Origin of the sequence: Suipraeoptans intestinalis (genome assembly GCF_034091795.1) — a bacterium.
Lineage (GTDB): Bacteria > Bacillota > Clostridia > Lachnospirales > Lachnospiraceae > Suipraeoptans > Suipraeoptans intestinalis.
Genome location: NZ_JAXFXH010000009.1, coordinates 1 through 57,671, shown reverse-complemented (window position 1 = coordinate 57,671; position 57,671 = coordinate 1). Strand labels below are relative to the sequence as shown.

Genomic DNA, 57,671 nt, shown 5'->3' with positions numbered 1-57,671 from the left:
CCCTGGTCATATCTGCGATTTCCGGAAGCATAATTTCTTTCCCCTGCCATCTTTTTCACCTGCCTTTCTCTCCTGTGTAAATTCTTGTACGGTCCTGCCCGCCTTATACGTTTCTTTTTTGCTACATCTATATTTTTTCAAATCTTTATACAGCTTCCATGCTGCGATCTTTTCCTTCTCTTTTTACGCCGCGCCTTCCGGCTTTTTGTATCTGCACTGATTTTTATGCTCCTTCAGCAAAACCCTTTTGGAAGATCCTAAGCTTTGCACTTTTGGAGCGGCTGTTTTCTTCCATCTCTTCGGAAGAGGGTAAGATAGGCTTCCTGGTGATCACCTTCCCTTTGGATGTCCGTCCGCATACACAGACCGGAAAATCCGACGGACAGATACAGGGATCTTCATTTTTGCGAAAAGCGTTTTTCACGATCCTGTCCTCCAGGGAATGAAAGGTGATAATACAAAGCCTGCCGCCCGGATTCAGAAGCTCTATCATATCATCCAGCGACTCTCGCAAAACCTCCAGTTCCTTGTTCAGTTCGATCCGGATCGCCTGAAAGGTACGCTTTGCCGGATGTCCGCCTTTCTTTTGAAATTTCATCGGAATGGAACTGCGTATGATATCCGTCAGCTCCCCTGTAGTGCAGATGGGAGCTTTCTCACGTCGCTCTACGATGTTTTTTGCAATGTTTCTTGCAAACTTTTCTTCCCCGTAGTCACGGATGACGCGAAAAAGCTCCGTCTCACTATAGCCATTGACAATGTCCCTTGCCGTCTTCTCCTGACGGGTATCCATGCGCATATCAAGGGGGGCGTCTTCCCGGTAGGAGAATCCCCGTTCTGCCGTATCCAGCTGATAAGAGGATACGCCCAGATCAAGGATGATCCCATCTACCTTGTCAATCTGCAGTTGTTGGAGCACGGACTTCATATCACAGTAGTTGCTCCAAACTATCGTGACCTTCTCCCCGAAGTCCTTTAAGCGGATCGAAGCTGCCCTAACAGCAGCTTGATCCTGGTCTATTCCTACAATACTCCCTTTTTCTCCCAGGCGTTTACATATCTCCAGCGTATGTCCGCCTCCGCCGAGTGTCCCATCCACATAGATGCCATCTTTCCGGATCTGAAGACCCTCTATGGTCTCCTCCAATAAAACCGACCTGTGTTTGAATTCCATATCTTCTCCCTCTTAGATACTGAATCCGCTGGCTTCCATATCGGAGGCGATCTCCTCTATGTTCTGTTCCACTTCAGCATTCGCTGCATTCCATCTTGCCTTGTCCCAGATTTCGGCACGCTTCCCCATACCGACCAGCACCACCTCTTTGTCCAGGTGTGCAAATTCTCTGAGCACCGATGGAATCAACGTTCTTCCTTGTTTATCCAGATCTCCGTCCGTTGCACTTCCTTGAAAAAAGTACGCAAACTGTCTGGCCTTTTTGTCCGTGGTTGTCGGCAGGGCATTTAACTGTGCTTCAAAGCGATTCCATTCGTCTTCCGGGTATACATACAGACACGCATCCATCCCCTTCGTGATCACGAACTTCTCCCCAAGCCCGTCACGAATCTTGGAAGGTATGATCATCCTTCCTTTGGCATCTATGTTGTGACTGTATTCTCCTTTCAGCACCTGGTCTCACCTTCTTCCACTTAGCCATGTGGTTTTACCACTTTTCACCACAACTTACCACTTTCTACCACTTACACACATTCTATAGCATATTTTCAGGGAATGCAAGCGATTTTTCATTCTTTTTCGTGAAATCGCTCTCACACGCAAAAAAAGGACCCGGATCCGGCTTTGGAATTTCTCCTTTGCCAGGATCTGGGTCCTTTTTCTCTTTTTTATTTCTATACGGATATTTTCTTTCGTTTTCGCTTTTTCGTCCGTCTCATTTTCCGTCCGTCTTCTTAAGCGGTCTCTTTTCAGCTTACACTGCTCTTGTGTATCTTGCCAGCCACTCTTTCTCTTCTTCGTTCAGATGTGGAGACACCTTTTCAAACACAGACTGGTGATAGGTATTCAGAAGCTTTCTCTCTTCTTCCGTCATAAACTCCGGTACGATGGCATCCAGGTCAAACGGAACATAAGTGATCACATCAAACCGCATAAACTGTCCGAATTCGTTTAATTCGTCTTCACACACCAGAAGTTCGTTTTCCAGACGGATCCCGTAAGCGCCCTCGATATATCTTCCGGGCTCATCCGTGATCACCATTCCTGCCTCGAAAGGCTCCGTATCTCCGGCTACATAACGCCAGCGGATCCCTGCCGGGCCTTCATGAATATTCAGAAGGTATCCTACTCCGTGACCTGTACCGTGATTGAAATTCAATCTTCTGTCCCAAAACGGCTTGCGGGTATAGCTGTCCAGATTGACTCCGTTGCAGCCTTTCATAAACACGGCGTTTGCCAAGGAAAGATTGCTGATGGCAACCAGCGTGAAATCCTCCTTCATCTGCCGGGTAATATTGCCCAGTGCATAGGTTCTGGTAATATCCGTAGACCCTTCTTTAAAGCCTGCACCGGTATCTGTCAGGAAAAATCCATCCGTTCCCAACGGAATATCCGTTTCCGGACTGGGTGCATAATGCACGATAGCCGCATGGGCTCCGAAAGAACAGATCGGCTCAAAGCTGGGGCTGATAAAGTTGCCCATCTCTTCCCGGAAGGAATCCATCTTTGCCGCCGCACTCAGCTCCGTGATCTCTTCTTTTCCAATGTTTTCTTTCAGCCATTTCATAAAACGCACATGGGCAACGCTGTCCTTGATCTGCGCCTGACGGATGTTTTCAATCTCCGTAGCATTCTTGATCGCCTTGAATCTGATCTCCGGATTTGCCTTTTCCACCCGCTTTGCGTCTTTTGAAAGGTTGTTATACAAAGCATAGTTCAGGTTTTTTGCATCTACCAGCAGGGTCTCGCCGGCTCCGTATTTTTTCACATCCTCGTAGATGTCATTGTAAGGATGCAGCACTACTTTGTCTTTTGCAAAGGCCGCCTTCATCTCTTCCGACAGCTTGCTCTCCTGGATGTAAAGATGGTACTCGTCCATGGTCACGATCGCATAAGAAAGCACCAGCGGGAAATACTCAATGTCATTTCCTCTCATATTCAATGTCCAGCAGATATCATCCAGCGTGGTCACTACGTGTACCGTCGCCTGGCTCTCCTTCATTGCTTCGCGAATACGAGTCAGCTTTTCTGCTGTCGTTTCTCCTGCATATTGCAGTTCCAGTGCAAATGCCGGCTCCTCTGAAAGGGGCGGACGATCTGTCCAGATCTCGTCGATCAGATCGCAGGTATATACGATGTGTGCCTCTTTCGCATCTGCAACCGCCTCATAGCCCTGGCCTTCTCCCATGGAAACTACACGACCGTCAAACCCGATGACCTCACCCGGCTTCACCACCTGCTTCAGATGCTCTGTCAGAGTCGGAACTCCCGGCTGACCCATTTTCATCAGCTCTACCGTCGTTCCTTCCAACTGGTCTGCCGCCTGAATGAAGTATCTTCCGTCCGTCCACAGACGGGCCTCTTTTGCATCAATCATTGCCGTTCCGGCAGAACCTGAGAAACCTGTGATGTACTTTCTTGCCGTAAAGTGTTCTCCCACATATTCACTCTGGTGAAAATCCGCCGTGGGAACGATATAGTAATCGATACCGTCTCGAACCATGAGCTCACGCAATTTCGACAATCTTTCTGGTACTGTACTCATTTTAAGTCTTCCTCCTGTCCGTTTTTTCCGCTGCATTTTCAGGATTGTTTTCTAGAATGCCCCTTAGGTCCAAAGGACCCAAAGGGCATATCGTTACTTTATTCCATCTCTATTCAGTTTTATTCTTCTCCGTCTTTCTTCTTTACCAGGGACGTCAGTTTGTTGTCCATCAGGAAAAGTACAACGGTACAGATAAATGCTACAATTGCAACTCCGATACAAGCTTTCGGGAAGGCAAACTTTCCGCCGAACGCAAAGCTGTAAACGTTACCATAAAGTTTAGCAGCTGCGAAGATACCAAGTCCCCATACTGCTGACATAATGGAAAGATAACGGCTGGGGGAATACAGTCCGATAAAAGCGGATCCCAGCGGGGAGAAAAACATCTCGCCCAGTGTCAGGAATACCATGAACAGGATCAGAGCCAGTACGCTTACCTTTGCTCCGCCTCTTGTAACGTCTAGGATCGCAAAGTAGATATAAGCAACTCCCAGGAAGGAAAGTCCGATTCCCAGCTTCTTGAACAAGCTCAAGTCTCCCTGCGGTCTTGCAGACAGCTTCTGCCACAGAAGCGCTGTCAATGGTCCGGAAATCACACAGAACAATGCGTTTACGGCATCTACCCAGGTAACCGGGATCTTCAGTCCGCCAACAGACCAGTTCATGTTTTCTGCCCAGTGATAATAGATCGGCAGGTACGCCAGATACCAGAACAGCCAGAACACGATCTGGAATGCGGAGATCAGAACGATGGCGCTGATACGCTTCTTCTCGATGGTGGTCATCTTCTGTCTCGGAGCATTCTTCTTTTCTGCCTTTTCTCTCTCTTCTCTTTCCAGCTCTTCCTTGGTCTTCTCAAATTTGAATGGACGTCTTCCCGCTCCCTTTCCTTTCAGGATCATTCCAACCGTAAACCAGACGCATCCCAGAAGCATTACGATACCGGCAAGTCTGAAGCACCCGCGGAATCCCAGAACCTCTCCCTTTGCAAACACATCCTGATATAGGATACCTGCTGCGAAAGGTCCGATGAAGGCTCCTACGTTTACCAGGGAATAACGAATGGAGTAAGCAGAGTTCAACTGCTCCGGCTTTACGATACGGCCGATCATGGGGCCGGTCTTAAACAGACCCAGACCAAACGCCACGCAGAAGATCATGATATATACTCCTGTGGCGCTCTTTGCCGCCGCACCTGAAAAGTATCCAAACGAAATGATCAGCATACCCACCGGCGTCGTGTAAAAGGCTCCCACAAATCGGTCAACGATGATGGCTCCTACCAGACCTGCCAGATAAGAATATGCTGTGATGTCAGACTGCATGGATGCAGCCGTTGTGTCAGAAAGACCAAGTCCTCCTGCTGCCACTGCGGTGGTGACGAAAACCAGAATCAAAGATCTTCCCAGATAGAAAGAAAGTCTTTCAAAGATTTCTGTACATCCCGCCACCCAAAACGCAACTGGATATTTTTGTTTCTTTTCCATACGAATAGTACCTCCTGTTCTTTTTTTGTGAAACAATATGGAAAAATGCAACGAATCTATCCAAGGTACAGTAGAGTGTTTTCCTCCTCACATCACTCCTTGAATGATTCAAATTATAGCACCAAAGCTCCTTGTTATCAAGCAAAACCATCTGGTTTTTTGCAGGTTTTTCCACTTTTTCAGGCACCCCGAAACGCCCTGTTTTTCAGCTGTTTTTCCGTGTTTTCAGCATTTGAAAGGCAAGCTATTTTGTTGGTTTTAAATTCTCATTTTTCTGCATAAACAAAGGCCGGTTTTCTCTTGCGGAGCGCAGCCTCCCATGAAGCAAAAAAGTCTCTGGAAAGCGTTTGCTTCCGAGACTCTTTCTATCCGTCATTTTGTTGTAAGGAAAGGTCATGCGCCGCAGGTTTTTCCGTCGAACCAAAGCAATACCTGCATAAACATTCATCCAAACTGTTTAGGAGGCTTTCTCACCCTCTTTCCGGGAGCTCTTTGCCATCCTGCAGCCGACTATTCTGATACCCCCGCCAGTTCTGATGCCAGCTGGTTTACCGCCGTATAATCCACCTGCACTCCTGCTTTTGCAGCCTTCTCCGCCTGTGTGTGATAGATGCTGTATCCGATCCCGCCTACCACAACGACGGCCGCCGTTGCCGCCGCCATCTTGCAGATCACGTTCTTCCTCTTTTCTTTTTTGATCGTCTGCTTTCTGTTGGCTTTTTCTTTCTTATATCTGTCTACTTTCTGCTGACTCACTGTGTTCTCCTTTCTTGCCGGGCAAGGAAGATTTCTCTCTTATTTCCCTGTATCTTCTCCCCACAGGAGAGCGTGCTCTTCTCTTACGCCTTCCCTGTATCCTGCCTGACATTCCTGCCATGCCTGCTTTTCTATTGCTGTGCCTTTTCTGCTGTCACTTTTTCACAACCACTTTTATACCACCACGATGATCCCGCCGTCCGCTGCGTACATGCTGCTGATCCCTGCCGTATCCAGAATGATCACGTCTCCGAACGTTTCCTTTTCCAGCAGCATGGCCTTCACGGACTCTGCTCTCTCCCTGCAGTTACAATGGGAGATCGCCAGGATCTTTTCCTGCGGAGAGCGCACGCTGCGCACTACCGCCTCCACCAGCTTACTCAGTGCTTTTTTTGTCCCCCGGCATTTTGCCACCTCGGCGATCTCTCCTGCCTCATTCGCCGTCATAACCGGTTTGATGTGGAGCGCCGTCGCCATGATCGCCTTCAATCCGGTCAAACGCCCGTTTTTCCGAAGGGTATCCAGCGTTTCCAGGACAAAGTAGGTGCTCTGCCCCTTTATATATTCCTCCACCGTATCAACGACCTTCTGGAAGCTCATTTCCCTTTGCTCACATTCCCGGATCTTCAGTGCGATCAGTGTCTCTCCCACAGAAGCAGAGCGGGAATCAAATACATAAATGTCTTTGTGCGGATGTTCTTCCAGATACAGCTTCCGCCCCAGCATCGCGCTGTTGTAGGAGCCGCTCAGGCGGCTGGAAAGTGTCACGATATAAATCCTCTCCTCCTGACCACAGCACGCTTCCATATATCGCTGCGGCGAAGGACAGGATGACTTGGGACATTCCGGCGCTTGGGCCACCAACCGGAGAAATTCCTTCTGGTCAAACGTCTCGTCGTCCGGAATGTGTCTTCCTCCCACCTCCATGGAAAGAGACGCCGTCTCAAAATATCCCGAAGCTTTCATTTCCTCCGTCAGCTCCCCGCAACTGTCTACCACGATCTTGTAACTCATAGAACCTCCCTTAACCTCTATATTCTGCACCGTTTCCTGCTCCGGCACACTTTCCGGTTATTCTCTTCTAGTTTACCTGGTTTTCAATACTAGGTGCAGTATATCATACTTTTTCCGGGAAGAAAAGGGGATTTCTATGATCAGCTTCCGGGGCTTGCCCTCGGGATACTGCCGCGGTCATTCCACCTTGATCTCTGATGAAATGCTCATAGCCACTCCCATTTCCAGCATCAGAAGCACCGTCGCCGTCCCTCCATAGCTGATAAAAGGAAGGGTGATCCCTGTATTTGGGATCAGATTGGTCACAACCGCCACGTTTAGTGTGACCTGGATAAAGATATGCGCCAGGATCCCCGTCGCCACCAGTGTCCCATAAATATCCGGAGCATTTTGGGCGATCACTGCCAGCCGGAAGATTAGAAGTCCAAACAGGATCAGTACCAGAAGAACTCCAAATACGCCCAGCTCCTCACAGATCACCGATAAGATCATATCATTTTGTACCTCCGGTATGATCATCTTTTGTGTACTGTTGCCAAGCCCTTTTCCAAAAAATCCGCCGGAGCTGATGGCATACAGCGCCTGAAGCGTCTGATAGCCTCCCTTGTCCGCATAAGCCTCCGGGTTCAGCCATACCAGAATTCTGCCTAAACGGAAGCTTCCCACCGCTATATCTGTGCCTGCAAATCTCTGCAGATAGATCCGAAGAGCCACCACCAGTCCCATTCCGATCCCTGCCAACAAAAAAAACGGCTTGGTCTTAGGGTGGATCACAAAGATCATCACAACGGCGATGCCTACGATGATGATCGCTGCACTGAGATTTTGTGTGATCTTATAAGCTGCAAGCGCCGGAATTCCTGCAATCCCGATGATCTTCAGGCACTCTGCCGGCGACTGTATCTTGTTTCCCTTCTGGCAGATCAGCGCCGGTATTACCAGGATCACGGCGACCTTTGCCAGCTCCGATGGCTGAAGCTGTCCGATCCCCACGGTAATCCACCTTCTGGCACCGTTCACCTCAATTCCCAGCGGCGTCCACACCAAAGCCATGGCTGCAATGGATCCCCAGTAAAGTAACAGCTTGTATTTAGCCATCCCCAGCTTCTGATATCTGACACAGGAAAACAGCATCATAACGCCAAATCCCAGCACACAAAAAAACGCCTGTTTTCCAAAATAGTAAGTTCCTTTTCCATAGTACATGGAAGCACTGTAGGAACTGGTGCTGTATAGCATCAGAAGTCCAAAGCAGATCAGTGACATCAAGATCGCCAGCAGACTATAATCAATGCGCTGCGGCCGCCGGAACAGCTCCCTGATCCGACCGCCCCCTTCGCTTTTTTTCTTTTTTTTCATTTCCCTTACTCCCCGTCTGCCTCTTTACCACAGTAAATACACGATTACTCCCGCCACTGCAAGGATCGCAATTGCCAAAAGGATCATGGGAAGCCGGGAAAATCTTCCTTCTTCCTCTTCAAACAAATCCTGCAATTCCTCGTTGTCCTGTATTTCTGTTTCTTCCCCTTGTTGCTCTTTTTGTTTTTGAAGCCTCCGCCTTCTTTTTTCTTCACGGAACCGCTTCTCTTTTTCTTCCGGGTCTTCCGGCCGGCTGTCCCTTTTTCCCTTCTGTTTTCCTTCATCTGCTGTCATCTGCTGCGGTTTTTTAAACTTCTTCCTGCAAGCGTAACAAAGCATATACTCCGGATTTTTTTTACTTTCTGTCAACTCGCCTTTACAAAATGGACATTTCATTGACGCCCCCTCCTTTTCTCTGTCCGGCAGACTGCTCTCCTGCCTTTTTAAAATCGAAGCTTTGGTGAAAAGCCGAGATCCTCCAGCGCTTCTATTGCCGTATTGACTTCCTTGAAATCTCCGTCCACCGTCACGGTCCTTTCCTTTAGATCCACTTCAAACCCAAGTCCTTCTTCTGTTAAGAGTCCCGTGATCCTTTCCACGCATTTTTCACAGTGCATATCCTTCACATCAATGACCGACATGATCTTCCTCCATTCTTCCGGAAACCTCCGGATTCTCGTTATCGTCCGGAAATCTGCTGTCTTCCCCCTGGAAAGCGCCCGCTTCCTCCCGTCCGCCCTACGTGTCTGTTCTTTGGCATCTCTTTGCTACTTCATCAGCTTTTGGATGGTGGCGCACAGCTCGTCCACCGCTTCTTCCTTCCCCGCCTTCATATCGTCTACCACGCAGGTGTGGATATGGCTGACCAGAAGCTGTTTATTAAAGCTGTTCAGCGCTGCCTGGATCGCCATTACCTGGGTCAGTATGTCCACGCAGTACCGGTCTTCCTCCACCATCTTGCGGATTCCTCTTACCTGTCCTTCAATGCGGTTCAGTCTGGTGATCATATCCTGATGCTCCGACTGCTCACGCACTTTTTTCCTGACACAACATTCCTTTTCTGTCATAGTCCCTCCTAGAGTTTCAGACGTCTTAACCTAAGGGCGTTTCCCACCACCGTAACAGAGCTGAACGACATGGCAAGTCCTGCAAAAACCGGACTTAGCAATACATGATTCCAGCCGTAGAACACTCCTGCTGCCAGTGGAATGCCGCATACATTATAGAAAAATGCCCAGAACAGGTTTTGTTTGATATTGGCAATGGTCGCATGGCTTAACCGGATGGCTTTTTCCACTCCCCGCAGATCCTGCTTCATCAATACCACATCGCCTGAGTCGATGGCGATATCGCTTCCTTTTCCCATCGCGATCCCCACATCTGCCTGTACCAGAGCCGGGGCATCATTGACGCCGTCTCCTACCATAATAACCCGACGGCCTTTCTTTTGCAACTCTTCCACAACACTTGCTTTATCCTGAGGCAAAACTTCTGCGATCACCCGGTCTATCTCCACCTGTCTGCCGATGTATTCTGCTGTCAGCTGCGTGTCTCCCGTCAACATGACCGTCTGCAGTCCCATCTCCTTCAGTTTCCGGATCGCTTCCCGGCTGGTGTCCCAGATGGTATCCGCTACCAGGATCAGCCCTTTTACCTGTCCTTCCTCTACCAGATACATGGGAGTCTCTCCCCTGTTTGCCGCTTCCTTGGCGGTTTTCTCATAATCTCCCGGGAAAATCCCCGCCTCTTTCAACAGTTTTCCGTTTCCAAGGAGATACGCTTTCCCCCGGATCTTTGCCCCGATCCCCTTTCCTGTTATACTGGTAAACTCTTCCGTCTCAAAAAACTCTGACCCTTTTTCTTTCGCCCGTTCTACAATGGCTCTTCCCAGAGGATGCTCCGAAGATCGTTCGCAGGAGGCCGCCAGAGCCAGCACCTCTTCCGCCTTGTCCGCCGGCAGGATCCCTGTGACCTGCGGCGTCCCTCTGGTGATCGTTCCGGTCTTATCCAGTACCACCGTATCTGCCCTGTGAGCGGTTTCCAACGCTTCTCCACTTTTAATCAAAATCCCGTTGCCCGCTCCCAGTCCGGTGCCTACCATGATGGTCGTCGGAGTCGCAAGCCCCAGAGCGCAGGGGCAGGCGATCACCAGTACAGACACAAATACATTGAGTACAAAGGAGCGTTCATAGCCCAGCAGCGCCCAGACAACCGCCGCTGTCAGGGCAATGACCATGACAGCCGGAACAAAATAGCCTGCCGCCTTATCTGCCAGTTTGGAAATGGGGGCCTTTTTTCCCTGAGCCTCCTCCATCAGACGTATGATCTTTGCCAGTGTGGTATCTTCTCCTGTTTTTTCCACCCGTACCGTAATGGCTCCCTGATAATTCATGCTGCCTCCGGTTACTTTACTTCCCGCTTCTTTTTCTACGGGAATGCTTTCTCCTGTCAGCATAGACTCGTCTACACTGGTAACCCCTTCGATCACTTCTCCGTCCAGAGGGATTCGGTCTCCCGGGCGGATCAGGATCCGGTCTCCCGGACGGATCTCTTCGATCAGAACTTCCGTCTGCTGCCCTTTCTTTACCAGGATCGTCCGGTCCGGCGTCAGTTTCACTAATTTTTGGATGGCATCCGACGTCTTTCCCTTGCTTCTTTCTTCCAGGTATTTCCCAAGCATAACCAGTGTCACCACAATAGCCGCCGACTCAAAATACAGATGGTGTACATGGTCTCCTCCTCTTTGGATGTTCCACAGCATCACCAGGCTGTACAGGTATGCACTTCCCGTTCCGACAGCTACCAGCGAGTCCATGTTGGGGATCCCGCGAAACAGCTTTTTCAGTCCGGACACGTAGAATCTTCTGCCGTTGATCAGGATGATCGTTGTCAGGATCCACTGCGCCGCCGCAAAATACAGGGGGTGTTTTTCCATCGATACTATATTCGGAAGAGGAAGCGGCACCGGCAGCATATGTCCCATAGACAGGTACAGAAGAGGGAGTGACAGCAGGATGTTTGTCCACACAGTCCGTTTCATTGCCGTCTGCTTTTTCTCTTCCTTTTCCCTGCGTAGTTTTGTTTCCTGCCTCGTTTCCTCTTCTTTTTCCTCTATTCCAAATCCTGCACGGATTACCTTGCTTTTAATCGCCTCCTCTCCCACTTCTTTTTCATCAAAAGTAATGGTCAAGATCCCTGTGGTCAGATTGACGCTGCTTGCAGAAACACCTTTCAGCTTTCCTGTCACCTTCTCTACCGCTGCCGAGCAGGCTGCACAGCTCATCCCTGCTATTTTGTATTGTTTTGTGGTCATAAGCCTCCTCCTTTCTTATACCCCCGTAGGGTATATGTTTATTAAAGCATCTCTCTACCCATTTGTCAAGCAGGAGGCAGGAGCTGCAAATTTCCTCTACAACGGCAAAAGTCCGGGATCCCTCCCACAGTGGCAGACAACCAGCCTTTCCCCGGTTTTCGTAAGCTTTGGCGGCTGTCTGCCGGTTTGAAGGATCCTTTCTACGCTTCAGCACTTTCTGCCAAAAACGGACACTGCGGAATCTTCCGCTGTGTCCGTTATATACTCCCGTTATATTCTCTTCTATGGCGCTACATCCGGCGTGCCTTTTATTATCTGTCTTTTCCGTTTCCGCCACTACTTTCAATTATCTCCAACAGGTTTCTAATTCTGCTCTGTCAGCGTAACAGACACTTCTTTCTCCCCATAGCCTCCGTCTTTTCCCTGTACACTGACAGTCACCTTCACCGTATCGCCGGCTTTGTAATACTGCAACTGTTCCTTCAGTGTCTGCATATTGGAAACAGAGGATCCTTCCAGCTTGGTAATGATCATGCCTTTTTCCAGACCCGCTTTTTCTGCTCCGCTTCCGCTTATCACTTCGGATACGTAGACTCCTGTGGGGATATTGTACATTTTGGCGCTTTCCTCATTGACATCCACTCCCTGGATCCCCAGATATCCTCTCTCCGATGCAGTGACTTTCGTCTTGGTTTCCTGATTCATCAGATTGGTGATAATATCCTGGGCGTCAGATATCGGAATCGCATATCCCATCCCTTCTACCTGATCCGTCGCCACCTTAATGGTATTAATCCCAATGACTTCTCCTTTGGCGTTCAGCAACGCCCCTCCGCTGTTTCCCGGATTGATGGCCGCATCCGTCTGGATCAATTTTCCGTCAAAGCCTTCCAGCTCCCTGTTTAAGGCAGATACAATGCCGGTGGTAACAGACTGTCCGTACCCCAGCGCATTTCCAATGGCGATGGTAGTCTCTCCTACCTGTAGCTTGGAAGAATCTCCCAGGGTCGCTACTGCGATCTGATCCATGGTGGAGCTTTTGATCTGAGAAAGATCCACCGCCAGTACCGCCAGGTCTCTGTTGGCGTCTGTCCCTTTTATATTTGCCTCCACGCTTTCTTCGTCAATAAAAGATACCGTCAGATTACCGCTGCCTTCGATCACGTGGTTGTTTGTCACGATCAGCAGTTCCTTCTCATTCTGCCCAATAATGATCCCCGATCCCACAGCAGTGCTTTTCTGTTCTCTGACGCCTCCGAAAAAGTCCTGCACCTGCTGCACGGTGAGATTCGTAATGGATACCACAGACGGCATGGCGCTTTTGGTGATCTCTGCAATGTCCGAGCTTGTCACGCTTCCCTTGGACGTCGTCAGGGTCGTATTGGAGACGGTTCCCGTGGTCTTTGCCTGCTTTACGGTTCCTGTCGTCCCCAAGATCTTACCTGTTGCAAAGTTCGCCACCTGGAAAGTCGTTCCGGTCACAAGGCCAAACGCCATTCCCAGACAACAGATCTTCACCCATCTCGGCGCTTTCTTTTTCTTGCCTCCTACAGGCGCTTCCTTCTGTTCTGCTGCACCGCCTTCTGCATCTCCCGCACCGGATGCCGTTTCTGCAGGTTCCAAAACATCCGTCTCCGCCTTTTTCTGTTCCTCTTCTGTATGATAAGTATATTCCTGATCCATATACAAGACTCCTTTCTTCTGCCGGTTCCTGCCCTTCTTTCAGGCGGAATCAATTGTTATGAAGAAAGTCTATCCCGCAATTGTGTTTATTCTGTGTAAAATCTATGAGAAAACCGTTAACTTTCCCTTCCGTGTTCCTCCTGTGTCTTTCTTTTCCAAAATTCCCGGATCTCCTCCGGGGAAGCGGTCAGGCTTCCCTGTACCATTTCTTTTTTTCCTCCGCCTTTTCCCGGCAGCTCCTGAAGGAGGCACAGATTCAGCGGACGTACATCCAGTATCCGGCTTCCTATCACATATTGACAGCTTCCCTGCTTCGTAAAGTGAAACACGCCGCAGCACGTCGCCCCCTCCTGCAGGATCAGGTTCATCAGTCCGCGGGGCTGCTCCTTGGAAAGTCCTTCCACTACCGCCAAAACCATCTGTTTCTCTTCCGCTTCACAAAAAATCTCCTTTGCTTTCTGCTCCAGCAGCGTCTGCTCCAGGCGACGGATGACTTCCCTGCATTCCTCCAGTTCCTCTTTCTTCCTTTGAACTGCCTGGGAAATTTCTTCTCCTTTGGCGCTGAGCAGGGCGGAGACCCTTTTCGTCTCCCGGTCTTTCCCTCTATAGTCCAGCAAAGCCCTCCTGCCACAGACGACTGTCAGCCGGACGCCCCCTTTGTAAGACACCCTGTCTATGATCTTTAAAAGGCCGATATCCCCCGTCCTGGCTACATGCGGGGCACAGCAGGCACAGACATCATATCCTTCCACCGTAACGATCCTGATCCGGCCTTCTATCTCTATCTTGCTGCGAAAGGAAATCTGCTGCGCTTCCCGGTGGTCCACATGGACGGCAGAAACCGGAAGGTTTCGAAAGATCGCTTCATTGGCTTCCTCTTCCAGCGTTTCGATCTCCTCCCAGGTGATCTCTCCCGGAAAATCCATAGTGCAGACCCTCTCTCCCAGGTGGAATCCTACATTGGGATACCCAAAATGGCGGTGGACCAGTCCCGAAAAAATATGTTCTCCCGTATGCTGCTGCATCCGATCAAACCTTTTTTCAAAATCCAGCCGCCCCTCTACTTCCCTTCCCACCGGAACAGGGGCCGACATCCTGTGCCAGATCACTCCGTCGCTTTCCTGGGTGTCCTCCACCTCTGCCTCGTCAATCCAGCCGATATCTCCGTACTGCCCTCCTCCCTCCGGAAAAAAGGCAGTCTGATCCAACGCCAGAAACCATCCCTCCCCTTCCCGGCGGCAGGATACCACTTTGGCCGAAAATGTTTTCAGATAAGGATCTGTCTCAAATAATCGTTTGGTCTTTTCCATCATTTACATTCTCTCCGGCGCTTCAAAGCCCAGCACATCGATACATTCTTCCAGGATCTGTCTGGTCAGGCAAAGCAGACCGATATAGCTTTCTTTCTTTGCCGCATCCTCCTCTCCCAGGATCCTGGTATCATGGTAGAATCGATTAAAGCTGTTGGACAATTCAAAAATATACGCACAGATCTTGTGAGGCGCCAATTCCTGTGTCGCTCCTTCCATCACCTCGCTGTACCTGGCAGCCTGCAGCATCAGCTCTTTTTCACTGTCTCCCGCAGGCGGCAGGATCACCGGCTGATCCAGGTTTCCTCCGTCCTCTTCATAACGAGCCAGGATGGATTTGATCCGAACGATGGTGTAGAGAATATACGGCCCCGTGTTCCCTTCAAAAGAAGTGAAGCGGTCCACGTCAAAAATGTAGTCTTTGGAAGCCTGGTTGGAAAGATCTCCGTATTTGATGGCTGCCAGCCCCACCAGCTTCGCCGTTTCTCTTCCTTCTTCTTCGCTGACGGTACGGTTTGCGCTGATCTTCTCATACATGTTATCGGTAATCTCCTGAATCAGATATTCCAGACGCATCACTCCGCCTTCCCTGGTCTTGAAGGGCTTCCCGTCTTTGCCGTTCATTGTGCCGAACCCAAGGAAGGACAGCTTTGTATCCTCCCCGACGATTCCCGTTTTTTTGGCTGCCCTAAACACCTGGACAAAATGCAGTTCCTGTCTTTTATCTACCACATATACTACCTGATCCGGCTGAAATTCTCTTTCTCTTTGGATCAGAGTGGCCAGGTCTGTGGTTCCGTACAAAGAGGCCCCGTCTGACTTCTGGATCATACAGGGCGGCACCTCCTTGGTATCTGTAGCCTCTGCCACATCGATCACCAGCGCTCCCTGGTCCATATGCGCCAGCCCCTCTTTTTTCAGCCAGCTGATCATATCCGGAATATCTTTCTGCGCGTCAGATTCTCCTCTCCACAGATCGAAGCTGACCTTCAGTCGATCGTAATTTTTCTTCAAATCGGCAGTGGACACCTTCATAATATGCCGCCAGATGGCAAGATACCCTTTGTGTCCGTATTGCAGCTGTTTTGTCGCTTCCAGCGCTTCTTCTCTGTAGGCTTCGTCCGCTTTCGCTTTCTGGCTTGCAGTAGGATAGATCTCTTCCAGTTCTCCTATGGTAAACGGCGCTTCCTCCGGAAAGTCATCGGCTCCTTCCTGAAAATACGGAAGCTGCGGCTGTCTTTGCTTCAGCTCGGTAATGATCAGGCCCATCTGATATCCCCAGTCTCCCAGGTGGATATCGCCCAGAACGCGGTGTCCCATTTTACGGCCCATCCGCTTCACGCTTTCCCCGATGATGGCAGACCGAAGATGCCCTACATGCAGAGGCTTGGCTACATTGGGTCCGCCGTAATCCACCAGGATCGTCTGCGGTTCTTCTACCTGAGTCAGCCCCAGATCTTCTCTTTGCATCCGGCCAAGATATTCCGCCAAGCTTTCCTCTTTCAGGGTCAGGTTCAGGAATCCCGGAGGAGCCACGGAAACTTCCTTTAACCACCGGCTGTCTTTTAATCTTTCCGCCACTTCCTGCGCGATCTTGATGGGCGCTTTCCGGAATGCCTTCGCTCCCGCCATGGCCCCGTTACACTGATATTCGCACAGATCCGGCCGGTTGGACAGCGTCACTTTTCCGTACTCCGCCTCATACCCCGCCTCCAAAAAGGCCTGCTGGATCTCTTCTTCCATATATTCCCTGATCTTTTTCATGTTTTCCTCCTTATAGAGATCTCCTTTGCTGCCGGAGATCTCTTCTTTCTCTGCCAGCTATTTTACCACACGTTGCGTAGTATGAGAACCTCCTTTCTTTAGAAACCGAAAGTCTTCCGGCTCTTCCGTTTCCGCCGAAAGTTCGACGCTCCTTCTTTTTTTATTTTTCAAAACCCTATTGACTTCCCATGCTTTTTGTATTATTATTCGATTGTATTAATCAAATAACACAATCAATCTGGAGGTGAACACTTATGGCTTGGAAGCTGGACAATGACCGTCCTCTCTACCTGCAGCTGATGGAACGCATCCAGCAGGATATCGTATCTGGTATCTATACCTGTGGGGACCGGCTCCCTTCCGTCAGAGAACTGGCTTTGGAAGCTGCCGTCAATCCCAATACGATGCAGAAAGCATTTTCCGAGCTGGAGAGACTCGGGCTGGTCTACTCAAAACGAACCAGCGGAAGATTTATTACGGAGGATGAACAGATGCTTACACAACTCAAAACACAACTGGCAGCGCAGCATGTTCAGGAATTTATGGAACGTATGACTCTCCTGGGGCTTTCCCGGGAAGAGATTCTTCAACTCATTCAGTCAGCAATAAAGGAGGCTTAACACATGAATCCCATTTTAGAATGCATTGGTTTGACTAAGGTCTATTCTTCCAACCACATTGCACTAAACAACGTCAACCTGACCCTGGAAAGAGGGCAGATCGTCGGCCTGTTAGGTCCCAACGGAAGCGGCAAGACTACGCTAATCAAACTGATCAACGATATCCTTTCTCCTTCCTCCGGAAGCGTCCTGATCGACGGACAGATCCCCGGTGCAGAGACAAAGGGAATTGTTTCTTATTTGCCCGACAGATTTTCTCTTAATGATTCCTGGCAGATTTCTCAGGCCTTGACTTATTTTGAAGATTTTTATGAAGATTTCCAGCGCGACCGCGCCATCCACATGTTGGAGGATTTGAACATCGATCTGAAGGCCCGCATCAAATCCTTGTCAAAAGGTACCAAGGAGAAGCTGCATCTGATCTTGACCATGAGCAGGAACGCACAGCTCTATGTACTGGACGAGCCCATTGGCGGCGTCGATCCTGCCGCCAGAGATTATATTTTAAAAACGATCATCGGCAACTACAATGAAAATGCCACCGTTCTTTTATCCACCCATCTGATCCAGGATGTGGAAAATATTTTGGACCGGGTCCTGTTCTTAAAAGCGGGGCAGATCGTTTTGAATTCTGCTGTGGATGATATCCGAACACAGCAGGGTAAGTCTGTAGACAGTTTGTTTCGGGAGGTGTTCAAATGTTAGGAAAATTAATCAAACATGATTTTAAGGCATTAAATCGGTTCCTGCTGATTATGCACGGATTTCTGCTTCTTTTTGCTGTGGCTGTCCGGATATTTCTGCCCTTGTATGAGAATGTGATCTTTTCACTCTTTCTGATCCTCTACATTCTCTTCCTGATCGGAGTTTCCTTTGCCACCTATATCACCATCGCCGTCCATTTTTACAAGAACCTGTTTTCCGATGAAGGATATCTGACACGGACGCTTCCGGTTTCCCGGGGAATGCATCTGCTCTCCAAGACCATTACCGGTACCGTTTGGGCCATTGCCAACCTCCTGCTTATCATCGTTTCCCTGTGCATCACAATTTCCATGCCGGAAGTCTGGAATGCACTGCTTGAAAATAAGGTACGGATTATGACCGGCCTGGGACTACCTGCCGATTTTGGACTGCTGCAGCTTGTGCTGTCATCCCTCGTTGTGATCGCTTTGCAGTGCTTTACCTCTGTTTGCATGGTCTATGTTTCCGTTATGATCGGGCAGCTGTTTACCCGCCACCGCATCCTTGGTTCCGTAGTCGCTTATTTTTCTATTTCTACGGTTCTTTCCCTGCTGTCCTTTGTAGCAGCTGCGGTGGCCACCTTCTCGGCAAGCCAGTCGTCCGGTGCCCTGATGTATCTTTATAATCCTCAATCTCTTGCGCACATTGTGCTGGTCAGCACCCTCTTTACCTTTATCTTAGGTGTGATCTTCTATATTGTCTCACATCTGATCCTGGTAAAAAAAGCGGATCTGCCCTAATATCTGTAAAGTGATTTCCCCGGCGCCGTTATGGAAGCCCATAACGGCGCCGGGGATTTTCATATTCCGTTTCCCATCTATCCATTTATAGAGGAAGTTTCCATATCAAACACGAAATCCTTCCTTTTTCCTTCAACTTTTGGCTTACAGGACAAAATATGTTGGTCTATCACTCCAACTTTTAAGGGCAGGTACACGCCGTATGCGGCGTGTACCTGCCCTTGATTGGGGTTGCCTGTTTCTATCAATCGTTTTTGTTCATTCTGTCTTTCACATTACTGTGTCCTGCGTTTCCTTTTCTGTACCAGGAAAACAGTACCTGCTGCAAGCATTCCCATGATCGGCAAAGCCGGGAAGGCTCCGTCCCCTGTCTTTGGTGTATGTTTCTTTTTCTTGAGCTTGGGGATATAGGTATTCTTTACCACGATATTATGCTTATCACTGGCATCGATGGTGGACGTATAGCCTTTTACCGGTTCTTCTTTTACCGTGTACTCATACTCATTTCCATCATCGTCGAACTGCAGGCAGTCCGTCCACTCATATTCCAGCATACCGTTTTTCAGTTCCACTGCTTCTCCAAAGGCTTCTCCGTTCCGATACAGCTGGAATCGAATGGTCGGATGGATATCCGGTCCGCCTGCCCATACTTTTGTCACTTTGATCTTGATCTTGGGACTTACGAACTTGTTGGTGATTTCCAGTCCGTTTTCTGCCTTTTCGTAATACTGCGGCACATCCGGCTCTTTTGCATAGTACTCATACTCTTTTCCGGATGGATCAAATTTTACCAGCTCCGTGAAGGTATGTGTCAGCTTCGTTTTGGTGAGAAGTACTTCGTCCACCTTCTCATCGATTTCAGAACCGTCTGCTGCCGTTCCTTTTCTCCACAGTTCCAGCTTCACATCCGGCTTTTTCCCGTTTTCCCATATCTTTTTCACGGTTTTTTCCGTCAGGATCTGCTTATTCGTTACCGCGTATCCGTCTATTTCCGTATCAAATCCGGGAACCTGTTTTTCCTGCACCTCGTATTTGTAGTCTTTTCCCGTAGCCGGATTGATCTTCGGCAGCTTTTTCCCATCCTTGTCTGCCTCAAAGGTATGATCCCAGTTGGGGGCTGCGGCTGTATATTCGTTGATCTCTTTGCCATCCCGCAACAAGACATAAACGATCTCGGACGGATATACTTCTTCTTTCATTACCCAGGTCTTAGACACCGGGATCTGGATCAGGATTCTTGTATTGGTAATGCTGTACCCCCGGATGACTTTTTCGTAGCCCGGCACCGGCACCTCATCTATCGTGTACTGATACTCTTTTCCATCCTGGTCGTACTTCGGCAGTTTTTCAAACACGCCCTTCCACTCGTTTTCACTGTTTTCTTTTCTTAATACGATGCTCTTGTACACTTCCTGCGGCTTATCGCTCCGGTATAGATTCACCGTGATCTCTGCAGGTTTATCCAGATCTCCACTTTCATCCTTCCAGGTCTTTGTAACCTCCAGTTGGATGAGTTCTTTCTGGTTGACTATCGTCGTCATCCCATTTTGTGGATTCAGCTTCTTCATATATCCTTTTATTTCTTTTTCATCAATGGTATACACGTAAGGAGTTCCGGACGGGTCTGTCTCCGGCAGTTTTTCCCATTTGTGATACCAGCCGTTTCCGGCATTTAAAACAGCCGTCTTGTACTCCGTTCCATTTCTCAGCAGTACTGCCGTAACGCTTGTGGGATCCGGTTCTCCCGTCTCATTGACCCACTCTTTACGAACTTCTCTTTCAACCACCTTCTGGGTATTTGTAAAGGTATACCCATCGGCCTGCGTGTCATAGCCCGGTACGGCATCCTCTGTCACCCGGTATGTGTGCAGATGTCCATCCACAATGTCATATTTGGTCAGCGGCTTCCCGTCTTTGTCCGTTGTAAAGGTATAATTCCAGTTGTCCTTCGTTGCCACATGGTGGTTGATCTCCTTCTCATCCCTCCACAGTCGATAGGTAATGGTCGGCGGAAGTTCTTCTCCTTCCACGCTCTTCCAAACCTTGGTCACCGGGATTTCCACCTTTTCCATATTGGTGTTGACAACTCTCAGCCCATCTTCCGTTTTGATATAATCCTTGGGAGTCCAGTCTTTTCCGTCAACATCTACCTCTCTTACAAAATAGCGGTAATCTTTTCCATTTGCGTCTGTTTTATCCAGGTTCGTCCACTTTACGGTGGTGGTGCCATTTTGCAATTCTTTGATTTCTGCCTGAGGAACCGCTTCTGTCGTTCCGTTCTCCGTCGCTCTATAAAGCTTCATCCAGATAGTTGGATACGGCTGGCTTCCACCCACCCAGATTTTGGTTGCCTCTACTTCTATTTTGGGACTCTCATAGGTGTTTTTCACTGTACAGTCATTTACGTTGGTCTTTTTGTAATGTTCCGGTACTTCCACCTCATCTACCCGGTAATTGTAGGGTTTCCCGTTTTCATCTGTTTTGTCAAGATTTTCCCACGTATACTCTGTAGCGCCGTTTTGCAATTCCACCGGTGCTCCCTGCGGTACATTGTTTCTGTACAGTTGAAGTTTGATAACCGGCCTGGGATCTTCTCCTCCTTCCCAAACCTTCTTTCCCGTAAACTTGGTCTTTGGGATTTCATAGGTATTGGTGATGCTTGTCCCCTGCTGGTTCACCAGGTAAGTATGACCATTGACGGTCACCTTTCCATCCGTCACTCCGTCTTCTTCCACGGTATACTCATAAACGGCCCCGCCTGCCCCTGTCTTTGGCAGGTTCTTCCACACATATTCAAACACTCCCGGTGAAATCTGTGTCGTGGTGGGAGATACGTTGGTGACTTCTTCTTTCACACCTCCCGGCAGCTTCCGATACAGCTTGAAGGTTACTGCGGTATGATCCTCGCTAGGCCCTCCGTCCCAGGTCTTCATCGCAGACACCTCGATGGTATCCGGCTTGTTGGTCACCGTTTTTAAAACTGTTTTATCACTTCCAAAGTCCTGGGGATTAATCTCAATGGGATCTTTTAATTTCTGGTATCCGTTCGGCGCTTTGGTCTCTTCCAAAAGGTATTTGTCCTTCAAAAGCTGCCCCAGCTCCCCGTCTCCGTTTGGTCCGGTCTTTATGGTGCCCACCACCACTCCGTTGACGTGCCGGATCACATTAAATTCCGCTCCTTCCAGCGGTGTTCCGTCTTCACTTTCCTTGTGTACCTTGATCTTGTACACGTAGCCTTCTGCAAATCCACCGGCCGCCGTGTAAGCCAAAACCAGATTTTGGTTTTGCGTTCCGATCTGGCTCCCTATCATCGTCGCATTGTTGACAAACTGTTCTCCATCTACCGGTGTATAGGAAGACTTCACTTGATAATCGATGGTAAATCCATCCTGCTCCGTTACATTTCCTAAATTTATGGAAAATCCCTTTTTATCGGGAGTCCACTGGATCGTATAATCGGATGTAACAGTCGCCCCGTCCAGTTCCCAGCTTTTATGCTGATTTATCCTCCAGGTTCCCTTTCGGATTACAAAGGAAGATTCCACATAAGATGTTTGCGGAGTCCCCAGTACATCACTGATTATAGTGTTTCCACAAGCCACTTTTTCCGTATTGACCGCCACTTCGTAATACAGCACTGTGGGATCCGGATTCGCCGGAGACTGCCAGCCTGCCTTATGTATCTTAAATGGTGTGGGATCCGGTACTCCTTCAAATTCAAAAGAACCTCCATGGATCACACCGCCATTGACGATAAAGTCCGCCGTAACCGTTCCCGGATTCTGCATGTAGGCATGATCTACCCTTGCATAGAAGAAAAATTCTCCCGTTATGCCAGAATGGCTATCTACGTAGTCTGTGTACGTCAACGTCACAGTCTTGTCTGCCTCACTGACAGCCGCATTTGCCACAAGGTTGTTCTCGCTGTCCCGTAGCTCAAAGGTGGCCGACATACTGGAAAACTGCAGCGTATCCGGCAGCTTGATCACCGTCGTATCATTTGCATGCACCTGATTATCCGGCAATGCAAACTTGGCGTTGACGCGAAACTTCTGCCATTTGGAAATAGTTCCAATGGGTCCTCCGGTTTCACTTGATACACTCATCTCGGTGATCACGCTGCTGGGCGTCGGCGCTCTGCTTGGCCCTCCGGCTGCCACCACATAGGGAGAAAACCGCTCTGCGTTTACCGATACTTCTTTTCCCTGGGCCCCTCCCATCTTTTCGATGGCGCCGCCGTTTTCCACATGATATACCTGCAGAGCATTTCCCTCTTTTACATGTCCTGCAAGCTTGGAGTCATCCGACACAGAAAACCGCAGATCCACCGGATATCCTGTTCGTGGCTGTACCTTTTCCCCTGTTGGCGAAAGGAAGGTAATATCAAATGCAACGGCATCCTGTTCTTCCAGTCGTGCCTCCACCTTGCTGGTCTGAGCCTTCCCCAAAGCACGGATCTGAAGAGTGGTTCCCTCCTCAAAGCTTCCGACCGGAGCCGTCACATAAGCTGTAACGCCGCCCACTTCCTTCGTTCCTTTGATCTCTGCTTTATTATACTCTGTCTTTTCTGTTTCTGCCTGTTCTTTCTGTTCTGCCTCCGGCTGCGCAGAAGTCTGCACCTGGGCGGCGTTCCCCGCTTCTACCTTCGGCTGCACCGTTTCTTCCTGCTTTACTTCCACACTTTCTGCAGTCGTTTCTTCCCCGGTTTCCGACTGCTTGGGCGCCTCTTCTTTTTGATCCTCTTTTGCCGGTGCCTCCACTTCCGTGGCGGCTTCCTCCGGTTCCGGACTTCCCTCTGCATAAGAAATGTTCCCTGCAATATTTCCCAGAACCAATGTAACCAGCAATAGGATCGCCAGCATCCTTTTCTTCATTGTTACCTCCTTCTTCGCCACGTCTCATCCATGGCGCATATTGACATGTTCGGTGATCTGTGGTGAATGTCTGACACATTTTCGCTTTCGACCGTCTTCACAGTCCTGCCCCTTCTTCCAATGTCAACCAGCACACACCCCTCCCATTGTCAACATACCATAGAGGTAAAATATATTAAATGAAATTTCCGTATTATTCCAGAAGTTTCCTAATTTTCAATCAAGTTCTTGATCTTTATTTTTTAAGGATCCTTTCTTTTCTATTTCCATCCGTATCTCAGCAAAAGTAAGGGAGCCCCGCTCCACAACTGTCCAGTCAGTTATGTTGCGAGACTCCCTCTGTTACACACCCGGGCGGATTCGAACCGCCGCTCCCGCCTCCGGAGGGCGGTGCTCTATCCCCTGAGCTACGGGTGCCTAAGGCAGTAAAACTGCCTTTGTAATATAACACATCTGTCACAGAAAGTAAACTTCCAACCTGTTTTTTCTTTATATTTTTTTATCTCCTTCTTCTGTTCCAGACAAAGCCCGTCACTGCACCGGAAGCTATCAGAGAGATCAGAAGGGGCAGGTGACTGACATCTCCCGTTTTTACTCCCTGCCCTACAGATGGTTCTTCCTGCTGCCGGACCCGGATCGTCTGGGATGGATTTTCGTAATCTGTCTCTTTTCCCAAAAGCTTTCCGGAGCTGTCATAGACAGATTCAAATAGGACCAGCTCTTCCCCTGCCAGTCCCGTAGCATCCACCTCAAATTCCAGCTCTGCCTGCCCTTTTTCTCCAGAAATCCGCACTCTTTTTTCCGTGATCACTTCTTTTCCGTTAATTTCCAGAGGAGATCTGCTGCTCTTTCTCATCACCTGGCCACGGATCAGCACCTCCTTGTCCTTGATGTTCCTTCCCTCAAATTCAACCATATCCTGAAAGGTCTGATGTTTTTGCGGAAGAATTTCTTTCTTCCCGCTGCTTCCCTGCGCCTGTGTCCGGATCCAAAAATCAGATTCCGGCCTGCTCTCATTACTTATCGTTCCCAGAAGCACCTTTTGTCTGTCTCTGGATACAACCACCCGCAATCCTTGGATCAGCTTTTTCCCCTGGTTTTCCTGCCCCTCCAATTCGTCAAGAATGTAGGTGTCAAAAGGAAGCGCGCCTGCCGTATCTTTTGATTCTCCTCCTCCAAACCAGATCCCGTCTCCTGCCTCTTGTCCCCGATTGGTGTGCCTTGTATGCGGGTGCCACTCTGCCGCCGTGGAAAAATAACCGTTTTCATCTGTCAGGATCTCATGGGCTTCTCCTGTTGAGGCAGATGTAATACGAAACCGGACGTTTCCCATCCTTCTCGCCGTTGAGGCTTCAATCTTGACGCCTTCTAAGTCTCCTCTGATGATCTGTTCCCTGATCTTTACCGTTTCATAAAGCTGCACGCTTTCTTCCTTCCCATATCCCACCAGCTTTCTTACATAAACTCCCTGATCCGGAAGATATCCCTCCGGCGGCTTGATTTCCCGGATCGTAACCGTCCCCAGAGGAAGAACGGGGGTCCGCTCCTTATTTCTGTACAGCTCATCTCCCGAAACGAGGTACTCCTCTCTCAGAAATGCCTGTCCCTTTTTATCTGTTTTTACGATCCATTTCCTTTCCGGCTTTCCCCCTTCTTCTATGGGATTCCCCTTGTAATAGCCCGGATAAAACGCCACCTCAAATCTGGCTCCTGCCAGGGAAGCGCCGCCCTGCGGCACAGGCTTGCCCGTTTCCTTATCTGTTTTTTCCAGCAACAGTCCCACTGTTTCATACTGTGGCTGCTCCTTCAGGGAAGCTTTGTTTAGCAAAACCTCTTCCTCCCATTTTACTTCCACCGGATAGACGGTGGCATCCAGAGCATATCCCGTCGGGGCCTTCCTCTCTTTGACTTCATACCGCCCTTCCGGCAAAAACACTTCTGCCTCTCCTGTTTTATCCGTAACCAAGGTTGCCACCAGTTCTTTTGTCCCTTCCTGATATACTCCATATTCTGCACCTTCCAGACTATAGGCAGGGTTTTTCTCTGTCATCTCTGACTGCGCCGATTCCTTTCTTAACCGGAGAGATCCATACTTTTTTACCTGTACCTCCATGGTGATCTGTCCACCGTCTGTCGCCTGATAAAGTTGCAGCCACACCTGGTAATACCCGCTGTGTTTTTCTGCCCACTGCCGTGCTTCCTCAAACACAGGCGTAAGCTGTACATATTCAGCCGCGTAAGTTTCGCCGCAGTCCCATCCCTTATAGGGAGACAGACTTTTCCATAAATGAATCTGTGCCAGGATGTATCCTGCATCTGTGTTTTTTTGTGGACTCAACTGCGTGATATAGTAAGTTTCCAGGCCCAGTCTCTTAAGAAGGGACTCTTCCACCTGATACTTTTCCAAGGGGATCTTCTGCCCTTTTCCTTCCTGAAACTTCGCATAAGGTTCCATGCAAAAAACCGGCCTTCCATCCACTGCCAGGACGGCTTCTTCCATTTCTCCCCTGTCTACGCCGCCTGCCCCTCTCAAAAAAATGTGCGCCACTTCCTGCCGCAGGAAGGACAACTGATGTTCTCCCTCTGCACGGACTATCCCGCTCTTTTGCAGGCAGAAGTTCCCTGCCACAAGCATGATCATCAGTCCCATTCTGACTGCTTTTCTTATCTTAGTTTTCCATGTGATTGTCTGTTTCAATAGTTCCTCCTTTTTCCGCATCGGATCCCGCCTTTCTCAATTCCTTTTTTACTCTGTCATAATAGTAGGCAGTATCTCCCAGCACTTCTTCCTCTTTTAATTGCGTCTCGTTGACTTCCTGTATCATCTGATTGATCCGGTCACAAGCCGGCGCTCTGGAAACCGGCAAAAGAATGACCTCATGGACACTGGAGGGGATCACATAATAATCCTCCTGCAGCCTGTTCCCGATTTCTTCCAGGCATCCTTTGTACAAAAGTGTGGCAGCGCCCCAGTATTTCCTTTCATTGGTCAGGACATAGATCTGCTCTTTGACCGGAATAGCCGCACAATTAACCAAAGACGCTATGACTTCCTCCATCGTCTGAAACAGGACGGGAAATTTTCTTCTTGTGGCTGCTTCCGCATCAAAAAACAATCTTTTTATATCTATATTCCATTTTTCCAGATGTTCCCGTCTGATTCGACAAGTTACACAGGTTTCTTCCTGCATGGCAAGAAGAAGGTCAAATACCATCACAAAATCCAGATATTTCTGAGAAACCACCTGCTCCGGCAGCTTCTCTGCTTCTTTTTTGCCAAGCAGCTTTACGACCAGATTGTTCCTGGCGGAAGAATACTCTATCGGAAATGCACATGGCATCCTCTCCTGGTCTATGGTGTCTGCATACCAAAGCGCGATCTTTCTCGCCAGTTCTTCCAGACTGTCTTCTCCCTTTTCTCCGCAAAATGTTTCCAGATAGAGGACAGGTCTTGCAATATCCTGTTCCCCCTGAAACATCAGCCCTGTTTTTTCTTCTCCACCAGGAGAATGGCATAAGGTTACCCTGACTCCGGTTCCCAGAAGCTCCTGCACCTGTTCCCGCAGCCTATTTGCAAATGCACTGTCTGTCATTTACACTCCTTTCTTTCCTTGCGACTTGTTCGCTGTCGTTTTCTGATAATCGTTTGGGTTCTGATTGGTTGATTTGTCTGTTTCGATTTGTTCCTCGGAGATTTGTTTGTTAGAAATTTGTTTGTTTTGATTCATGGATCTGTCTGTTTTGATTTGTTCCTTAGATTTGTTCATTTTGATTCATGGATCTGCCTGTTTTGATTTGTCCCTTAGAGATTTGTTTATTTTGATTCATGGATCTGCCTGTTTTGATTTGTCCTTTAGAGATTTGTTTGTTTTGATTGGCTGATTGTTGTCGGAGAATTCTGATCTGTTTTTGGAAATATTGCCGGATAACCCGGGCTCAGACCGGCATACCGACTGCACATACGTCCAATTTTTGAATCTCTGAATTTTGCATGTCCAAATTTTGAATATTCAGGCTTCCAATATCCAAACCTCGCATCTTTTTTGAATAGACACAGAGATCCCCTCTCCCTGCTTGTCACTGTAAAAACTCTCTGAACCTTGCTTCGATAAAAGCCTGATGTGAATCCCGATACCTGATCTGTCTAAAACTATGATTTGAATTACTATGGTGTTATCATTATAAAAAGACCCTGCTGAAAATGCAAGGTCTTTTTCTCTTATTCCTATTTCATATGCACCGCCAGACTGCCGGTGTTTTCCGGCATCGCCTAAGCTCCCTTATGCTCTGGAAAGATACTCTCCGGTACGTGTATCGATTTTGATCTTGTCTTCCTGTTCTACAAACAGAGGAACCATAACCTGTGCTCCCGTCTCTACGATAGCCGGCTTTGTCGCACCCTGTGCCGTATCTCCCTTGAATCCCGGCTCTGTTTCCACGATCAGAAGCTCCACGCTAAGAGGCGGCTCAATGGCAAACACACTACCTTGATAGGAACTCAGCTTCACGTTTTCATTTTCTTTTACAAACTTCAGGGAATCTCCCACCGTGTCTGCATTGACCGCAATCTGGTCAAATGTCGCCGTATCCATAAAATAGAACAGATCTCCGTCGTTGTACAGATACTGCATTTCTTTTCTTTCGATATGTGCATTTTCAAACTTTTCCGTAGGACGGAACGTTTTTTCCACTACTCCACCATTGATGATGTTTTTCAGCTTTGTACGTACAAAAGCTGCCCCCTTACCTGGTTTTACGTGCTGAAACTCCATGATCTGGTACACGTTTCCTTCAATCTCCACAGTAAGTCCGTTTTTAAAATCGCCTGCTGATACCATTTGTATTCCTCCTTAAGCAGTGTCCGGCAGACACCTCTCATTCTTTTTACTTGTTCCATTCTATAATAAAGACGCCTGTTTTTCAACCTTTTTTTAACAGCTCTCCGCCTTCTCCGCCTTCTTTCCTTATCGAAATCCTGCGCCTTCTGCCCCTTCCATTCAGGGGCCGTCCTGCATTTGGATCCCGTTGTTTTATTTCCCCACCTGCGCCCTTGTTCATCTGCTTTCCTCCGTCAGTCCGTAGATCACAGCTCCCATGGCGTCCAGCCGCTTTTTTTCTTCCTCGGAAAACCTTCTTCCTGTGATCACACCGGTATAATCGCCTAAATGGTTGATCTTTGTCATAGACTGTTTTTCAAATTTGGAGGCATCTACCGCCAGAAACGACTCCGAGCATTGCCTGGGTACCTGCCTTTTCAGCCACATTTTCTCGATGGTAGGCGTCGTCACCTCAAAGTTTTTGTTGATAGAGGCCGCTCCAAAAAAGCCTATGTCGAACTTGAAGTTTTCCAGCATCTGCCTGGCGTATTGATCAAACACACTTCCGGTGCTTTTTTGGACTTCTCCTCCGCACAGAAACAGCCGTACCCGGCTTTCCTTCAGCAGCTGCCCGATCTCCAGGTCATTGGTCACCACCATGATATCCGGCATCGACTGCAGTAATCTGGCGATCTCATAGGTAGTGGTGCCTGCGTCCAGAAACACCGTGTCTCCCTCTTTGATAAAGGCGAAGCACCTCCTGGCGATCCTCTCCTTTTCTCCCTGGTGACTGGTCTTTTTCCGGGCATAGGATTCTTCCTGCTTGGCCACGGCCCCGCCGTGATATCTTTCCACCTTATTGTGTTCTTCCAGCGTCCCCAGATCACGCCGGATCGTCATAGGACTGACTCCCAGTTCCTTTGCCAGCTCTTCCACCTGCAGACTTCCTCTGGTCTGCAGAAGCTGTACGATCTTCGCCTGTCTCTCTACTCTGAGCATCTGATCCACCTCTTACCTTTCGACCTTACACACCGACTCCAAATCCACGCTCCGTCTTCTGTCACGTCAGCAGTCTCTGCCACACGCTCTGTCCCGTATCACGTCAACAGCGGAGGAATCTCTCCTCCGCTGTAATTATACCATATGTTTCGATCTACATAAAGATATTGAGTACAAGTACTTCCACCACACCTACTGCCCACGCAATGGTAGAGGTCACAGACCAGATGGTCAGCTGTTCTTTTGCTTCCCTGACGCCCAGCGTCCTGTTGACTACCCAGAAGTAGCTGTCGTTAAAGTATCCGAAGAACAGGGATCCTACACAGCATGCGATCGCTCCCAGCAGAGGATTTGCACCGGCTGCCACGATGATGGGGGCAGAAATACTTGCCGCGGTGGTCATGGCTACCGTTCCGGAGCCCTGGATAAACCGCATTGCCGTAGAGATCAGAAGCGGCAGGATCACAATGGGGATTGCCGTCTGTGCCAGACCTTCTGCCATGAAGTTGCCAAGTCCTGAATCTTTGATGATCTGTCCTAAAGCACCTCCGCCTCCGGTTACCAGCATGATGATGCCTGCCGACATCATTCCCTTTTCCATTTCCATGACAGCATCATGGCGGTTCAGCGTCCTGCCCAGCGTAAAGATCGCCGCTAATAGTCCCAGTCCTACTGCCACGATAGGCTGTCCGCAGAACACAAGAACTTCCATGATCCCGCCGGTCTTGCCCAGCGCAGTTGCCACCGTATTGATCAGGATCAGGATAATGGGAAGCAGAAGCGGCATAAAGGATGCAAATACACCCGGCAGCTTTTCTTCCGTCATTGCAAATGCATTTTCATAATCCGGCTCCTCGTAAGGACGCTCTTCGATCACGCCTTCTTCGTTGGGGATCCGGTAAAATTTCTTTGACAGATAGAGTCTTCCGTAAGCGATACACGCAACTGTCATAGGGATAGCAAGCAGGATCGTCATAAGAATGAATTTTCCCACGTCAATTCCAAAGATTCCGCACACACCCAGCGGTCCCGGTGTCGGAGGAACCAGGGAATGGGTGATCACCAGTCCGGCCGCCAGTGCCACACCCAGTCCGATCACCGATTTCTTCGTTACTTTTGAGATCGCTTTTGCGATAGGCGCCAGTACCACAAAGCCCGAGTCGCAGAAAATGGGAATGGATACCAGAAATCCCGTGATCGCCAGCGCCTCTTCTTCTCTTTTCTTCCCAAACAGCTTCAGGAAGGTCTGTGCCATCGTCTTAGCGGCTCCGGTCACCTCGAAAATCTGTCCCATCATAACTCCAAAGCCGATAATGATACCGATATTTCCCAGGGTTCCTCCAAATCCTGTCGTGATGGAATTGACGATCCCGAAGGGTTTTTGTACTCCGTCTACTTCGATCATTGTGTTGATCAGCGGCATTCCGCCTACCACGCCCACGATCACCGTACAGATGATCAGCGCCAAAAATGCCTGCACTTTTGTTTTTAATACCAGGAAGATCAGGACTGCGATTCCAACCGCCAGTCCTATCAGCATCCTCTCACCACTCAATCCGTTAACCATAACCGATCTCCTCTCTTCTTTCTTATTTTGTAAAATTAGGGGCGTATTTTGCTGCCAACAGAATTGCTTCTACCATACTGATCTCGCTTACTTTGTTTGTTCCTGCAATGTCAAATGCAGTTCCATGGTCCACCGATGTCCGAAGGATCGGCATTCCGTTTGTGATCGCGATGGTTCTGTCAAAATCCAGGGTTTTTGTCGCTATATGTCCCTGATCATGGTACAGGGACAATACGCTGTTGTATCTTCCCTGAGCTGCCTGATGGAACACAGAGTCCGCCCCGATGGGTCCCACCACCTGATACCCTTCCTTTTGTAGTTCCTCGATTGCCGGTGTGATCTCATTCACCTCCTCAAACCCAAACAATCCGTGTTCTCCGCAGTGAGGATTCAGCCCGGCAATCGCCATGGTTCCCTCCTTCACGCCTAATTTTTCCAATGCCTCCAGGCATCTTTTCACATAATCCTTGATCCGCTCCTTCTTGATCATATCCAGCATCTGACGAAGGGACACATGCCGTGTCAGGAAAAATACCCGCAGCCCGTTGGTCTCAAACATTGTCAGCGGATCCTCCGTTCCGGTCAGACTTCCGAAGATCTCTGTATGTCCAATGAAGGGGATCTCCCCCGCTTTCAGGGATTCTTTATTGATGGGAGTCGTGGCTACCGCATCTACCTTTCCTTCGTTTGCCAGCTGAATGCATTTGGCAATGTACGCATACGCCGCCTTCCCGCACATCCCGCTGACTGCCCCAAAGGAAAACTGTGTCATATCCACATTGTTCAGATCCATCAGGTTCATCACGCCGTCTTGAAAAACCGCCTCCTCCACCTGATGGATCACATGGATCTTTAGTTTCTCTCCTGTGATCCGTATGGCATTTTCACAGATCTTCCTGTCTCCTACCACGATACAGTCTGCATCCTGCTTCACTTTTTCATTGCATAGCGCCTTTACGACGATCTCCGGTCCGACGCCTGCCGGATCTCCGATGGGAATTGCGATCACTGGTCTTTTCATACTTTTTTCCTCTCTTCCTTAGATATATAGTTTCTCTTTCAGATATGTAACGCAGCGGTTGATGGCATCCTTTCCTCCCTGACTGCCCCCTTTTGTGACAATATGGACACCTTCAAATTCTCCTTTGATAAACCGTCCGTATGCGGCAAGGGGAAGAACCTCATCCAAAAGAGCCAGACCTGCCGTTCCGAATCGCTGGCATACAGCCACCGTGACGTCTCCGCCGCTGGTATAAAGTCCTTTAAAGCTTTCTTCCTGTCTGAAGATCCTCCATGTGATCTCTGCAAATGCCTGATTGATCCTGGCTGTGATCGCATCCAACCCGACGCCCCACTTCTTCATATAAGGTTCAAATTGTATCCGGTTTTCCGGATAGATCCCGTCTCCGGTCACCGTTACCACAAAGTAATCCCCGCTTTCCTGCAGGATTCGAGATACCACGCGCTCTATCTCCGCTTCCCTCCTGTCGTCACTTTCCAGAAATTCCCTCGTCTGCACCAGGACAGAATAGGTTTTCTGGGACAGCCAAAGTTCCTCCATCTGATCCTTTGTGTTGGAATTGACACTTCCTACCACCGTCAGGATCCTGTTTTTCTCCCGCTTCTTTGGCGGCATACACTTTCTTGCCAGCGTAGCCGTAAACACGCCGGGATCTACCGCGATCACCTTTCTGCCGCTTAGCAGCACCGCATCTGCGATCAGATCCAGATCCTCCTGGGTCACACAGTCAAATACCAAAATCCTGGCTCCTTTGCCAAGCTCTTCTTCGATCCGGTCTGTCAGATGCCCTGCTCCGTCCATCATATCTTTCATGAAAATAGAAGACACGGAATACTTGCTTTGTTTCGCAAACAGCTCCGCTACCTCCGACTGTGCCACTGGTGTCTTGGGATCCAGGGCGATGTTCGTCTTGTGAAGCGGAAGACCGTTTACCAGCATATAACCGCCAATGACAATCCTCCCGGAAGCAGGGAAGCAAGGTGCAGCCACCGCAATATATTCTTCTCCCAGACAGTCCAGCATTGCATCTGTTTCACTTCCCAGATTTCCTCTTAAGGTGCTGTCGATCCTTTTTCCGTATACCTTTACCTCCGGGCTTTTCAAGAGACTGCATACATTTTTCACCCGGTTGTAGGCTATCTGTGGATCCACTCCTCGGCTGTCCGTCGGATAAAGGACACAGTCATAGGCTTCCTTCGTCCGCAGTTCAATACGTTCTGCATTCATGGCCGTATACGCCCTGTAGTCCATTTTTTTCAGAAGTACTCCCGTCGCATTGGCGCCCGTCAGATCATCTGCAATCACAACACACTGGGTCATTTGTTTCTCCTTTCCCCTTCTGCCTTATTACGATCTTTTGTTGTTCATTTATGTTTTAATTGTACTTCTGTGTTCGTTTTGTGTCAATAATTAATTTCGCTTTTGTTTATATTGTTCGTTTGTTTCTTTTTTCACATTCCCATCAGGATTTGCGCCGCCTCCCGCAAGGTGGTATCCTCTCCCACATTTCCCGGAAAGATCACATAAGGCGTCCCGGGAAACCGACTTTCTTCTCCTGTCTGCCAGACAGGGATCCCCGGCCTGATCTGTCCCAGCACGTTTGCCTTCTTTACCGCCAGCGCCTTCGTCCCTACATCACTGGAGGTGATCCCGCCTTTTGCGATCACAAAGGCCGGTGTAACGGACAGCTTTCCCACCAGAGACTGTACTGCATCCGAGATCCGTACAGATAAGCGCAGTTCATCCTCCTTGTTTCCCGTATCGGCAGTGATCAGGCTTCTCGTTGTGTAGCAGCAGACCGTCTTTCCCTGTTTCAGCAATTCTTCCTCTTCCTTCAGGCACCGCTCTACCTCCCTGGCAAATTCTGCTTCTTCTTTTACCAGGCCTGCATTTAATTCAATAAAACCGATGCCGTCCAGCTCTCTCAAAGCCGCAAGCTGTCTGGTGGTTTTTTCTGTATGGGATCCTACTACGATCACACCACCGCACCCGGTTTCCCGTGTTACCATATCTTTGCGTTCCAAAAGCGGCTGGCTGCTGATTCCTCCCATCACTTTTACCAGGGCCGCTGCCGACCGGAACAAAAACAGCTTTCCTTCCTCCATCGCCTGGTACAGAGCAATACAAAACACCTTCACGTCCGCATAGGAGATCGCATTGACGATCACTTTCCGGAATCTGTTTACTCCCAAAAGCTGTTTCTTTATTTTTTCTACCTGAAACCCTCTGATGTCCTCCAGTGAGATACATACCACATCTTCTGCCCGATAGGCTCCTGCCGTCTTTTCTTCCACATACAGAGGCATTGTGGTCGCCTCGTACCCAAATGTCTTGTCTTTTGCAAATTCTGTTTCATTTGCCGGGATCAACTCTTCTCCGTATCTGACATAGTGAACGTTGTCCATGGTGAACCGTCCGCCTTCCAGAAAGAACGGGCATAAAATTTCTCCGTCTATCTGCTTTCCCCAGATTTCTTCATATTCCTCCCGCAGGATCTCCGTTTCCAGAGGATAATGCCCTCGCAGGGTGCTGTCGCTTCTGCTGATCAGGAGGTATTCCTTTTTCAACTCCTTCGCTACCTTCCCGATGGTCCGGGAAATCTCTCGGTGGGCTTTTTCTGTCTCCTCCCGGGTAAATCCTCTGGAATTGGTCAGGATATAAAAGAGAGGACGGTCTTCTTCAAAGCCGCTTCGGATGCTTTCTTCGTCCCAGCCGGTGTAAACAAAAATGTCGTGCACAGTCTGCACTCCCGTCGGATCATCATCCAGCACTATGATCTTTTTCCGATTTTTTCGGATTTTCTGTTCCAGAAGTCTGTCCGCCTCCTTCTCGTCCACCTCCGGAAATCTATGGAAACTGGTAATATTTTGTTTCATGCCTGCCGCCCTCCTATTTTTTCTTTACTTCTACATCTGCCAACCGTTCAAAATACTGTACGATCCCGCCGTGGTCCTCTTCCATATGTCCGTGGATCTTTAACGTCTGCAAAATCTCATACAGCTGTGCCGTGTAAGGAATCGGTACGTCAATGGAGTGGGCTGTGTGGACCACGTTTTTAATATCCTTGTGGTTGATGCGGATGGGTCCTCCCGGCTTAAAATTCCGTTCTACGATCATGGGGATCTTGGCATCCAGCACCGCACTTCCCGCCAGACCGCCCCGGATCGCTTCATACACCTTCTGCGGATCCGCCCCGGCCTTTGCCGCCAGTACAAAAGCTTCCGAAACCACGGCAATGGTATTATTTACAATGACCTGATTGGCCAGCTTTGTTACGCTGCCGCTTCCCGGCCCTCCGATCAACAGGGCGGAAGAACCCAGGATCTCGAAATATGGCTTCAACTGTTCAAAGGCTTCCTCCTCTCCTCCTGCCATGATGGCCAGCGTTCCCGCAATGGCTCCCGGCTCTCCTCCGGAAACCGGCGCATCCACAAATCCTACTTTCTGTTGTTTCAGCCTTTCATAACACTCTCTGGATTCTACCGGTGTAACGGAGCTCATATCACAAACGATGCTGCCTTCTTTCAACGAAGACGCCACTCCCTCTTTTCCAAAAAGGATTTCTTTTACGATCTCTCCTGTCGGAACGATGGTAAACACCACCTGGCAATCGGCTCCGATCTGCGCATAGGTTCCGTTTTCTGCGCCTGCTTCCACTACGTCTGCCACCGCTTCCGGATTCAGATCCGATACCATCAGTTCTACTCCTGCTTTCAGCAGATTTTTTGCCATGGGTCTTCCCATGATCCCCAGTCCTATGAATCCTACTTTCATATGTCTACACCCTTTCTGTTTTGTTTCCTGTTTTTTCTGTCGCCGTCGGATCCTTCTCCAACTTTGTTTGACTGTACACCCGAACCGGTATACCGGTCAAGCTTTCCTCTTTTTTTCTCCTTTTCTTACAATATTTTTCATGCTTTTCTGTGCATATTTGCTAATTTATTTTTAATTTTGATATTTTTTTGTCATATTCTTACAATATTTGACCTTTCCCTGGTTTTCCGCTATAGTGAACGTAAAAGACTATAAGAAAAGAGGTTTTTTATGACACCATTAAATCAGCAGGCCTATCTGTATCTGCAGGATCTGATCCAGTCGGATCGCCTGTCCTATGACCAGGTTTATTCTGAGACAAAGCTTGCCAAAGAGATCGGGATTTCCCGGACTCCTTTTCGGGATGCCATCCACCGTCTTGCCCAGGAAGGCTATATCGACATCATTCCCAGCAGAGGATTCCGGCTTCACAGACTTACCAGGACGGACGTGATCGAAACCTTCCAGGTACGCTCCGCTATTGAATGCTACTGCACCTATCAGATCGCTCTTGCAAGCCAGACGCCTGAAGCCAGACTTTTATTTCAAAGTCTTCGCGGGCTGATGTCCCAGCTGAAGCGTATTCTGGAAACTTCCCATTCTATTTCTGAATTTTGTGATTACGATTTCCGGTTCCATCAGGAAATCATTAACTTTGTACAAAACCGTCAATTTCAAGAGGTGTTTTCCACATTTCACTACCGGATGCGGAGACTGGCTCAGCTTTCCCTGGCTCATGAAGGACGTATGGAGGCTACCTATCAGGAGCACCTGAATATCCTCACCGCTCTGGAAAGAGGCGATGCCGATCACATCTACAAGATCACTCTGGTACACATGGAAACGCCAAAAGGAATCAATCTGGAAGATCTGTGAGCAAGGAGATTTTTCCCGGAAAGGAGGCAAATATTTTATGGAAGGACGAAATCTGGATCTTACTCAGGGGGTCATCTGGAAACAGCTGATCCTGTTTTTTCTGCCCATCCTGGCCGGAAGCATATTTCAGCAACTTTATACTACCGTTGATGCGGTTATCATCGGACAGTTTGCCGGCAAATCCGGTCTGGCTGCCATTGATTCCGTGCACAATCTGTTGAAGCTCCCTCTTAACTTTTTTACCGGACTTTCCGCCGGAGCAACCATTCTCGTTTCCCAGCTGTTTGGCGGGAAGCAGCTTCGCCGGCTGACGCAGGTTGCCCGCACTGCCATTGCCTTCTCTTTTGCAGGAGGTGTCCTTCTTTCCATTCTGGGGATCGTATTTGCTCCTGCTTGTCTGGATCTCCTGGAAGTTCCGCAGGACATCTACTCTCAGACGCTCTCTTATGTCCGCATTTATTTTTTCGGACTGTCCGTATCCCTCCTCTACAATCTTGGCGCCGGGATCTTAAGAGCCGTGGGCAACTCCAGAACTCCTTTTTCCATTCTGCTTCTTTCCTGCTCTCTCAATCTGGTACTGGATCTGTTCTTTGTAGGATTTCTGCGTCTGGGGGCTTCCGGTGCCGCTGCTACCACCGTACTTTCCCAGACCGTCAGCGCCCTTTTGATCCTGTATGTGCTTATAAAATCGTCTGACCAGCTAAGGATCCGGGATCATGCACAGACCCCGGACCCTCGGACGGCTCCGGCTTTTGATCCGTCGCCGTCACAAAAAAGAGACAGCCTTCTTCGTCTTTTTCCCTTCCGTATTCACAGGGAAAGCCTGCTGTCCATCCTTCGGCTTGGCATCCCCCTGGGACTTCAGTCTTCTTTTTATCCTATCGCCAACATGATGATCCAGACCAGTATCAACGCTACCGCACAGATTCCATTGCAGCCTGGGCTCTCTGCGGAAAACTGGATTTTCTGATCTGGCTTTCCACCGATGCGCTTGCAGCTGCAATCTCTACGTTTGCGGCGCAAAATTATGGTGCCAAACATTACAGGAGAATACAAAAAGGCGTCGCTTCCGGACTTTTTATCACATCCGGAATCGTCGCCTTGCTCAGCATCCTTCTTTACTTGTTCAGCGGAACCATCGGCAAGCTGTTCCTGCATCCGGCCGACCACGACATTCTTCCTCTGGTGGTCTCCATGATGCATTTTCTTGCTCCTTTTTATCTTCTGTATGTATTTGGTGAAATTCTTTCCGGAGCTATCCGTGGCACCGGAGAAACCTTTCTTCCCATGCTGGTATCCCTCTTGGGAACCTGCGCCGCCAGAATCCTCTGGATCCTGTTTGTCGTCCCCGGACATCCTTCCATCCTGGTGATCCTGGGCAGCTATCCGGTATCATGGTTTCTCACCGCATTGCTGTTTTCTATCTATTACCTGTACATCAGGCGAACCCGCCTGTCGCCTTCCCGTAGGTGATCCACCGCAGGTCTCCCCACTATTTCAGCTTTCTTTGTTTTTTCTTATAAAAATAAAGCACGATCTTCTCCAGGTATCTTTTTAGTACGATCTGGATCTCCTCTCTTGGATGGATCGGTTTTACCAGAAAATTATGGATCCCTGTCCGCCTTGCTCCCCATACATCTGTAAACAGCTGGTCTCCCACAAACACTGTCGTTTCCCGGCTTGTTCCCATCCGCTTCATGGCCTCCCGGTAGTTTTTTCGAGAAGGCTTGTGGGCGTCGTAGATATAGTTGGTCTGTACCTTCTGGTTAAACAGCTTCACCCTCTCCTCCCCGTTGTTGGACAGCAGACAGGTCTGAAATCCCAAAGCCTTCAGCCGCAGAAACAATGCTTCCGCCCTCTCATCGGAGGGATCCCCATGAGGTACCAGCGTGTTGTCTATGTCAAAAATAATTCCTCTGTATCCATTTTTATATAATTTTTCAAAATCGATCACATAGGTGCTTGCCACATAATGATCGGGAAAAAACATCTCAAACATTTTTCTGTATCCCTTCTTTTGTCAGCTGCTGTATCAGTTCTTCACATACCTGAAGAACACTTTTTTCATCTGTGCAGATCAAAATATCTGCCGCCGCTTCATATTTTTCTCTTCGCTCTTCCATCAGTCTGGCGATCGCTTCCACATTTTTTCTTCCCTTCAGCAAAGGGCGCTCTTCGCTGTCTTTCACTCTCTGATAGATCGTCTGTGGAGTTGCCGTCAGAAGTACCACTTTCCCGTTCTTTTTCATCTCAGCCACATTTCTTTCCCGCAGGGCAGCTCCTCCGCCGCAGGAAATGACCGTATGCTTTCGGGACTGCAGCTCTACCAGAAGGGCCGTCTCCAGATCCCTGAAATATTCTTCCCCACAGGCGGCAAAAATATCCGGAATACTCATGGCCTCCCTTTCTGCGATCACCTGATCCATCTCTACCACATCCAGAGCAAACAGACGGCTCAGACAGCCGGATACGGTGGTCTTTCCCACACCCATAAATCCGATCAAAATGATATTATAGTCAAACAGCCTTCTGGCCTGAATCTTCTTGCTGTTCCTTCTGATACATTCAAATACGGCAAACAGCTCTTCTTTGTGCCGGTTGTCGGAAAGCTTCTCCCCCCAGTATCGGTTCTGCTTTTCTTCCTGCTGCAGTTGAAGCACCGGAAGCTGATGCCTTTCCTTATAATCCATGATTTTTTCCACCAGCTGATTTCTCCGGATCAGCATCTCCATAATCTTTTCATCGCAGGCTGCTACCTGCTCCCGAAACTGTTCCAATTCGTTCATTGTTTCCCTCATAGTTCTTTTCACAAGCCTTCCTGTATCTGCTGTATTATAGCAAGCTTCCCTTCTCTTCGCAAGGCAGTTTCTCTGATCCGCCACAGTTTCCTCCATCGGTCACATCTTTCTCTGTCGATTTCCTATGGCAGCGCCCTGGTTTTTCCCGTTATCCATAGATAAATTCTATTATTTCTCATTTTTTACTAATTAGTCTTTTCTTTAACAATGCGATATACTCCAAATAAGAAAGAATCCTGCGCTACAGGATTCTCCGCCTGCGGCGAGTCGCTTTTGCGGCACGTTTCCCTACCGCCGCAGCGCGATCCTGGCGGAGTATTTTTGGTTTCACAGAACATATTTTCTTATGAAATCGGAAATCGAATCAAATTCATCGAAGATCTGAGGAAGCTTTCCATCAGATCTCAAATCAAAGGAGGGCCTATGAAAGTAAATTTTCCACATGTATTCCGTCCTATCACGCTCCGTTCCATGACAGTCCGAAACCGTGTTGTCATGATGCCTATGGGCAGTGATTTTGCAGGACATGACGGAGAACTCAGCGACGAACACATCCGATACTATGAGCTGCGTGCCAGAGGCGGCACGGGCCTTATTATCGTTGAAAACATCTGTGTGAAGTATCCGGAGGGTTCCAATGGGACCACGCAGCTTCGGATTGACAAGGACAGCTATATTCCCCGACTGTTTAATCTGACGGAAGCCTGTCACAGACAGGGCGCCTGTATCGGTATTCAGCTGAACCACGCAGGAGCTTCTGCCATGAGCTCCCGGATCGGAATGCAGCCGGTATCTGCCTCCACACTTCCTTCCAAGCCCGGCGGAGAAACTCCCCGGCCGCTTTCCAAAGAAGAGCTGGAAGCTATTGCAAAGGACTATGGGATTGGTGCAAAACGGGCAGTAAATGCAGGATTTGATCTGATAGAAATTCATGCGGGGCATTCTTACCTGATCAGTCAGTTCCTGTCTCCCACGATGAATGACCGAACAGACGAATTCGGCGGCTCCGCAAAGAACCGGTCCCGCTTCTGCCGCATGGTCATCGATCAGGTGCGCGCTGCCATCGGCCCCCATGTTCCCATCTCCCTGCGGCTGAGTGTGGATGAACTGGTGGCGGGCGGAAATACCGTTGAGGACTGCCTGGAATACCTGGAATATCTGCAGGATGAGGTAGACCTGTTCGATACCTCTGCCGGCTTGAATCCCACCATCCAATACCAGATCGATGCCAATTATCTGGAAGACGGCTGGCGGGCTTACATGGCAAAAGCTGTACGCGACCGTTTTCACAAGCCTACCGTCGCTATCGGAAACATCCGTGATCCCCAGGTGGCGGAAGATATCCTGGCGCGAGGGGATGCGGACTTTATCGGACTAGGCCGGGGGCTGATCGCCGATCCCGAATGGTGTAACAAAGTCAAGTATGGCCGCACCCAGCAGCTGCGGAAGTGTATTTCCTGCAATGTGGGATGTGTGGGAAATCGTATCGGCGGCAATAAGCCTCTTAGATGTACCATCAACCCCGACCTGATCTATGGAGAAGCCTACAAAAAATACAAGGTGTCCTCTCCCTGTAACGTGGTGGTAGTCGGCGCCGGAACCGCCGGCCTGGAGGCAGCCTGTACGGCAGCCGAGGTGGGATGTCATGTAACCCTTTTAGAAAAAACAGACAAAATCGGCGGACTGTCTGTGGAAATCTCCAAGATCCCCTCCAAAAAACGTCTGGCCGATTTCCCCACCTATCTGAAAGCTCGTGCCGGACAGCTGGAAAATCTGACCATCCTGACCAGCACAGAGGGAACTTTGGAACGTGTCAGACAGTATCACCCGCACCTGGTAGTAAACGCTACCGGTTCCGTTCCCATCCTTCCTCCTATTGATGGGTTGGCCCAACAGCTGCAGTCTTCCGCACCTGTTTTTTCCATTCTGGATTTTATTGCAGAGGTGGAGCGCTATCCGGAAGATCTGTCCGGCAAAAGGGTGGTGGTAGTCGGCGGCGGAGCAGTTGGGCTGGATGTAGTGGAATTTTTCGTGTCCAGAAATGCGCAGATCACTCTGGTAGAAATGCTTCCTACCATCGGAAACGGTCTGGATGCTTCTTCCATAGCAAGCGTCAAAGAATTCCTGCAAAAGGGACAAGTACGACAACTGACCGGCACTGCTTTGACCAAAGTACTCCCGGACGCCTTTTTGGTCAACCAAAATGGCACGGAAGAAACGCTGCCCTTCGACTATGGATTTGTATGTCTTGGCATGAAGGCATATGCTCCCGTTTTGGCCGAGCTTTCTGACGGGTTCCTGGGAGAGCCGGTAGAGGTATTGAATATTGGAGACTCTGTCCGTGCCAGGAGGATCATTGACGGAACCGATGCCGGCAGACATCTGGTACTGAATGCTTTGGATCAGATGGGATTTCTGGACATTATCCGATAAGCGTTTTCTTCCAGCCTGAGCGCAGAAAGTTATCCTGCTGCTCTGTCTCTTCCTTTGAGGCAGTAGGACAAAACGTGTTGACGGACTGGTCCCAATCCTGACAATCGATTTTCACAAAAAACCTCCCCCGCAGGAAGCAGACCGTTTCTGATCTGCCACCTGTGGGGGAGGTTTGTATGTTCTGTTATCTGTTACTCGTCTACGCTGTAGTTCGGCGCTTCCTTTGTAATGTGAATGTCGTGAGGGTGGCTCTCCTTCAGAGAGGCTGCGGAGATCTTCACAAACTGTCCTTTCTGCTTCAGATCCTCAATGGTGGGCGTTCCACAGTAGCCCATTCCGGAACGAAGTCCTCCCATCAGTTGGAACACGGTATCCTCTACCGTCCCCTTATAGGCAACCCGGCCTTCTACGCCCTCCGGCACCAACTTTCTTGCATCTGTCTGGAAGTATCTGTCCTTGCTTCCATTTTCCATGGCGGAGATGGATCCCATTCCACGATATACCTTATATTTTCTTCCCTGATACAGTTCAAAGGTTCCCGGGCTTTCATCACAACCCGCAAAAATGCTTCCCATCATACAAACATTGGCGCCTGCTGCGATAGCCTTTGTCATATCTCCGGAATACTTGATCCCTCCGTCAGCGATCACCGGGATCCCATGCTTGTCGGCGGCCTCATAGCATTCCATTACCGCCGTTATCTGGGGTACTCCAATCCCTGCGATTACGCGCGTCGTACAGATGGAGCCCGGCCCGATCCCGACTTTAACAGCGTCGGCTCCTGCACGGATCAAAGCTTCCGTAGCTTCTCCCGTTGCCACATTTCCTGCGATCACCTGGAGCTGTGGGAATTTATTCTTGACCATATCCACTGTACGCAGCACATTTGCAGAATGTCCGTGTGCAGAATCCATTACCACTACGTCCACTTTGGCATTGACCAGGGCTTCCGCTCTCTCCAAACAGTTGGCCGTGATCCCGATGGCTGCTCCGCACAGCAGTCTTCCCTGCTCGTCCTTGGCAGACAGCGGGTACTTGATCTGCTTTTCAATATCTTTAATGGTGATCAGACCCTTCAGATTGAATTCCTTGTCCACAATGGGAAGCTTTTCTTTCCTTGCTTTCGCCAGAATCTTTTTGGCTTCTTCCAGTGTGATCCCCTCCTGTGCAGTGATCAGACCCTCCGACGTCATAGACTCTTTGATCTTCTTGGAAAAATCCTCTTCAAATTTCAGATCACGATTGGTGATGATCCCCACCAGTTTTCTTCCCTCTGTGATCGGCACTCCTGAGATCCGGAACTTGCTCATCAGCTCATTGGCGTCTGCCAGCGTGTGCTCCGGCGAAAGATAAAAAGGATCTGTGATGACTCCGTTTTCGGAACGCTTTACCTTATCAACCTCTTCTGCCTGCTCTTCGATGGACATATTCTTATGGATGATTCCGATTCCGCCTTGCCTTGCCATTGCAATCGCCATACGGTGCTCCGTTACGGTGTCCATCCCTGCGCTCATCATTGGAATATTCAGTCTTACCTTCTTCGTAAGATAAGTGGATAAATCCACTTCATTTGGAATCACTTCTGAATAAGCCGGTATCAGAAGAACATCATCAAACGTAATGCCGTTTCCGATTATTTTTCCCATTTCACGAACCTCTCTTTCTTTTCACATGGTTTTCAATTTTTCGTTCTACAGAACTTGATTAACTGCTATAATAACCAATTTTCCTTGGATTTGTCAACCGCCGTTTACGGATGTCCGCCTCTTTTTAGTGCCGGCTGCTTCTTTTCACGTACAGCCGTCTTTTTGTCAGGAAAGAATTCCCAAAAAGAGCTGTCGCCGTCAGCATTCCTCCCACATAGAAAAGAACAAAATTTTTGTCGCCGGTCTTAGGCGCCGCCACTTTGCCTGCCGCCTTCTCACTCTTTTTTGTACCTCCTGAAACAGACGGCTTCTCTGCGGCAGGCTTGTCCGGCTGTTTGGGGATAGGCTGATTGGTGATCTCAACGGTCTTGACCGATCCATCCGTGCTTTCCAGCTTTACCTCCGTAATCTCCTGGCTCAACTGGTATCCCTCGGGAGCCGTGATCTCCCGGATGCTGTAGTCTCCCAGCGGCAAAGCTGCTGTTACCGCTAAGCCGTCCGCCCCTGTGGTAAGCGTCTCCACTACCTTTCCGTCTTTCAGGATCTCAAATACTGCGCCCTGCAACGGCTGGCTGTTTGAGGCGTCCATCTTTTTCACCTGGATCTTTCTGTTCCTGTTGCAGTAGGTCTCTCTCAGAGATTCTCCTCCCACCGCATATGCTCCTACCGTATTTTCCAGGATCCTGACTGCCGCCAGATGATTTCCATTGGACGATATCCCCGGCGTCGTCACATTAAAAGCCGAATAAATGGTTTTTTGTGTCTCCACCAGAATATTGTCCTCGTTCAGTTCCTTGTTGGAAACATAATTGTTTTTCAGATAGAATACATATCTTTTCTGGGTGTCCGTTCCCATGGTGTACTTTGTGAATCCCTGGCTTCCCTTGGAAACCTCCAGCGTATCCGTAACATCCTTCAGCGCAGAAAGATCCACCCCAAAGGTATCCGGGAATTCATAGCCGTCCGGAACCTCATACACACGGAACTCTGCCGTATCTGCCAGAGGTGTCGTATAGTTTCCATTCTCTGTTCCCGATATATACTCTACTGTAAATCCACCTTTTAGCTCTGTTCCTCTGGGATTCAGATAGCCGATCTGTGTGTAGGATTTTTCAGCCGGATTCACGTAAAGGATCCTGCTGATCAGGCTGAAGGTATTCGCTCCCTGCCGTTCGTCTGCATTCCCTCCATACGCAATGGTGTGCGTATAGTTTACCGGCTTCTCTGCAAATGTGTCCTGAAATGTATATTCTCCATTTTTGCGGATGACATCCGGTTTGATCGTCCAACCCTGTTCCAGCTCAAAAGAAACACTTTCTTTTCCTTCAATATAGTCACTTAGGATGTATGTAATCTTGTTGCTGTCCGGATCCAGGTTTGCATAGGCAAACAGAACTTCTTCACCGGTCTTGGTATCCGTCACATACAGATTCCCTACCTGTACCGTCTCCGGGCTTTGAAATCCGCCTAAGCGGTCTGCCGGATCCAGTTGATAGGTAAAATAATCGCCAGCCTTCAGGCTTCCGTCGTTGACCAGAGTCCCTTTGATATTCTCCATGATATACACCCATTCCGTGACAGGCGTATGATCCGGAAGCCGCTCCACCTTTTGCGTACTTTCATTATATCCGTAGAGGTATTCCTTGATGGTGATATCCTGGATCCTGGTATTGATATTTTTCCCAAGCTCACACGTATCCGCCGCATGTACCGGCAGGATCCCTCCTAGGAAAAGGACTGCGACTACCGCAGCGGCAGCAACGCCGGCTGCTTTTTTCTTTAAAAACATTTTCATACTGCTTTCCCCCATTCTTTGTTTCTGCCTATGATAACATACTGTCCCGGTGGGTTGCAATCTCTTTCTTCCTCTTCTGTTTCTCCTTTTTCGCGGAGTATTTCCTGCTCTTAGGCGAAACATCCTGTAGCCTTCAGGAAAAGCACAGACCCTGGAACTGTCTGTGCTTTTGCTTGCTTCCCTCATCCTTTTTGTCTGAAAATTAATGCAGTACTTTCCGCGGAGCCATCAGAAAAAATCCTTCTACCAGCTCTTCTCCCGGTTCAAACACGACCCGGTACAACTCTCCCTTTCGCCCGGCAACCAAAACGTATCGTTTGAATGCCGGCTGGTTGGAACTAAAATCCAGCATCCTGGCATTTCCATAACGCTCCAGCTCCCGGCTTCCTTCCGGTGCCAGAAGCTCCAGTTCTGAAACATTCATGGAAAATACGGTTTTCCTGCTGGATCTGTTAATGATCTTATCAATATCCAGATCTCCATTGATAAAAAGATATTCATATTCGATCCGGCTTCTTCTGACCGCTATCACGCAAAGTCCCACAAAGATGATCACCAACAGCACTCCCAAAAGATTGGACAGCGCGATATATGCCGAAATCAGGGCTGCTGCCGCCAATCCTGCCGCCGGAGCCAATTCCCTTCCCCCGGCTTTCCTTTTAACCATTTTTTCTGTATAAAAATCTCCCATATATCTACCTCCTGATCTGCCGGAGCCAAGATCCCTCTCTTTTAGGATCGGGCGCCGCAGCTTCTTTCTTTTTATCTGGCCGGAAACGGTGTCGTCTCTTTTATCGGATCCGCATTTTCCCTGTTTCCTGTCGCCTATTATATCATAAATCCCTGGAAATAGCATAAACGGAAACCTATTTTAACAGATTTTTTAACAGAAATCTCTGTGATTTCGTAAACCTTTTCTGTGTACCAAAGCCTCATGCCCTATCGACGTAAAAGATCCCTGTCTTTCCATACTGAAAGACAGGGATCCCCTCTTCTCCTCTGTAAAAAGCGGTACTCTTACATCATACCCATTCCCGCTCCGGCTCCGGCCGGCATAGCCGGTACTTCTTCTTTGATATTAGCCACCACAGATTCTGTAGTCAGAAGTGTAGATGCCACACTGGTGGCATTCTGCAATGCGCTTCTGGTTACTTTAGCCGGATCCAGGATCCCGCTTTCTACCATATCTACATACTCTTCTGTCAAGGCGTCAAATCCAACTCCTACTTCTGCTTCTCTTACTTTATTGATAATGACAGAACCTTCCAGTCCCGCATTGGCTGCAATGTGGAACAGCGGAGATTCCAGTGCTTTCAGGACTACCTTTGCCCCTGTCTTCTCATCTCCCTCCAGGCTCTCCACCAGCTCTTCTACCTTCTTTGCTGCGTGAATGTAGGCAGATCCGCCTCCGGCTATGATTCCTTCCTCTACAGCAGCTCTTGTTGCGTTCAGAGCGTCCTCCATGCGAAGCTTTGCTTCTTTCATTTCTGTCTCTGTAGCCGCTCCTACCCGGATCACTGCCACTCCGCCTGCCAGTTTGGCCAGTCTCTCCTGCAGCTTTTCCTTATCAAACTCTGATGTGGTCTCCTCGATCTGCATCTTGATCTGGGATACTCTGTCTGCGATTTCCTTTTTATCTCCCAGTCCGTCTACGATCACGGTATTTTCCTTCTGTACCTTTACCGATTTTGCGCGTCCCAGCTGATCCAGCGTGGTCTCTTTCAGATCCATGCCAAGTTCATCGGATACCACCTGTCCTCCGGTCAGGATGGCAATGTCTTTTAACATCTCTTTTCTTCTGTCTCCGTAGCCCGGTGCCTTCACTGCCGCTACGTTAAAGGTTCCACGCAGCTTGTTGACGATCAGAGTAGTAAGTGCTTCCCCTTCTACGTCTTCCGCAATGATCAGAAGCCTTGCCCCGGACTGCACGATCTGCTCCAAAAGAGGCAGGATCTCCTGAATATTGGAAATCTTTTTATCTGTGATCAGAATGTACGGCTCGTCCAGAACAGCCTCCATCTTGTCCATGTCTGTCGCCATATAAGCGGACACATACCCTCTGTCAAACTGCATTCCTTCTACCAGATCCAGTTCTGTCTTCATGGTCTTGGATTCTTCAATGGTGATCACTCCATCCTGGGATACCTTTTCCATCGCATCTGCCACCATCTCTCCTACTTCCGCATCTCCTGCCGAAATAGCTGCCACCTTGGCGATCTGATCCTTGTCTTTTACATTGCTGGACATTCCTGCGATTGCCTCTACCGCTGCATCTGTCGCCTTCTTCATTCCCTTTCTGAGAATGATGGGATTTGCTCCTGCCGCCAGGTTCTTCATACCTTCCTGTACCATGGCCTGTGCCAGAACGGTAGCCGTCGTTGTTCCGTCTCCTGCCACGTCATTGGTCTTGGATGCAACTTCCTTGATCAACTGCGCTCCCATATTTTCAAATCCATCTTCCAGCTCGATCTCCTTTGCGATCGTCACCCCATCGTTGGTGATCAGGGGCGCTCCGAAAGATTTATCCAGTACCACATTTCTTCCCTTTGGTCCCAATGTTACGCGCACCGTGTTGGCCAGCTGATTGACTCCTGCCTCCAGGGCGCTTCTTGCCTCTGCTCCATATTTGATCTCTTTTGCCATGTCTGCTTCCTCCTAACTGTCTGTTCTTGTCTTATTCTACGATCGCAAGGATATCATCCTGCTTTACGATAATGTATTCTTCTTCGTCAATTTCTACGGTAGTTCCCGCATATTTGGAATAGATAACAGTCTGTCCGACTTTCACATGCATCTCTACTTCTTTTCCGTCTACCGTTCCGCCAGGTCCTACTGCGATCACTTCTGCCTGCTGCGGCTTTTCCTTTGACTGCCCCGGAATCACGATCCCTGATTTTGTAGTCTCCTCTGCAACGGATTGCTTTAAAACAACTCTTTCTCCCAATGGTACTAACTTCATGGTAATTCCTCCTTCTGTGTACAAGTCTTGTTAGCACTCAAAAAAAGAGAGTGCTAAAACTCTTATTAATAAGATAGCACTCCCTCTCCTCTTTGTCAACAGACTTTCTGTTTAGTTTAGAAGATTTTTATACATTTTTATAAAAGCCGTTTTTGATGGCAAATACCACAACTTTTCCTGCTTTATTTTCATATCGCTCTACGATGGTCCCCCGGCAGAACACACTGGCCTCCTCTGTTTCTATCTGACACAGATATGCCGCATCCAGGGAAAACCTGGGAAGCTTTGCCTCTGTGGAGATCAGATGGATCCTTTCTGCCTCCCGGTCACAAAAGATCACACGGCAGGGATGGGGTTCTTCGTCAAAAAATCCCTCTTGCAAAAAGAGCTGTTCCATTTGCAGCAATGCATCACATTTTTCATACATAAGCTTACCTGATCTTTTCTTCTTTCAGTCTTTGCAGTTCCGGAAGCACGTACTCGTTCACCACTTTGATGTAGGTCCCTTTCATTCCGGAAGAACGTGATTCGATCACTCCGGCGCTCTCAAACTTGCGCAGTGCGTTTACGATGACGGAGCGGGTAATTCCCACCCGGTCAGCGATCTTACTTGCCACAAGGATCCCCTCCGTTCCTTCCAGCTCATCAAAAATATGGATGATCGCCTCCAGCTCGGAATAGGACAGCGTATTGATGGCAGAATGAACAATATGCTCTTTTCTTGACTCTTCCGCACTTTCTTCATTCACAGAGCGAAGCATCTCAAGCCCTACGACCGTCGTTCCGTACTCACTCAGGATGATATCGTCAATATCGTACAGCTCGCCCGCCTTGTAGATAAACAACGTTCCCAGTCTGGCTCCCGCAATATCAATGGGAGTAATGATGGCCTGGTATCCCTTTACTGCTTCTGCTGAAAAGCCCAGCGTCTGAAGATTCACGTTTTCCTTGGTGGATAAGATTCCCAGAAGCCTTTCATTTAACATTTCATCAATATGCGTGCCGATGTTGTGTTCGATCATTTCCGTGATGCAGGGAACCATTTCGGATGCACTTTCCCCCAGCACCTTTCCTTTTTTGCTGATAACCAGAACATTGGATTTTAAAATATTCGTCAACACTTCACAGATGTCATCAAATACCACTTTGCTGGAATTGTTATTATGCAGTAGTTTGTTAATCTTTCTTGTTTTATCTAATAATTGTACACTCATATGAACCCTCCATTCTCTGAGAGCATACTATCATACAAACAGGTAATTTTCAATGAATTCCCTAAATATTTTTATGATTTTCCATAGTTTCAACATACCCGCACTTGTTGTCACTGCAAAGAAGTTTATTTCCTTTTTCTACCATATAAGAGCCACAGCGTGGGCAGGCCTTCTCTGACGGTTTCTGCCAGGACATAAACTCGCATTCCGGATTGTTTTCACAGCCAAAATATTTCCTTCCCTTTCGCGTCTTACGAAGCACCACCTCTTTTCCGCAGACCGGACACAAAACTCCGATCTTTTCCAGGTAGGGCTTGGTGTTTTTACATTCCGGAAATCCAGGACACGCAAGGAATCTGCCGTGAGGCCCATATTTGATCACCATGTTTCTGCCGCACAGCTCACAGATCACATCTGTCTTCTCATCTTCGATCTTTACCTGCTCCTGCTCTTCCTCCGCTTTCTGGACAGCCTTGTCCAGATCGGGGTAAAAGTTTTCAATGATGGTCTTCCATTTTACCTTTCCCTCTGCCACCCCGTCCAAAAGACTTTCCATATTGGCGGTAAAATTCACGTCTACGATCGTGGGGAAGGACTGCTTCATAATAGTATTGACCACTTCCCCCATCTCTGTCAGATACAGGTTCTTGTTTTCCTTGGCCACATACCGTCTTCCCAGAATGGTGGATATGGTGGGCGCATAAGTACTGGGACGTCCGATCCCCAACTCCTCCAGCGCCTTCACCAGCGCCGCCTCTGTGTAGTGAGGCGCCGGCTGTGTGAAATGCTGCTTCGCATCAAATCCGTCCTCCGTCAGCACGGACCCTTCCGTCAGATTTCCCACCAGCGTATTTTTTTCTTCTTTTTCTTCTCCGGCTTCTGTATAAACCAAACGGAAGCCTTCAAACGTCACCTTGGAGGCGGACACCTGAAAGCGGTACTCTCCTCCTGCAATCTTAACAGAGATCGTTTCATAAACCGCCGGCTGCATCCTGCTGGCCACAAACCGTTTCCAGATCAGCTGATACAGGCGGAATTGATCTCTGCTGAGAGAATCCTTCATCATGGCAGGTGTTCGGGAAACGTCTGTGGGGCGGATGGCTTCATGGGCATCCTGGACGCTCTTTTTTTCCTTCTCCTTCTCTCCTGCTCCCGATACCGCATACTGCTCGCCGTAGGTGGCACCCACATATGCCCTTACCGCTGCTTCCGCCTCTTTTGACACACGGGTAGAGTCCGTACGCAGGTATGTGATGAGACCGATCGTGCCGTTCCCCTTGATATCCACACCTTCATACAGCTGCTGTGCAATCCGCATGGTCTTGGATGTGGCAAAATTCAAAGCCTTTGAGGCTTCCTGCTGCAGCGTACTGGTGGTAAAAGGAACCGGAGGTTTTTTGGTCCGCTCGCCTCTTTTGATGCTGTCTACAGAAAACTTTTGTCCTTTCAGTCTTTTTAGGATCCCGTCCATCTCTTCCTGAGAAGAAACAGTGATCTTTTCCTTTTCCGTTCCATAGAGCTTCGCAGTCAGAGGCTTCTTCTCTCCCTTGACCTTCAGCTTTGCATCCAGAGTCCAGTATTCCTCGGGAATAAAGCTGTTGATCTCTTCTTCCCTGTCTGCGATTAGACGCAGCGCTACCGACTGTACTCTTCCTGCGCTCAATCCTCTCTTTACCTTCGCCCAAAGCAGAGGGCTGATACGATACCCTACCACTCGATCCAGCACTCTTCTTGCCTGCTGGGCATCCACCAGATCCATATCGATCTCTCTGGCATGCTTTAAGGATTCCCGCACCGCGTTCTTGGTGATCTCATTAAAGCTGATCCGATAAACCTTTTTCCCCTCCAGTTTCAGCGCCTTACTAAGGTGCCAGGAAATGGCCTCTCCCTCCCGATCTGGGTCAGTGGCAAGGTAGATCTTGTCTGCCTTTTTTACTTCTTTCCTAAGATTGGACAGAATCTCGCCCTTTCCCCGGATCGTAATATATTTCGGTTCATAATCCTGTTGTACGTCCACTCCCATCTGACTTTTGGGCAGATCTCTTACATGACCGTTTGAAGCCATTACCACATAATTACTTCCCAGAAATTTTTTGATTGTTTTTACCTTTGCCGGTGACTCGACGATTACCAGACAGCGTGCCATGCCATTCTCCTTATCTTCTACACTTTTCCTTGCTTCTATCCTAAACTCTTCTGTAGTAATTCTTTGAAACTTCTTCGATATGTCCCATCAATTCCAGCGTGATCAGTCGTTCCATAAGAACTTTCCCCGTAAGTTTTGTCTCTTCTGCCAGCTGATGCAGACTCTTTGGGGATAAATCGACACAACTATACACTATATCTGTTTCTTTTTCAAGCACTTTCTCTGTTTTCTCAAAATCACAGGATATCGCCTCTGTCATCCCCAATTCTCTTAGCAGATCTTTTGGAGACAGCAAAATTCCCGCTCCCTGGGCGATCAGACGGTGGCAGCCCCGGCTTAATATACTGTCTGCCGGGCCCGGCAGTGCATAGACGTCTTTCCCTTGTTCCAACGCAAAATCCGCCGTAATAAAGGATCCGCTTTTTTCTCTTGCTTCTATTATAATCGTCACATCTGACAGGCCGCTGATCAACCGGTTCCTCCTGGGAAAAAATTCCGGTCGGGGGCGTTCTTCCAGCGGATATTCCGACAAAAGTCCTCCTGTTTCTGCCAGATCCGCATACAGACCTCTGTTTTCTCTGGGGTAGCAGATGTCCACACCGCTTCCCAGGACGCCGCAGCTATATCCCTCTCCGATTATGGCTCCCCTTTGTGCCGCTCCGTCAATCCCCCGCGCCATTCCACTGATGATCTGCACCCCGGCTTTCCCAAGGACTTTTCCATATTCCAGGGCAAACCTTTCCCCATAACGACTGCACTGTCTGGCCCCTACGATAGCCGCCGTTTTCTGCCCTTCTTTTGGCAGCCGTCCCTTAAAATAAATTCCATACGGCCCGTCCTCTATCCTCCTTAGCCTTTCCGGAAACTCCGCCGCATGATAAGGAAGAAACGATACCTGCTCCTTTTTCAGTTTTTCCCATGCCCTCTTCGGACAGAGTGCTTCCCTGGCCTTCCACAGAATCTCTTTTTCTCTGTCTGTCAGGATGTTCAGCTTATCCAACAGCTCCCGGTTCAGATGATAGACCTCTCTTCCACTTCCCAGCATTTCCTGCAGGCGTTTCTTCTTTTTCCCGCGGATCTGCCAAATGGAGGCAAACCACGCTTCGTAAGGAACATCTGTCTCCTCTTCCTGCTTCTGTCCGTTTTCTTCCTGCGCTTTCTCTCTTTGTTTCAGTTCTTCCTGACTTTCTTCTTTTTCCTCTTTCTGTTTCACTTTCACAGACTACTCCCTTCTCTATTTCCAATATCTCTTGTCCAGCATCCGATAGCCGATCGCCTCCTTTAGATGAACCGCTGAAATCTTTTCGCTTTCGTCCATATCCGCAATGGTACGCGCCACTTTTAATATCTTATGGTAGGTTCTGGCTGTCAGATCCAGCTTTTTAAATGCTTGCTTCATCACTTCCTCCTCCACAGGTCCCAGGTGACAAAACTCTTCCAGATCCTTTGGTTTTAACCGGGCATTCACCAGAAATTCTTTTTCTCTGTACCTCTCCTTTTGGATGTCTCTCGTCCTCTGCACTCTTTCCCGGATCATCCGGGAGCTTTCTCCCTCCTCCTTTCTTCGCAGAACTTCGTAGGAAAGCTTTGGCGTTTCAATGCAAACATCCATGCGATCCAGCATAGGCTGACTGATCTTTCCCAGGTAGGTACGGATCTGATGCGGTGTGCATACACAGGTTTCCTCATCCGGATAATTCCCGCAGGGACAGGGATTCATGGCTCCCACCAGCATAAAATCTGCCGGAAACACACAGCTTGCCTGCACTCTTTGGATCTCTATCTCTTTTTCTTCCATGGGCTGTCTTAATACTTCCAGCACGGCCTTTTGAAATTCTGCCATCTCATCCAGAAACAGAACTCCTTTATGTGCCAGACTGATCTCCCCCGGAGCGGGAATCCTGCCTCCTCCTGCCAACGTAGTCTTAGTCACTGTGTGGTGAACACTGCGAAATGGTCTTGCTTCTAATAACGGATGTTCTGTATTCAGCTTGCCCAGCACACTATAGATCTTGGTGATCTCTATCTGTTCTTCCCGGGTCAGTTCCGGCAAAATAGTAGGGATCCGGGCGGCGATCATAGATTTCCCGCTTCCGGGCGGACCTAAGAGCAGCAGATTGTGTCCTCCTGCCACACTGACTTCAACCGCCCTTTTTACGATTTCCTGTCCCTGTACTTCCCGGAAATCATTTATAAATTGATTCGTTTCTTTTTCTATCTTTTTCTCTTCTGTCCTTTTTTCTTCTGCCTTTTCTTTAAATCCTTCGAGATTTCCCCGCAGATACGCTACTGCTTCCCGCAGGCTGCCTACTCCCAGAATCCGGATCCCTTCTGCCAGCCTTCCCTCACTGGCATTATCCCGGGGAAGCATACAGGTATGAAATCCCTGCTCTTTTGCATAGAGCACGATAGGCAGGATTCCCGCTACCTTCCGTACTCCGCCATCCAGCCCCAATTCTCCTACCACCAGGATCCCTTCCAGCTTTCCTTTCGGAAATAGCTCCATTCCCTCCAGCAAAGACAGTGCGATCGCAAGATCAAACCAGGTGCCCTGCTTTCTCAGCACTGCCGGTGCCAGATTGACCACGATCCGCCTGGGCGGCATCTGGATGCCTGAATTCCGGATCGCCGTCCTGACCCGTTCAGAAGCTTCCCTGACCTCTGATGATAAATATCCCACCATCTGAAACAGCGGAAGCCCGTTGCTGATATCCGTCTCTACATGGATTTTTTTCACATGGAGCCCCCAGATCGCCGCAGACAGAACTCTGCTAAACGCCATTCTCCTTCCTCCTTTATTCTGTTGTATTGTTTGGGTTTGTTTTGAATTGTGTCCGATCCGGACTTTGATTGAAAATAAAAAATGGATAAGATGTGTTCATCTTATCCCATTTCTTTTTCTGTGTCAATTCACAGTCTGCCGGTCTTTTATTTTTCTCTTTTTTATGCCTGACTGTCCGGATCCGCCGAAGCTTTATGGCTTTCGAAGCTTCATAATACCGTCTGCCAGGATCTTGACGTCATCCAAAATATAATCGAAGGCTCCTGCCTTGTACAGATTGATCACGATCATTCCCACCGGCACGGCGAAGATCATCGCCGCCACACCGCCCAGCTTATAGCCGCCATACAGCAGCACCAACGTGATCAGTGGGTTCATCCCGATGCTGTCCCCCACCAGTTTGGGCTGGATCAATTGTCGGGCCAGTTGTGTGACTGCGTACAGAATCACCAGTGCGATCGCCATTTTGTAATTTCCCACCATCAGTTTGTATACTGCCCAGGGAATCAGAGCTGTCCCCGTTCCAAAAAAGGGCAGGAAGTCCAGCAACGCCACTGCCAGAGCCAGCAGTGCGGAAAATCTCACTCCGGTAATGGAAAAGCCTGCCAGCAGAAGAACAAACACCACTCCCATGATCTTAAACTGCGCCTTAAAATAGCCTCCTACCGCATATTTTAAGTTGGACATCACCAGGCTCATTCTTTTTACGATGGGATCCGGCGTTACCTTCTTGGACCATCGCAGCACCTCCTCCCGCTCTGCGATCAGAAAATAAGCGGATATAACTGTTACAATCGTAGAAATCAGCATTGACGGTATTTTTTTGGCCGCGTTTCCTGCCGCCGTCACGGTAGGCGTACTGATCTTGCTGATGATCTCTCCCATGGTTTTATCCAGATTTTTTATACTGGAATCCAGACCGCTTTGGATGCCTTCCGGCAGTTTTTCAAAGATGCCCTTCAGATTGCTTCCGATCTGCTGCAGCCCTTTCTCCAGCTCCCCGTACATATTGGGGATATTCTGGGACAGAGAGGAAATCTCTTTCCAGATCCAGCTTCCGGCTACATAGATGAGAAAGATCACCACCGCCAGCACCAAAATGATGATGAAGGCCGATCCCAGCTTTTTCACGATCTTCAATCGTTTTTCCAGCCAGTTTACCAGGGGACTGGCCAAATACGCCAAAAACCATCCTACTACAAAAGGCATAAAGAAGCTTAAAAGTTTCACGCCTGCCACGATAAACAGAAGGGTTCCCAACAGGCTGAAGGTCAGGCTTACAATCACCTTCCAGTAAGGCCTCTGGTCACGCAGAAGCGTATGGTTATCCTCTTTCATCCGATTCCACCTCCTCATGAAGCAGGCATTTTTCCTCTGCCAGATTCCAGATTTCCTCCCTTCCCTGCTTTGTCACAGAAGAAAATCCGACGATCTTCGTTCCCGGCAGAACTCCCAGTCCCTGCCGGACCGCTTTCAGATGCTTGTCGATCTGGCTTCTCTTTAACTTATCCAGTTTTGTTGCAATAATGATAGGTTGGAATCCTTGCTCTACGATCCAGCGATACATCATTTGATCATTTGCGGAAGGATCGTGACGTATATCAATAAGCAAAAAGATTGCTTTTAGTTGCTTTGATCCGTGCAAATACCTTTCGATCAGCTTCCCCCATTTTTCCTTTTCCTTCGCCGACACCTTCGCATAGCCGTAGCCCGGAAGATCCACCAGGTACAGCTGCTCATTGATGTTGTAGAAATTGATCGTCTGCGTTTTTCCCGGGGTTGCCGACGTTCTGGCCAGAGCTTTCCGGTTCATCAGGGCATTGATCAGGGAGGACTTTCCCACATTTGATTTGCCGGCAAAGGCGATTTCCGGAAGCGTATTTTCCGGAAGCACGCTGGTGATCCCACATACCGTTTCCAAACAAACATTTTTAATAACCATATCGTTCCTCTTATTCTTTCTCTTTCACAAACGCAGCTTCCAGTACCTGATCCATCTGAGAAACCAGACGAATCTCCAGTCCCTTTGTGATCTCCGCTGCTATCTCATTCACGTCCCTGGCATTTTCCTTCGGTACCAGCACTGTCTTAATTCCTGCATTTTTCGCTGCCAGAAGCTTTTCTTTCAGACCTCCGATGGGAAGCACACGGCCCCGAAGCGTGATCTCTCCGGTCATCGCCACGTCTGCCCTTACCTTTTTCCCCGTGATGGCGGACAGCATCGCCGTTGCCATCGTGATCCCGGCAGACGGTCCGTCTTTTGGCACCGCTCCTTCCGGAATGTGGATATGAATGTCATGTTCTTTGAAGAAGTTGTCTGCGATCCCTTTTGTCTCACCCACCGAGCGGATGTAGCTGATTCCGGTTCTGGCCGACTCTTTCATCACATCTCCCAGTTGTCCGGTGAGAAGGATCTCTCCGGATCCCGGCATCACATTGACTTCGATCTGAAGGGTATCGCCTCCTACGCTGGTCCATGCCAGGCCTCTTACGATCCCTACTTCGTCCTCCGTATTTGCCATCTGATATACAAATTTTTCCTTGCCCAGATATTTTTCCAGATTTCTTTCCGAAATACGGATCTCTTTCTTCCCGGTTTCCAAAATCTCCTTCGCCGCCTTCCGGCAGATATTTCCGATCACTCTTTCTAGCTGCCGGACTCCTGCTTCCTTGGTGTAATTCCGTATGATCTTTCCCAGAGCTGCCCGGCTCAGCGAAAGCTGTCCGGCTTTCAGTCCATGTCTGGAAAGCTGCTTGGGAAGCAGATGTCTGCCGGCAATATGCAGCTTTTCATTTTCTGTATAACTGCTGATCTCAATCACTTCCATACGATCCAGTAAGGGTCTGGGAATCGTCTGCAGCGTGTTGGCCGTGGTAATGAACAGCACCTCTGACAGATCTACCGGCACTTCCATGTAATGATCCCTGAATTTCCGGTTCTGCTCGGAATCCAGCACTTCCAGAAGGGCGGAAAATGTATCTCCTTTGTAATCATTACTGACTTTGTCGATCTCATCTAGGAGCATCAGGGGATTTTTTACCCCTGCCTGCTTTAAGCCGGTCACCAGTCTTCCCGGCATGGCTCCCACATACGTTCTTCGATGTCCGCGTATCTCCGCTTCGTCTCTGACCCCGCCCAGCGAGATTCTTACGTAGGGCTTCTTCAACGCCTTCGCCAGGGATTTTGCAATGGAGGTTTTTCCCGTCCCCGGAGGGCCTGCCAGACAAAGGATCGGAGAATCCCCTTTCTTTGTCAGCGCCCGCACTGCCAGAAACTCCAGCACCCGTTCTTTTACCGGTTCCAGTCCGTAATGGTCTTCATCCAATATCTTTCTGGCGTACTCGATATCCTTGTGTTCCTTGACCACCCTGTCCCAAGGCATATCCAGAAGGGTTTCAATATAGGTGCGGATCACTCCTGT

At 49.0% G+C, this 57,671-nt stretch carries 46 protein-coding genes, 1 tRNA gene and 1 pseudogene (1 of these 48 running past the window's edge); 7 read left to right on the top strand and 41 right to left on the bottom strand.

Annotated features, from left to right (window positions below):
• From SOW26_RS03250 to argS, 15 genes are all read right to left on the bottom strand, one after another.
• Positions 1 to 59, bottom strand: partial view of a hypothetical protein gene (locus tag SOW26_RS03250; protein ID WP_330683559.1) — the start only. Its footprint begins 499 nt before the window's first position; 59 of the gene's 558 nt are visible here — the first part of the coding sequence; it begins with the start codon at positions 57 to 59; its stop codon lies off the left edge, out of view.
• Between the two features lie 164 nt (positions 60 to 223).
• The gene (rsmH, locus tag SOW26_RS03245; RefSeq protein WP_276958694.1) at positions 224 to 1,174 is read right to left on the bottom strand and encodes a 16S rRNA (cytosine(1402)-N(4))-methyltransferase RsmH; all 951 of its coding nucleotides are present in this window, start codon (positions 1,172 to 1,174) and stop codon (positions 224 to 226) included.
• A gap of 12 nt (positions 1,175 to 1,186) precedes the next feature.
• The gene (mraZ, locus tag SOW26_RS03240; RefSeq protein WP_276958693.1) at positions 1,187 to 1,627 is read right to left on the bottom strand and encodes a division/cell wall cluster transcriptional repressor MraZ; all 441 of its coding nucleotides are present in this window, start codon (positions 1,625 to 1,627) and stop codon (positions 1,187 to 1,189) included.
• Between the two features lie 301 nt (positions 1,628 to 1,928).
• Complete coding sequence (locus SOW26_RS03235; protein ID WP_276958692.1) at positions 1,929 to 3,719, bottom strand: aminopeptidase P family protein; 1,791 nt, start codon at positions 3,717 to 3,719, stop codon at positions 1,929 to 1,931.
• A 119-nt stretch (positions 3,720 to 3,838) separates the two neighbouring features.
• On the bottom strand, positions 3,839 to 5,206 hold the full coding sequence (locus tag SOW26_RS03230) for a peptide MFS transporter (protein ID WP_276958691.1): 1,368 nt from the start codon (positions 5,204 to 5,206) through the stop codon (positions 3,839 to 3,841).
• Positions 5,207 to 5,716: 510 nt separating this feature from the next.
• Positions 5,717 to 5,962 (bottom strand): hypothetical protein, encoded by a 246-nt coding sequence (locus tag SOW26_RS03225; RefSeq protein ID WP_276958690.1) that lies wholly within the window; start codon positions 5,960 to 5,962, stop codon positions 5,717 to 5,719.
• Between the two features lie 174 nt (positions 5,963 to 6,136).
• Complete coding sequence (locus tag SOW26_RS03220) at positions 6,137 to 6,976, bottom strand: DegV family protein (RefSeq protein WP_276958689.1); 840 nt, start codon at positions 6,974 to 6,976, stop codon at positions 6,137 to 6,139.
• A gap of 177 nt (positions 6,977 to 7,153) precedes the next feature.
• Complete coding sequence (locus tag SOW26_RS03215; protein ID WP_276958504.1) at positions 7,154 to 8,335, bottom strand: FtsW/RodA/SpoVE family cell cycle protein; 1,182 nt, start codon at positions 8,333 to 8,335, stop codon at positions 7,154 to 7,156.
• Positions 8,336 to 8,359: 24 nt separating this feature from the next.
• A complete protein-coding gene (locus tag SOW26_RS03210) occupies positions 8,360 to 8,731 on the bottom strand; it encodes a hypothetical protein (RefSeq protein WP_276958505.1) in 372 nt (123 codons plus the stop codon).
• Between the two features lie 47 nt (positions 8,732 to 8,778).
• Positions 8,779 to 8,976 (bottom strand): heavy-metal-associated domain-containing protein, encoded by a 198-nt coding sequence (locus tag SOW26_RS03205; RefSeq protein WP_320651881.1) that lies wholly within the window; start codon positions 8,974 to 8,976, stop codon positions 8,779 to 8,781.
• A 126-nt stretch (positions 8,977 to 9,102) separates the two neighbouring features.
• Positions 9,103 to 9,402: a metal-sensing transcriptional repressor gene (locus tag SOW26_RS03200; protein ID WP_154478189.1), complete on the bottom strand. Its 300-nt coding sequence runs from the start codon at positions 9,400 to 9,402 to the stop codon at positions 9,103 to 9,105.
• 8 nt (positions 9,403 to 9,410) lie between these two features.
• Positions 9,411 to 11,648, bottom strand: a complete 2,238-nt coding sequence (locus SOW26_RS03195) for a heavy metal translocating P-type ATPase (RefSeq protein WP_320651880.1) — start codon at positions 11,646 to 11,648, stop codon at positions 9,411 to 9,413.
• A 363-nt stretch (positions 11,649 to 12,011) separates the two neighbouring features.
• Positions 12,012 to 13,331, bottom strand: coding sequence for a S1C family serine protease (locus tag SOW26_RS03190; RefSeq protein WP_320651879.1), 1,320 nt, complete (start codon positions 13,329 to 13,331; stop codon positions 12,012 to 12,014).
• A 116-nt stretch (positions 13,332 to 13,447) separates the two neighbouring features.
• Complete coding sequence (locus SOW26_RS03185; RefSeq protein WP_320651878.1) at positions 13,448 to 14,644, bottom strand: alanyl-tRNA editing protein; 1,197 nt, start codon at positions 14,642 to 14,644, stop codon at positions 13,448 to 13,450.
• Positions 14,645 to 16,405, bottom strand: coding sequence for an arginine--tRNA ligase (gene argS, locus SOW26_RS03180; protein WP_320651877.1), 1,761 nt, complete (start codon positions 16,403 to 16,405; stop codon positions 14,645 to 14,647).
• Positions 16,406 to 16,659: 254 nt separating this feature from the next.
• Here argS and SOW26_RS03175 point away from each other — a divergent pair, with 254 nt between their 5' ends.
• Genes SOW26_RS03175 through SOW26_RS03165 form a run of 3 tightly spaced genes read left to right on the top strand, consistent with a single transcriptional unit; the run spans position 16,660 to position 18,509 of the window.
• On the top strand, positions 16,660 to 17,025 hold the full coding sequence (locus SOW26_RS03175) for a GntR family transcriptional regulator (RefSeq protein WP_276958511.1): 366 nt from the start codon (positions 16,660 to 16,662) through the stop codon (positions 17,023 to 17,025).
• A 3-nt stretch (positions 17,026 to 17,028) separates the two neighbouring features.
• Positions 17,029 to 17,730 carry an ABC transporter ATP-binding protein gene (locus SOW26_RS03170; RefSeq protein ID WP_276958512.1) on the top strand — a complete coding sequence of 234 codons (702 nt, stop codon included), beginning with the start codon at positions 17,029 to 17,031 and terminating at the stop codon, positions 17,728 to 17,730.
• Complete coding sequence (locus SOW26_RS03165; protein WP_276958513.1) at positions 17,724 to 18,509, top strand: hypothetical protein; 786 nt, start codon at positions 17,724 to 17,726, stop codon at positions 18,507 to 18,509. The genes SOW26_RS03170 and SOW26_RS03165 overlap by 7 nt, the downstream gene beginning before the upstream one ends.
• 275 nt (positions 18,510 to 18,784) lie before the next feature.
• Here SOW26_RS03165 and SOW26_RS03160 read toward each other — a convergent pair whose 3' ends face one another.
• From SOW26_RS03160 to garR, 11 genes and pseudogenes are all read right to left on the bottom strand, one after another.
• Complete coding sequence (locus tag SOW26_RS03160; RefSeq protein WP_320651876.1) at positions 18,785 to 23,383, bottom strand: Cna B-type domain-containing protein; 4,599 nt, start codon at positions 23,381 to 23,383, stop codon at positions 18,785 to 18,787.
• Between the two features lie 345 nt (positions 23,384 to 23,728).
• Positions 23,729 to 23,800, bottom strand: a tRNA-Arg gene (locus SOW26_RS03155).
• Between the two features lie 82 nt (positions 23,801 to 23,882).
• Positions 23,883 to 26,081 carry a SpaA isopeptide-forming pilin-related protein gene (locus SOW26_RS03150; RefSeq protein WP_276958515.1) on the bottom strand — a complete coding sequence of 733 codons (2,199 nt, stop codon included), beginning with the start codon at positions 26,079 to 26,081 and terminating at the stop codon, positions 23,883 to 23,885.
• Positions 26,053 to 26,976, bottom strand: a complete 924-nt coding sequence (locus SOW26_RS03145) for a DUF5688 family protein (RefSeq protein ID WP_276958516.1) — start codon at positions 26,974 to 26,976, stop codon at positions 26,053 to 26,055. Before SOW26_RS03145 ends, SOW26_RS03150 begins: the two co-directional genes overlap by 29 nt.
• Positions 26,977 to 27,663: 687 nt before the next feature.
• Positions 27,664 to 28,221, bottom strand: coding sequence for an elongation factor P (gene efp / locus SOW26_RS03140; RefSeq protein WP_154478167.1), 558 nt, complete (start codon positions 28,219 to 28,221; stop codon positions 27,664 to 27,666).
• 216 nt (positions 28,222 to 28,437) lie between these two features.
• Positions 28,438 to 29,199 carry a DeoR/GlpR family DNA-binding transcription regulator gene (locus SOW26_RS03135; RefSeq protein WP_276958517.1) on the bottom strand — a complete coding sequence of 254 codons (762 nt, stop codon included), beginning with the start codon at positions 29,197 to 29,199 and terminating at the stop codon, positions 28,438 to 28,440.
• 154 nt (positions 29,200 to 29,353) lie between these two features.
• Entirely contained in the window at positions 29,354 to 30,766 is a 1,413-nt protein-coding gene (locus SOW26_RS03130; protein WP_154478163.1) for a GntP family permease, read from the bottom strand.
• Positions 30,767 to 30,788: 22 nt separating this feature from the next.
• Complete coding sequence (gene pdxA, locus SOW26_RS03125; RefSeq protein ID WP_276958518.1) at positions 30,789 to 31,787, bottom strand: 4-hydroxythreonine-4-phosphate dehydrogenase PdxA; 999 nt, start codon at positions 31,785 to 31,787, stop codon at positions 30,789 to 30,791.
• 18 nt (positions 31,788 to 31,805) lie between these two features.
• On the bottom strand, positions 31,806 to 33,107 hold the full coding sequence (locus SOW26_RS03120; RefSeq protein WP_276958519.1) for a four-carbon acid sugar kinase family protein: 1,302 nt from the start codon (positions 33,105 to 33,107) through the stop codon (positions 31,806 to 31,808).
• Between the two features lie 131 nt (positions 33,108 to 33,238).
• The gene (locus SOW26_RS03115) at positions 33,239 to 34,663 is read right to left on the bottom strand and encodes a four-carbon acid sugar kinase family protein (RefSeq protein ID WP_320651875.1); all 1,425 of its coding nucleotides are present in this window, start codon (positions 34,661 to 34,663) and stop codon (positions 33,239 to 33,241) included.
• Between the two features lie 13 nt (positions 34,664 to 34,676).
• Positions 34,677 to 35,618, bottom strand: a pseudogene (gene garR / locus SOW26_RS03110) (2-hydroxy-3-oxopropionate reductase); the annotation flags it as partial.
• A 213-nt stretch (positions 35,619 to 35,831) separates the two neighbouring features.
• Here garR and SOW26_RS03105 point away from each other — a divergent pair.
• Genes SOW26_RS03105 through SOW26_RS03095 form a run of 3 tightly spaced genes read left to right on the top strand, consistent with a single transcriptional unit; the run spans position 35,832 to position 37,949 of the window.
• Positions 35,832 to 36,476 carry a GntR family transcriptional regulator gene (locus tag SOW26_RS03105; RefSeq protein WP_154478154.1) on the top strand — a complete coding sequence of 215 codons (645 nt, stop codon included), beginning with the start codon at positions 35,832 to 35,834 and terminating at the stop codon, positions 36,474 to 36,476.
• A gap of 37 nt (positions 36,477 to 36,513) precedes the next feature.
• The gene (locus SOW26_RS03100; RefSeq protein WP_320651874.1) at positions 36,514 to 37,446 is read left to right on the top strand and encodes an MATE family efflux transporter; all 933 of its coding nucleotides are present in this window, start codon (positions 36,514 to 36,516) and stop codon (positions 37,444 to 37,446) included.
• Positions 37,407 to 37,949: an MATE family efflux transporter gene (locus tag SOW26_RS03095; RefSeq protein WP_320651885.1), complete on the top strand. Its 543-nt coding sequence runs from the start codon at positions 37,407 to 37,409 to the stop codon at positions 37,947 to 37,949. Before SOW26_RS03100 ends, SOW26_RS03095 begins: the two co-directional genes overlap by 40 nt.
• Before the next feature lie 19 nt (positions 37,950 to 37,968).
• Here SOW26_RS03095 and SOW26_RS03090 read toward each other — a convergent pair whose 3' ends face one another.
• Positions 37,969 to 38,475, bottom strand: a complete 507-nt coding sequence (locus SOW26_RS03090) for a YqeG family HAD IIIA-type phosphatase (RefSeq protein ID WP_276958522.1) — start codon at positions 38,473 to 38,475, stop codon at positions 37,969 to 37,971.
• Positions 38,468 to 39,262, bottom strand: a complete 795-nt coding sequence (locus tag SOW26_RS03085; RefSeq protein ID WP_320651873.1) for a shikimate kinase — start codon at positions 39,260 to 39,262, stop codon at positions 38,468 to 38,470. The genes SOW26_RS03090 and SOW26_RS03085 overlap by 8 nt, the downstream gene beginning before the upstream one ends.
• Positions 39,263 to 39,697: 435 nt before the next feature.
• Here SOW26_RS03085 and SOW26_RS03080 point away from each other — a divergent pair, with 435 nt between their 5' ends.
• Positions 39,698 to 41,707: an oxidoreductase gene (locus SOW26_RS03080; protein WP_276958524.1), complete on the top strand. Its 2,010-nt coding sequence runs from the start codon at positions 39,698 to 39,700 to the stop codon at positions 41,705 to 41,707.
• Between the two features lie 191 nt (positions 41,708 to 41,898).
• On the opposite strand, the gene guaB is transcribed toward SOW26_RS03080, so the two are convergent.
• The 13 genes from guaB to lon form a co-directional block, all read right to left on the bottom strand.
• Entirely contained in the window at positions 41,899 to 43,353 is a 1,455-nt protein-coding gene (guaB, locus tag SOW26_RS03075) for an IMP dehydrogenase (RefSeq protein WP_154478149.1), read from the bottom strand.
• A 124-nt stretch (positions 43,354 to 43,477) separates the two neighbouring features.
• Positions 43,478 to 45,148: a SpaA isopeptide-forming pilin-related protein gene (locus SOW26_RS03070; RefSeq protein ID WP_276958525.1), complete on the bottom strand. Its 1,671-nt coding sequence runs from the start codon at positions 45,146 to 45,148 to the stop codon at positions 43,478 to 43,480.
• A 202-nt stretch (positions 45,149 to 45,350) separates the two neighbouring features.
• Entirely contained in the window at positions 45,351 to 45,839 is a 489-nt protein-coding gene (locus SOW26_RS03065; RefSeq protein WP_276958526.1) for a DUF6106 family protein, read from the bottom strand.
• Between the two features lie 326 nt (positions 45,840 to 46,165).
• Positions 46,166 to 47,791: a chaperonin GroEL gene (gene groL / locus SOW26_RS03060; protein WP_154478144.1), complete on the bottom strand. Its 1,626-nt coding sequence runs from the start codon at positions 47,789 to 47,791 to the stop codon at positions 46,166 to 46,168.
• Between the two features lie 31 nt (positions 47,792 to 47,822).
• Complete coding sequence (locus tag SOW26_RS03055; RefSeq protein ID WP_154478142.1) at positions 47,823 to 48,107, bottom strand: co-chaperone GroES; 285 nt, start codon at positions 48,105 to 48,107, stop codon at positions 47,823 to 47,825.
• A gap of 127 nt (positions 48,108 to 48,234) precedes the next feature.
• Entirely contained in the window at positions 48,235 to 48,534 is a 300-nt protein-coding gene (locus SOW26_RS03050) for a hypothetical protein (protein WP_235899425.1), read from the bottom strand.
• 4 nt (positions 48,535 to 48,538) lie between these two features.
• On the bottom strand, positions 48,539 to 49,321 hold the full coding sequence (gene codY, locus SOW26_RS03045) for a GTP-sensing pleiotropic transcriptional regulator CodY (protein WP_154478134.1): 783 nt from the start codon (positions 49,319 to 49,321) through the stop codon (positions 48,539 to 48,541).
• Between the two features lie 61 nt (positions 49,322 to 49,382).
• On the bottom strand, positions 49,383 to 51,467 hold the full coding sequence (gene topA, locus SOW26_RS03040) for a type I DNA topoisomerase (protein ID WP_276958527.1): 2,085 nt from the start codon (positions 51,465 to 51,467) through the stop codon (positions 49,383 to 49,385).
• 40 nt (positions 51,468 to 51,507) lie between these two features.
• Positions 51,508 to 52,686 (bottom strand): DNA-processing protein DprA, encoded by a 1,179-nt coding sequence (dprA, locus tag SOW26_RS03035; RefSeq protein WP_320651872.1) that lies wholly within the window; start codon positions 52,684 to 52,686, stop codon positions 51,508 to 51,510.
• 15 nt (positions 52,687 to 52,701) lie between these two features.
• On the bottom strand, positions 52,702 to 54,249 hold the full coding sequence (locus tag SOW26_RS03030; RefSeq protein WP_154478131.1) for a YifB family Mg chelatase-like AAA ATPase: 1,548 nt from the start codon (positions 54,247 to 54,249) through the stop codon (positions 52,702 to 52,704).
• Positions 54,250 to 54,441: 192 nt separating this feature from the next.
• Complete coding sequence (ytvI, locus tag SOW26_RS03025) at positions 54,442 to 55,587, bottom strand: sporulation integral membrane protein YtvI (protein WP_276958528.1); 1,146 nt, start codon at positions 55,585 to 55,587, stop codon at positions 54,442 to 54,444.
• On the bottom strand, positions 55,574 to 56,191 hold the full coding sequence (gene yihA / locus SOW26_RS03020) for a ribosome biogenesis GTP-binding protein YihA/YsxC (protein ID WP_276958529.1): 618 nt from the start codon (positions 56,189 to 56,191) through the stop codon (positions 55,574 to 55,576). The genes ytvI and yihA overlap by 14 nt, the downstream gene beginning before the upstream one ends.
• A gap of 10 nt (positions 56,192 to 56,201) precedes the next feature.
• The coding region (lon, locus tag SOW26_RS03015; protein WP_320651871.1) for an endopeptidase La at positions 56,202 to 57,671 on the bottom strand (1,470 nt) is incomplete at its 5' end.

Bases quoted from the DNA above. Each gene is read 5' to 3' on its own strand.
- rsmH (WP_276958694.1), bottom strand. From the start codon at position 1,174: ATGGAATTCAAACACAGGTCGGTTTTATTGGAGGAGACCATAGAGGGT.
- SOW26_RS03235 (WP_276958692.1), bottom strand. From the start codon at position 3,719: ATGAGTACAGTACCAGAAAGATTGTCGAAATTGCGTGAGCTCATGGTT.
- SOW26_RS03230 (WP_276958691.1), bottom strand. From the start codon at position 5,206: ATGGAAAAGAAACAAAAATATCCAGTTGCGTTTTGGGTGGCGGGATGT.
- SOW26_RS03220 (WP_276958689.1), bottom strand. From the start codon at position 6,976: ATGAGTTACAAGATCGTGGTAGACAGTTGCGGGGAGCTGACGGAGGAA.
- SOW26_RS03215 (WP_276958504.1), bottom strand. From the start codon at position 8,335: ATGAAAAAAAAGAAAAAAAGCGAAGGGGGCGGTCGGATCAGGGAGCTG.
- SOW26_RS03210 (WP_276958505.1), bottom strand. From the start codon at position 8,731: ATGAAATGTCCATTTTGTAAAGGCGAGTTGACAGAAAGTAAAAAAAAT.
- SOW26_RS03205 (WP_320651881.1), bottom strand. From the start codon at position 8,976: ATGTCGGTCATTGATGTGAAGGATATGCACTGTGAAAAATGCGTGGAA.
- SOW26_RS03200 (WP_154478189.1), bottom strand. From the start codon at position 9,402: ATGACAGAAAAGGAATGTTGTGTCAGGAAAAAAGTGCGTGAGCAGTCG.
- SOW26_RS03195 (WP_320651880.1), bottom strand. From the start codon at position 11,648: ATGACCACAAAACAATACAAAATAGCAGGGATGAGCTGTGCAGCCTGC.
- SOW26_RS03190 (WP_320651879.1), bottom strand. From the start codon at position 13,331: ATGGATCAGGAATATACTTATCATACAGAAGAGGAACAGAAAAAGGCG.
- SOW26_RS03185 (WP_320651878.1), bottom strand. From the start codon at position 14,644: ATGATGGAAAAGACCAAACGATTATTTGAGACAGATCCTTATCTGAAA.
- argS (WP_320651877.1), bottom strand. From the start codon at position 16,405: ATGAAAAAGATCAGGGAATATATGGAAGAAGAGATCCAGCAGGCCTTT.
- SOW26_RS03175 (WP_276958511.1), top strand. From the start codon at position 16,660: ATGGCTTGGAAGCTGGACAATGACCGTCCTCTCTACCTGCAGCTGATG.
- SOW26_RS03170 (WP_276958512.1), top strand. From the start codon at position 17,029: ATGAATCCCATTTTAGAATGCATTGGTTTGACTAAGGTCTATTCTTCC.
- SOW26_RS03165 (WP_276958513.1), top strand. From the start codon at position 17,724: ATGTTAGGAAAATTAATCAAACATGATTTTAAGGCATTAAATCGGTTC.
- SOW26_RS03160 (WP_320651876.1), bottom strand. From the start codon at position 23,383: ATGAAGAAAAGGATGCTGGCGATCCTATTGCTGGTTACATTGGTTCTG.
- SOW26_RS03145 (WP_276958516.1), bottom strand. From the start codon at position 26,976: ATGACAGACAGTGCATTTGCAAATAGGCTGCGGGAACAGGTGCAGGAG.
- efp (WP_154478167.1), bottom strand. From the start codon at position 28,221: ATGGTATCAGCAGGCGATTTTAAAAACGGACTTACTGTGGAGATTGAA.
- SOW26_RS03135 (WP_276958517.1), bottom strand. From the start codon at position 29,199: ATGCTCAGAGTAGAGAGACAGGCGAAGATCGTACAGCTTCTGCAGACC.
- SOW26_RS03130 (WP_154478163.1), bottom strand. From the start codon at position 30,766: ATGGTTAACGGATTGAGTGGTGAGAGGATGCTGATAGGACTGGCGGTT.
- pdxA (WP_276958518.1), bottom strand. From the start codon at position 31,787: ATGAAAAGACCAGTGATCGCAATTCCCATCGGAGATCCGGCAGGCGTC.
- SOW26_RS03120 (WP_276958519.1), bottom strand. From the start codon at position 33,107: ATGACCCAGTGTGTTGTGATTGCAGATGATCTGACGGGCGCCAATGCG.
- SOW26_RS03115 (WP_320651875.1), bottom strand. From the start codon at position 34,663: ATGAAACAAAATATTACCAGTTTCCATAGATTTCCGGAGGTGGACGAG.
- SOW26_RS03105 (WP_154478154.1), top strand. From the start codon at position 35,832: ATGACACCATTAAATCAGCAGGCCTATCTGTATCTGCAGGATCTGATC.
- SOW26_RS03100 (WP_320651874.1), top strand. From the start codon at position 36,514: ATGGAAGGACGAAATCTGGATCTTACTCAGGGGGTCATCTGGAAACAG.
- SOW26_RS03090 (WP_276958522.1), bottom strand. From the start codon at position 38,475: ATGTTTGAGATGTTTTTTCCCGATCATTATGTGGCAAGCACCTATGTG.
- SOW26_RS03085 (WP_320651873.1), bottom strand. From the start codon at position 39,262: ATGAACGAATTGGAACAGTTTCGGGAGCAGGTAGCAGCCTGCGATGAA.
- SOW26_RS03080 (WP_276958524.1), top strand. From the start codon at position 39,698: ATGAAAGTAAATTTTCCACATGTATTCCGTCCTATCACGCTCCGTTCC.
- guaB (WP_154478149.1), bottom strand. From the start codon at position 43,353: ATGGGAAAAATAATCGGAAACGGCATTACGTTTGATGATGTTCTTCTG.
- SOW26_RS03070 (WP_276958525.1), bottom strand. From the start codon at position 45,148: ATGAAAATGTTTTTAAAGAAAAAAGCAGCCGGCGTTGCTGCCGCTGCG.
- SOW26_RS03065 (WP_276958526.1), bottom strand. From the start codon at position 45,839: ATGGGAGATTTTTATACAGAAAAAATGGTTAAAAGGAAAGCCGGGGGA.
- groL (WP_154478144.1), bottom strand. From the start codon at position 47,791: ATGGCAAAAGAGATCAAATATGGAGCAGAGGCAAGAAGCGCCCTGGAG.
- SOW26_RS03055 (WP_154478142.1), bottom strand. From the start codon at position 48,107: ATGAAGTTAGTACCATTGGGAGAAAGAGTTGTTTTAAAGCAATCCGTT.
- SOW26_RS03050 (WP_235899425.1), bottom strand. From the start codon at position 48,534: ATGTATGAAAAATGTGATGCATTGCTGCAAATGGAACAGCTCTTTTTG.
- codY (WP_154478134.1), bottom strand. From the start codon at position 49,321: ATGAGTGTACAATTATTAGATAAAACAAGAAAGATTAACAAACTACTG.
- topA (WP_276958527.1), bottom strand. From the start codon at position 51,467: ATGGCACGCTGTCTGGTAATCGTCGAGTCACCGGCAAAGGTAAAAACA.
- SOW26_RS03030 (WP_154478131.1), bottom strand. From the start codon at position 54,249: ATGGCGTTTAGCAGAGTTCTGTCTGCGGCGATCTGGGGGCTCCATGTG.
- ytvI (WP_276958528.1), bottom strand. From the start codon at position 55,587: ATGAAAGAGGATAACCATACGCTTCTGCGTGACCAGAGGCCTTACTGG.
- yihA (WP_276958529.1), bottom strand. From the start codon at position 56,191: ATGGTTATTAAAAATGTTTGTTTGGAAACGGTATGTGGGATCACCAGC.